Genomic DNA, 41,089 nt, shown 5'->3' on the forward strand with positions numbered 1-41,089 from the left:
TTCGTCCTGATCTCCGCCGCGGGGGCGGCACCGGACAGCTCCCTGGACCTGAGGCGGATCAAGCACCAAGCCGAGACGACGGCACTTCGCAGCGAGCTGAAGACCACGATCATCCGGCCCACCGTCTACCTGGAGACCTGGTTAGGCATCCTCACCGAAATGATCGAGGCCAAGCGTGCCGTGACGATCTTCGGTCGCGGCGACAACCCGATCAACTTCGTCAGTGCGGACGACGTCGCCGCCCTCGTCGAGCACGCCACGCGCTCGCCCGAACTCGCCGGCGCAACGCTGGAAATCGGTGGCCCGGACAACCTCACGCTCAACGAGCTCGCGCGCGCGGTTCTGGCGCGGCACGGCGTTCCCGAGAAGGTCAGCCACGTTCCGTTGCTCGTGGTCAGGGCCGTCGCGACTCTCGCCCGCCCGGTCAAGCCGTCGATTGCCGCGCTCGCTCGCTTCGGGGTCGCCATGGACTCCACGGATATGACGCTTGCGGCCGATACGGCTCGGGCGCAGGTTCCCGGCTTGCCGCTGACCAGTGTCGCCGACGTCATTGCGTGAACCACGCGAGAGAACGGTGTTGCCACAGGGCTTCGGCACGAAAACGCAGAAGAGGCCGTCTCTGTGACGGCCTCTTCTGCGTGCGTTCAACTTCAGTGTCCGAGAGGGGACTTGAACCCCTACGCCCTTTCGGGCACTAGCACCTCAAGCTAGCGCGTCTGCCATTCCGCCACCCAGACTTACGGGACAGAGCATACAGGCCCGCCAGGACGCGCCTCAGGCGGGGATAGGATCGGCCGGTGAAGGTCATCGTCGAGGCCGACGGCGGGTCGAGGGGCAACCCCGGACCAGCCGGCTATGGCGCCGTTGTCCGCGACAAGCTCACCGGCGAGACGGTGGCCGAGCGCAAGGGATTCCTCGGCGTCGCCACCAACAACGTCGCCGAGTACCAGGGCCTGATCGCGGGGCTGCGGGCGGCGCGGGAGCTCAAGGCCGAGACGGTCGACGTGCGGATGGACTCCAAGCTCGTCGTCGAGCAGATGTCCGGGCGCTGGAAGATCAAGCACCCCTCGATGCAACCGCTCGCGCTCGAGGCGCAGCAGCTGGCGCGGGCCTTCCAGAAGGTCACGTACGAGTGGATCCCGCGCGAGCGCAACCGGCAGGCCGACCGGCTGGCCAACGAAGCCATGGACGGAGCCACGGACGGGGCTGCAGACGAGGCCGCAGACGAAGCCAAGGACGGGGCCGACAAGAAGCCGGACCAGCGCGCAGAAGGCGACAAGCAGCCGCACTGGAGCGGCGCGGTCGGTGAGCCCACGCGATTGATCCTCCTGCGGCACGGCCAGACCAAGCTGTCCGTCGAGCGCCGCTACTCGGGGCGCGGCGACCACCGGCTGACCGACCTCGGCCTGGAGCAGGCGGAGAGGGCAGCGAACCGGCTGTCCAAAATGGACGACATCGCGGCGATCATCTCGTCACCGTTGCAAAGGGCGGCGCAGACCGCGCAGAAGCTCGGGGACAAGACGAACATCGAGGTCGTCACCCACCAAGGCCTGATCGAGACCGACTTCGGCACGTGGGAGGGGCTGACGTTCGCGGAGGCGGAGCAGCAGGATCCCGAGGTGCACCGGCGCTGGCTGGGCGACACGAGCGTCAAGCCGCCCAACGGCGAGAGCTTCGACGAGGTGAACGCCAGGGTTCGCAAGGCGCGCACCGAGATCATCTCCCGGTACGGCGGCAAGACGCTGGTGCTGGTCAGCCACGTCACGCCGATCAAGACCCTGCTCCGGCAGGCGCTCGACGTCGGGCCGCAGTTCCTGTTCCGGATGCACCTGGACCTGACTGGTGTGTCGATCGCGGAGTTCTACCCGGACGGGCACGCGTCGGTGAAGCTCGTCAACGACACCTCGCACCTCAGCTGATCAGCGGATTGTCCTGCGCGTGAGCTGTCTCCACCATCCGGTGATGTGAGAGCCAACACCCTGCGCGCAACTCTCGTCGCCCTGATGGTCGCTGCTGCTGTGCCCACCGGCACGGCAACGGCGGCGCCTGCCAACGTCAGCCGGATCCTCGACCAGCTCGCCCTGGACCTCGCCAAGGCGAACACGATGGCTGTCCTTCACAACGACCCCAAGGTTGTACTGGCCGAACGCCGGATCGCCGTCGCCAAAGGCCTGCCGGACACCCAGTCGCTGATCACCGCACGCCGCGTCGGCGGGCGGAGTGGTGAAGTGCTCGTCGCGGCCGCGCCCGATGATGACCAGGCCACGAAGCTGAAGGCCTACGACCGCAGTGGAAAAGCGCATGAGCTGACCACGGCACGGGAGCCCGGTCAGCCGGTGCTGCTTCTCGACATCGACGTCGAACGGGCCGTGCGACTCGGCATGGACGTCATCAAGAAAGCCCTGCCCGCCCCGATGACGACCCAGGCTGCCGGGTACTGGGCCACCCAGGTCACCAGGGTCCGGCTCAGCGACGTGCAGGAGCCGTGGTTCAAGGGCGACGCGGAGATCTTCACGCTCGTGTCCGGGTTCGGGCTCGACGGCAAGGTTCGCGTCGATCCCGTCACCATGCCGTACCTCGACGAGGAGGACACGACCTACTCGCCGAACCAGCTGATCGTGCACTGGAACAACTACAAGTACGACCTCGCCGACGTCGTGATGATGGAGGACGACGGCGACACCAACTACAAGGCGCTCGCCCAGGCGCTGGTGGCGGCACTGCTGACCATTGTGGACGGTGGCGCCTACATCCCACTGGTGAGCGCGGTGCTCGATGCCATCCCGGACAGCTGGTACACCGACGACCCCGACTACGTGGAGTCCTGGTACACCCTCAATGAGCAGGGCGGCGGCGTCATCAACGGCGCATCCGCGAGGGGCTGGATGGAGACCCGGCCCTACTGGGTCCGCGAGCTCTAGGAAGCCCGGCGCAGACGTGGCGTCAGCGCCGTCGTGAACCGGTCGGCCGCCGCCTCCAGCGCGGCGGTCGCACCCGGCGAGCCCACGTTCTGGTCCAGCACGAACTCGCCGCGCACCACCTGGTCCGCGCCCTTCGCCGCGAGCAACGGGTGCAGGGCGTAGTCCATCGCCACCAGGAACCCCTGGCTGCCGCCCGTCGCCAACGGCAGCACCGCGCGCCCGCGCAGCGCCTTCTTCGGCAGCAGGTCGAGCAACGCCTTCACCAGCCCGCTGTACGCGGCGCGGTACACGGGCGAGGCCACCACCACGCCGTCCGCAGCTAGCACAGCGCTTACCGCGGCGGAGATCTCCGGGTCACGCAGGTCCTCGGTGAGCAGCGACAACGTGGGCAACGACCGCACGTCCAGCAACGACACGTGGTGCCCGGCCGCGCGCAGGTGGTCCTCCACGAGCGACACGACGACACCGGTGGGCGCGGCGTGGGACGGCGCGCCGGAGATGATCAGCAGATCGGACATGGCGGGGCTCCCCGAGGTCGCGGACGAGAGAAAGCGCACTCAGCGGAAGCAACACAGGCTGGCTGCCACGCGGCCGTAGTCGACGTGGCGTCGTCGTGTCATGTCTCTCAGTGAACCAACGTCCGGACCAGTGAACAACCAGTTCCAGACCCTGGGATATCCTGGTGGACGCGGATGAGTCGGCAGGGCGGCCGCGGCAGGTGACTGTCGAGGAAAGTCCGGACTCCACAGGGCAGGGTGGTTGTTAACGGCAACCAGGGGCGACCCTCGGGACAGTGCCACAGAAAGCAGACCGCCTCGGCGCAAGCCGGGGTAAGGGTGAAACGGTGGTGTAAGAGACCACCAGCGCCCCAGGTGACTGGGGCGGCTAGGTAAACCCCACCCGGAGCAAGGCCAAGAGGGCACCCGGATCGAAAGAGAAGGGTGCCTGCGCGAGCGTTCGAGGGCTGCCCGCCCGATGCTCGCGGGTAGGCCGCTAGAGCCTGCCGGCAACGGCAGGCCGAGATGGATGGCCGCCGACTGGGACCTCGGTCCCATGAACAGGATCCGGCTTACATGCCGGCTCATCCGCCTGTATTGATGGGAGCATGCTCTCCCATCTGGACTGCGCCCGCTGCGGCCTGCGCCACGACGCCGACCAGGTGCAGAACCTCTGCCACGGCTGCGCGTCCCCGCTGCTGGCCCGCTACGACCTCACGAAGGTCTCCCGCCCCACCGCGGAGAACTCGCTGTGGCGCTACCGCGACGTCCTCCCGGTCCGCTCACCCGACCCCGCGTTCAGCCTCGGCGAGGGCATGACCCCGCTCGTCCCGTTGCCCAGGCTGAGCCGCGCCCTCGACGCGCGAATCCTGATGAAGGACGAGTCGCTGATCCCAACGGGTTCCTTCAAGGCCCGTGGCGCGGCCGTCGGCGTCGCACGCGCCCGTGAGCTGGGCATCAAGGGCATCAAGATGCCGACCAACGGCAACGCCGGCGCCGCCTGGGCCCTGTACGCGGCCCGCGCGGGTATGCGCAGCGTCATCGCCATGCCCGAGGACGCCCCGCTGATCACCCGCGAGGAGGTCGTGGCGAGCGGCGCCGAGTTGCGGATCGTGCCGGGCACCATCGCCGACGCGGCCAAGGCCATCAAGGACGTCGACCTCTTCGACGCCTCGACCCTCAAAGAGCCGTATCGCATCGAGGGCAAGAAGACGATGGGCTACGAGATCGTCGAACAACTCGGCTGGCGCGTCCCGGACGTGATCATCTATCCGACCGGCGGCGGTGTCGGGCTGATCGGCATCTACAAGGCGCTCCAGGAGATGCGGGAGCTCGGCTGGATCACCGGACCGTTCCCGAGGCTGGTCGCGGTGCAGGCGACGGGCTGTGCGCCGATCGTTCGCGCGTTCGACGAGGGGCGCGCCGAGTCTGAGTTCTGGGAGAACGCTTACACGAGCGCGTTCGGCATCAACGTGCCGAAACCGTTGGGAGACTTCATCATCCTCGACGCCATTCGCGCGACGAACGGCACGGCGGTGGCCGTGGACGACGCGCAGATCCTCGCCGATCGCGCGGAATGCGCTCGCCTTGAAGGCGCCTTTCTGTGTCCTGAGGGTGCGGCCACGCTGAGCGCGGTTCGCTTGCTGCGCAAGGACGGCTGGCTCAAGGCGGACGACGAGGTGGTCGTGCTGAACACCGGGGCGGGCATCAAGTACCCGGGAATTCCCGGCTAACCGAGGTCACGCACCCGAAGTCGCGCCATCCCCAGCGCGGCAAGAAGAACAGCCACCGCCGCGAGAAGCAGGGGCGCGGCGGTGAGCTGCTGCCCGGTCAGCACCCGAGGCAGGAATCCGAACGGCGACACCAGGTTCGCCACGTCGTAGCCGATGCCCAGTGACGGGCCGACGATCTCGCCGAACATGTTGACCACCAGCCACACCACGAACGAGATCGCCGCGGCGGCACGGGGCACGAAGCCCACGGCGAGCATCGCCACCGCGCCCACCACCAACGCGGCCGGCACCTGGAGCAACGCCGCGGTCAGCACGCGGAGGTCGCCACGCCCGGCGGTGAGCCCGGCGGCGGTCATCATCGCCGCGGTCCCCGCCACGGCCACGAGCAGGTGACCGGCGGCCCACCGCATCCGGCCGACCGTCGTCGACAGCAGCAGCTCGGCCCGTCCGGACACCTCGTCGGCACGCAGCCGCAGCACCACGAGCACGGGGAACAACGCGGCCGCGCCGCCCAGGCTGATCATGATCATCCACAGCAACGTGTCCCCGAGCTCGCCGGTGCCGTAGCGCCGCAGGAACTCGGCCATCACCGGCGACGCGCCGTCGATCGTGCCGCGCATCCCCGCCGCGACGCCGCCCATGGTGGCGCCGGCCAGCGCGAACGCCGTCACCCACCCGATCAGCTGAATTCGGTGCACCCGCCACGGCACGTTGACGTCACCGCCGGCCCTCCCCGGCCGTGCGGGCACCACGCCCGTCCCGAAGTCACGGCCCAGGTTCAGCCGGAACGCGGCGAACGTCAGCAACGCAGTAGCCGCGAGCGGCACCACGAGCACCCAGCCCGACACCAAGAAGAGGTGGCTCCACCCGTTCGGGGAGAACCAGCGCGCCCACAGCAGGCCGCTGCCGTCCGCCGCGAACCGCACCCCGTAGGTGACGCCCAGCGCGCCGCACGCGATCAGGTGAGCCGTCGAGGAACGTTCGGTGAGCTGGGCGGCCACCCCCGCCACGGCCGCGAACACCAGGCCCGGCGCGGCCACCGCGATGCCGAACCGGAGCCCGCCGATCGCCGCCACCAGCACGCCGGCCAGCAGCGAAGCGCCCATCGCCAGGCCCAGCGCCGAAGCGAGTGGCGCCAACCGGGATAGCGGGGTGGACCGCAGCAGCTCCTGACGGCCGGATTCTTCTTCGGCTCGGGTGTGCCGCAGCACGGTCAGGATCGCCATCAGCGCGGTCAGCGTGAACGCGATGTCACCGATCTTCCACAGGATCAGGCCGTGCAACGTCGGCGCGGTCAGCTGGCCGGTGAACGCGGTCAGCGCCGTGTTGCCCGCCAGGTCACGCGCGAAGGAGAGGGCGGCTTCAGGAGTGGGGAACATGCGGCTGTACTGGCCGGTGACGCTCAGGACCACGCCCGCGATGAGCACGATCCAGCTGGGCAGCACCACGCGGTCACGACGCAGCAGGAATCGAAGCATGGTTCGGAAGCTACACAACTTTCACGAAGTTGTGAAGACTCAGCGGTTGGCGGGGCGCCCCGAAGGCATCCGCAACACGGGCCGGAACGGCTCACCCGCGTTGTAGAGCTCCTCCAACTCGGTCACATAGGCGAGCACGGCCGGGTTCACGATGTCGGCCAGCGACCGCACCCCGGCCTGAGGCTCGTAGGAGGCGAGATAGGTGGCCGCCGCACGCGCACGCTCGAGCACGGACCTGTCGAAGTTGATCGTCCGCTGGACCCGGCGCCGGGATTGCGGCGCCTCCCCGGTAGGCTCGTCCACGCCTGGAGCACTAGGGGAGGCTGTGATTCCGTCCACACTTCCATCCGGCACGAGGTCAGGCTCGAGCATGGGCGAATCTCCTCGGAGTCGTCGCTCCTGGCCGCGCCTGCGGCGGGGTCGCGAACCGGCCTGTCAGGGCATTCACATGAGTGGGCACGTGCGCGGGTTTGAGACGCACGCACTGTGTGTGACCAGGGCGTTCGCAGTCGGGTGAACCTTGTCAGCGACGGAGAGAATCTTGAGCCGGGTGTTCCCCACTGACGTCTCCTCAGTGATGATGTGTCGGCCAGATTAGACGTAATTCCTCGCAGGGGGAACGGCCAGATGATCTACCGCCAGCTCCAAGCCCTTCACACCTCGTGACGAAGTCGTGTTCTACTCGTAGCGCAAGCCCGAGCGCACTCTGGAGTACCTAATGACCGCCATGGACCTGGTGACACTTGCTCAGCAGCAGCCGACGGTGCCGGGCACAACCAATGTCCGCGACTGGATCCTGAACAACATCGTCCCGCTGCTGCTGCTGACCGTTGCCCTCCTCCTGCTCTGGCTGGGTGGTGGCAAAGGTGACAACGCGGGTGTGATGCGCCGCCTCGGTGGTGTGATCGTCGCTCTGGCCATCATCGGTCTCGCGGTCACGACCGACGCGGGCAAGAACATCGGCACGTGGCTCGCCGGTTTGTTCGTCGGAGGCTGACACGTGCGGGTCCGCACTGACGACGAGGTCTACCGGGTCGACGCCGTCTGGCTCGGTCCGCCCAAAGCGACATTTCCCTGGCGCGCGCGATACGTCGCGTGGGGCGTCGGGATCGTCGTGTTCCTCGTCGTACTCACGATCGAGCGGCAGATGGGCATCGGGTTCGGGTTCTTCTCGACCGCGTGGGCCCTCGTCGCGACGATCATCCTCACTCGTTTCATCACCCAGCGGATCAGCCATGAACGGCCGCTCACGGCCGTCATGTCGATGTGGGTCCGCGAGCTCACCGCACCTCGAGAACGCACGGCAAGCACCGGCGGAGCGGCTTCAGCCGCCCGGATCCGGGTCGCTCCGCAGCGGCCTCGTCCCAAGTTGACCAAGAAACAACAACGACGGGCGAGACAGCAGGCCCAGCACCGCCGGACGTCAGCCAGCCGTAAGAAGGAGGTTCGCGGTGTTCGGACGCCGGCGAGACCGTGACCGTCGCTCCGCCCAGCACATCGCCCAGCACGCCGCGGCCGACCCCCGCGAGCGTGACCGGGCCGCATATTCGAAGCGCGGACGCCGCCTGCCCGGCGAGCAGTCCGTGCCTAGCTACACGCCGTCGATCGCGGCCCGCAGCATCGACGGCCACCTGCTGCGCACCGGCCAGGAGGTCTACGCCTGGTACCGGCTCGCGCCGCAACGCTGGTCGTTTCGCAGCGACTCGCAGCGCCAGGACCTGATCGCCGCGATCGCCGGGCAGTACGCCGAGCTGCAGGGCCGCTGGATGCACCTCCGGGTGACCACGCGGCCGTACCCGATCCGCATGTGGGCCGAGGCGCACGTGCACAACGCCGTCAAGCGCCTGCCGGACACGCCCGGCACGCTGTCGTTCGACGACTACATGGTCGGCGAGCAGCAGCAGCTCATGGGCCGCTCGATGGCGGAGAAAGAGGTCTACCTGGGCGTCCAGGTGCAGACCCGCAACATGATGGACCGCGCCGTCGAACGCGCCGCCCCGGTGCTGCGCAAGGTCTTCCCAGACGCCGTCGACGCCGAACTGGTCGCGCTGGACTCCGAGGTCGAGCACCTCGACCAGGTGATCGGGTCCGCCGGTCTCGAAGGCCGTCCCGCGACGGCCGAGGAGATGTCCTGGCTGATGCACCGGTCGTGCTCGCTGGGCCTGCCCGCGCCGCGCAACCTGCCGGCCGTGCCGGGTGCGGCGTGGGAGCCGGAAGACCTGGCCAGCTTCACCGACGCGGCGGACTTCCACCAGGAGCCCTACTCGCCGACCGTGACCGTGCGTGGCCGCACCGGCTCGAACGCGGGCATCAAGCGGCACGTCGCGGTGCTCACCGTCGGGTTGATGCACGGCCTGCAGATCCCCGAGGTCGACGACCCGTGGGTGCAGCGCGCCGACAGGCTTCCCGCCTCGGTCGAGTGGTCCGCCCGCATCTACGTGCGCAAGCCCGAAGAGGTGTCGGGCGAGCTGTCGCGGCAGATGAGCAAGGTCCGTTCGCAGGTCCGGCACTACACCGACGAGCACGAGCTGGAGCCGCCGCAGTCGCTGGCCCGCCAGGCCGGCCGCGTGCTGGAGATCGACGACGAGATGACGTCGGGCTTCACCGCACTGGGCACCCGCGTCAGGTCCTGGTGGCGCCTGGCCGTCTCCGGCCCGAACGAGCGCGAGGCCCTGCGCCTGGCCCAGTCGCTGCTGGAGCTCTACAAGCCGAAGGTCGCGATCGAGCACCCCGAGGCCCAGTACGCGATCGCCCGAGAGTTCATCCCCGGCGAACCGCTGTCCAACGGTGCATACCTGCGCCGCGGCAGCGTGCTGTGGGCCGCGAGCGCGGTCCCGACGGCGACGGCCGAGGTCGGTGACCGCCGCGGGATTCTGCTCGGCGAGACCGTCACGGCCACCCGCCGCCCGGTCGCGTGGGACCCGTGGATGGCGCAGGAGCTGCGGGACGCCTCGGGCCTGACCGCGATGGTCGCGGGCCTGGGCGCCGGCAAGTCGTTCCTCGGCGGCGGCATGGTCTACAAGACCCTGCGGGCCGGCGCGCACTGGACGCTGCTCGACCCCTCCGGTCCGCTCTCGGCGCTGTGCGAGCTGCCGGAGCTGCGCCCGTACGCGCGGCCGATCAACCTGCTCAACGCCCAGCCCGGCATCCTCAACCCGTACCGGGTGGTCGCCGAGCCGATGATCGAGCACTTCCACGACGAGGAGGACCCGGAACGGGCCTGGCGCCGGGAGAAGGCCCTCGCGGCCGCGACCCGTCGTCGTCTCGTGCTGGACGTGCTCACCGGTCTGCTGCCGTACGAGGTCGCGCGGCTGCCCCAGACGCGCATCGTGCTGCTGCGTGCCGTCCGCACGGTCGGTGGCCGTTTCGACGCCCACCCCGGTCTCGTTTTCGAGGCGCTGCGCCGGGACGCGTCCGAGCACCACGAGCACGCCGTCGTCGTCGCGGACTTCCTCGACGAGATGCGTGAGCGCATGTCGTTGCTGATCCCCGAGGACGACCTCGACCCGTACAACGAGGTGCGCGACGACCGGCTCACCGTCCTCACCATGGCGGGCCTGAACCTGCCCAAGGACGGCGTCGGCCGCGAGCACTGGACGGACGCGGAGTCGCTCGGCGTCGAGATGCTGAACCTCGCCGCCTGGCTCACCCAGCGCTCGATCTACGAGAAGCCGAAGGACCAGCGCAAGGGCGTCTGGATCGACGAGGCGTTCTTCCTGTCGGAGGTCCCGACCGGTCGCGTGCTGATGAACCGCTTCGCGCGTGACTCGCGCAAGTGGAACGTCCGTGTGCTGCTGTCGTCGCAGATCCCCGCGGACTTCCTGAAGATCCAGGGCTTCGTGACGCTGCTCGACTCGGTCTTCGTCGGCAGGCTCGACGACGACCAGGCGCAGGCGGACGCGTTGCGGCTGCTCAAGGTGCCGATCGGCGCCGGGTACGAGCAGGTCGTCGCGTCGCTCGGCCGCCGCCCCGGTGGCGAGCGCACGCAGACCGAACGCGACCGCGCGCCGCGGCAGTTCATCTTCGGTGACGGTGCCGGCGGTGTGGAGCGGATCCGCATCGACTTCAGCGGCCCGCACCTCGAACACCTGCGCAACGCCCTCGACACGACGCCGGATGCCAAGCGCGGCAACGGTGAGCTCGTGCCGACGGACGAGGAACAAGCGGCCCAGCCGCCCGCCTACGTGCCCGACGAGATGGACGACGAACTGGCGGCGGACATGGAACTCGGATTGACGGAGGAGGAGGCCCACCTGGTGGGCCATGGTGACGGGAGCAACCGCCACCGGGACGGCGCCGCATGACGGCGCTGACGATCGTGCTCGCGATCGCCGCCTTGCTCTGGGCGAGGCGGCGGTTCGCGCTGCGCACGTCAGCACGGACCCGCTCGGTCCTGATGGTGTCCGCGATCCTCGCGCTGCAGGTCGTCCTCGGCGCCCCGACGGCGCACGCGCAGTCGTGCGGTGAAGCACCGAACCCGGAACGTCCCGGCGCGGGCATGGTCGGCGCGCTCGACCCGCCGGTCGGCAACGGCCTGCCCGGCTCGCCGTACCTCGAGTACGGGTACGCGGGCATGGTCTGGCACAACTACCAGGCCAAGTGCAACATCGTCCCGGACGCCAATGCCACGATCGACACGTGGGCGGGCAACGAGCTCTTCAGCATCGGCAAGAACATCGTCGGTGCCACGAACGCGTTGCACTACACGGTGATGGGCCGCGGCCTGCTGGTCCCGCTGGACGACGCCGTGAAGAACGGCGTGCAGAAGGTCTACGACAACGTCTACCTGCGCTGGTTCGGCCTGGTGGCGCTGATCCTGGCGATCCTGATGTTCCGCCAGATCTGGACCGGCGACTTCGCCACGATCTCCAAACGCGGGCTCTGGGCGCTGGCGGCCATGTGGCTGGCAACGTCCACATTGGCCTTGCCGCAGTTCTACAACCTCCTCGACAACACGCTGGTCTCCAAGACGTCGGAGATCCAGGCGGGGTTCATCGAGGCACCAGAGGAACAAGGCACACTGCACGTCCTGCCAACGAAACTGCACGACGCGGTCGTGTACCAGAGTTGGTTGCGCGGCGCGTTCGGCACGCCGGAGGCACCGCAGGCCGCCGAGTTCGGCCCGCGGATCCTCAAGGCGCAGGCGTGGACGACGGCCGAGATCGCCGAGCACAAGGACGCCGACCAGGCCGCGTTGAGCGCGAAGAAGGCCGAGTGGATCGCGCTGGAGGGGCAGCTCGGTACCGCGAAGGGCTACTTCGACGGCACCGACGGCAGCCGCACCGGCGCGGGTTTCCTGGCGCTGCTGCAGTCCATCGCGTTCTCGCTGTTCCAGTTGTTCGCGAAGGCCGCGGTGCTGCTGGCCCAGCTCCTGCTGCGCATCCTCACGCTCGCCGGACCGCTCATCGGTCTCGTCGCGCTGCTGCACCACGACCTGTTGCGCAAGGTCGCGCGTGCGGTCGCCGTGACGGTGTTCAACGTGCTGGTGCTCGCGGTTCTCGCGGGTGTCCACGCGTTGCTGCTGCAGGCGATCTTCAACGCGACCGGGCTTTCGTTGCTGACACGTACTTTGCTCGGCCTGATGCTGACACTGGTGTGCTTCGTGATCGGCAAACCGTTGCGCCGCATGTGGCAGATGGTCGAGATGTCGGTCGGTTCGGCGGGCAACGTCCTGCCGATGAGCGGCGGCATCTGGTCGAAGATGATGGGCAAGAAGAAGACCGGCCCGTCGCCGCAGGACGAGTTCTGGGAGTCCGTGCGGGAGGGTGACGGCGACGGCGAGCAGGTGCCGCAGCGCGGTCGCGGCCGGGTCCGCCCGGAAGCCTCCAGCCCGGTCATGGCGACGGCGCAGCGGCTCGACCGCGATTCCCAGCCGGGCCAGATCGTCAGCGGTGGCGACGGCTACGGCGTGCGTGCCGGGGCGTTGCCCGCGGGATCGGGCCCGGCGGCGTTGCCGGTCGGCCGGTCGCGCGTGGTCGACAGCCCGACGGTCACGGACCGGCAGTGGGACCGGGTCGACGACGCGGTGCTCGTGCCGTCGCGCTCCAACGGCTACGCGGCCCCGGTGCAGGAACCTCGCAGGGCCGAGACAGAAGTGGTGGCAGGACGTCAGGTGCACGTGATCTACCGACCGTCGCGCGGTCTCGAAGTCAGGGACAACTGAGAGGGGGCGTAGGTGCCGATCCGTACGAACCGCGGCCGCGCCGCGGTCTACCGCAGGCTGTGGGGATGGCCGCTGCGTTCCCCTCGCCACCTGGTCGCCTCGATCGTGATCTTCGTGGTGCTGGTCGTCGCGCTCGGCGTGATCATCCCGAAGGTGCTCGACCGCAAGCCGGCCGGTCCGAACGTCGCGGCCGGGACTTCGACGTCGGTGCAGCCGAACCAGGTCGGCCAGCTGCCGTCCAGCGGCGCCTCGCTGCCGACCAAGCAGCCGCCGCCCGCGAACAGCGCCTCGGCCGCACCCCCCGCGGCGGACGCGCAGCTGACCGCCGAGCTGTGGGCGGAGAGGTGGATCAAGCCACCACCGGACAACGACGTCAACAAGTGGCTCGCGCAACTCCGTGATTTCACGACGGAGGAGTTCCTGGCGCAGATGGCGACGATCGACCCCAAGAACGTGCCGGACCGGCTCGACACGGTGACGGCCAAGCGGTCGACCGTGTCGTCGGCGGACTTCGAGGTGAGCACGGACCTCGGCAAGGTCATGATCACGTTGATCAAGGTGTCGCCCAGCAACAAGTGGCTGGTCAACGGTTACACCAAGGTGGGGTGAACCATGCGCCTGATGCTGCTGATCGGGGCCCTCGTCGCGGTCGTCGTGATCGCGGTGGCGACCTCGGGTGTGACACAGGTGGTCAGCAACTCCACGAACCCCGCGGTGCAGGGCAACTTCCAGCTGATGGGCTGCAACGCGACCATCGGGCCGTGGGACGCGGGCGGCGCCGCCAAGGGCCAGCACGACGCGTCGCGGCTCAACGAGGAACAGCGCAACATCGTCGCGCGCATCATCTCCATCGGCCAGGAGCGCAAGCTGCCGCCGCTGGCGTGGCAGGTGGCGATCCAGGCGGGCATGACCGAGTCGGGCCTGCGCCCGCTGAACTACGGCGACCGCGACTCGCTCGGCATCTTCCAGATGCGCCCGTCGATGGGCTGGGGCACCCCGGCCCAGGTGACCGATCCGACGTACGCGATCAACAAGTTCTACGACGTGCTGCTGAAGGTGCCGGACTGGGAGAACAGGCGGCCGGGTGACTCGGCGCAGGCGGTGGAGCGGTCGGCCTTCCCGGACCGCTACCACAACTGGGAGTCCATGGCGGCGTTCCTGCTGAGCGAGCTGGGGCAGATCAGCGACCCGGCCGGCTGCGGTGCCGGTGCCGGCCAGTTCCTGCTCGGGTCGAACGCGGCCGGTGTCGCCATCCAGTTCACCAGGCAACAGCTGGGCGAGCCGTACCTGTGGGGCGGCAACGGCCCGGACGCGTGGGACTGCTCGGGCATCCTGGTGAAGGCGTTCGCGGAGGCCGGTGTGAAGATCCCGCGCGTGGCGAACGACCAGTACGAGAAGGGCGGCGCCCACCTGCCGGTGCGCGACGCCCAGGCAGGCGACCTGCTCTTCTGGGCTTACAACACGGCAGACCCCCGTTCGGTGCACCACGTGGGCATGTACCTCGGCAACGACGAGTACATCCACGCCCCCCAGACGGGTGATGTCGTGAAGATCAGCAAGATCAACTGGAATTATCACGAGTTGATGCCGCTGGCCGTCCGGCCGGGCGTGTAGATCGCGGGGAGGCGCTGCATGTTCAACCACGACCCCATCCCGAGGCCTTCCGGACCACCAGCTTCCAGCACACCGGTGCGTGACTACATGGCTGCCGGTGCACCGGGCGTCTCGTCGGACTACGTGGTGATCCCGCGTGCTCTGGCCGAGGCGATGCCGCTGCCGTGGCAGCAGCACCTCACGCACCTGCTGGCGGACTTCCACCGGACGTACGGGCACCTGAAGTGGCCGATCTACCGGGTGGTGCCGTCGCGCTACGAGAAGCTCGCCGATCTCGACGAGGAACAGCTGGCCGAGGTCGGCGCGATCATGGAGATCGACTCCGACGGATCGCTCGTCTACCGGGACCGCTCCGGGCGTAAGATCGAGAACGCGGAGGACCGCACGGTGCTGGTCTCGTGTTTGGACCCGATCCCGTCGGAGTATGCCAACGCCAACCAGTCAACGCCGCCGCGGGGATTCCCGGCGCCATTGGGAGGCGAACGCGTATGAGCGACAAGAGCGGTTGGTTCTTCTGCCTGACCCACCAGACGGTGGAGCAGGGCAAGGGCTGCAAGGGCCCCGACCGCATGGGCCCCTACCCGGACGAGGCCACCGCGGCTCGTGCGCTGGAGATCGCCCGCGAACGCACCAAGGCCGCTGACGAGTCCGACAAGAAGTGGCGCGGCGACGACGAGGACTGACGCGCTCGGTCTTTAGTCTGTGCGGGTGGCTTCACTGGTGATCCGCACAGGCCGTGCCGAAGTGGACTTCGACGGCATCCGCACCGAGTTCTCGCTGCCGTCGTCGTTTCCTCCGGTCGCTCTCGCTGAGGCTGAAGAGGCGGTTTCCCGTTCTGGTGGGGGAGACCGCCCGGACCTCACGTCGATCCCGCTCGTGACGATCGATCCGCCGGGCGCGAAGGACCTCGACCAGGCGATGTGCCTGGAGAAGACCGCGTCCGGGTTCGTCGTCCACTACGCGATCGCCGACCTCGGCACGTTCGTGACGCCGGGCGGTGCGCTGGACACCGAGGTGCGCCGCCGCGGCCAGACCCTCTACCTGCCCGACGGCAACGTTCCGTTGCACCCGACCGTGCTCTCCGAAGGCGCGGCGTCGTTGCTGCCCGGTGTCGTGCGACCGGCGGTGCTCTGGACGTTCACTTGTTCGAGTGAAGGTGTGCCGACCGCCGTCGAGGTGCGGCGGGCGTTGGTGAAGTCGAGGGCCCAGTTCGACTACGCGTCGGTGCAGAAGACGTTCGACGCGGGCAATCCGCACCCGTCCGTCGCGGCGCTCGCCGAGTTCGGGCAGCTGCGCCGGAAGCTGGCCCGTGAGCGCGGTGCGATCGAACTGCAGCTGCCCGAGCAGGAGATCGAGTCGAACGGGGAGGGCTGGAAGCTCGTCACCCGGCCGCGCGCCGAGGTCGACTCGTGGAACGCCGAGATCTCGCTGATGACCGGCATGGCGGCCGCGTCGATCATGCTGGAGGCCCGCGTAGGCATCCTGCGCACGCTGCCTGATCCGGACCCCGATGCTGTTGTCGCGTTGCGCAAGTCCGCTGCGGCGTTGCGAGTGCCGTGGCCCGACGGTGTCTCGCCGGGCGCCTTCCTGGCCGGACTCGACGCTTCCCGGCCGGAGGCGTTGGCGCTGTTCACCGACGCCACGCGGTTGTTGCGCGGTGCGGGGTACTCGGCTTTCAACGGCTCGGTTCCCGAGGTCACGACGCACGCCGGTGTCGCGGCGCCGTACACGCACGTCACGGCGCCTCTGCGGCGGCTCGTGGACCGGTTCGCCACCGAGGTCTGCCTGGCCGTCACCGCGGGTTCGGCGTTGCCTGCGTGGCTCGCGGAGGCGTTGCCGCTGCTGCCGTCGCTGATGGGTTCGTCGGACTCGCTGTCCTCGAAGGTCGAGCGGGCGACGCTGGACCAGGTCGAGGCCTGGGTGCTGGCCGGGCGGGTGGGGCAGGAGTTCGATGCCGTCGTGCTGCGGTCGGGTGACAACGAGGCTGAGGTGTTCGTGTCCTCGCCGCCGGTGCTGGCCAAGTGTTCCGGGAAGCGGTTGCCGGAGGGTGAGACGGTGCGGGTGCGGCTGGCCGAGGCGGACCCGGTGGAGCGGAAAGTCCGGTTCGAGCGGGCCTGAGGAGCGCAAGCTCACGTTGGGCAGCCCGCACTCGGGCACCCGTGTGAAGATGCACGGGTGACTGAGATTCGTGACCTCACCGTCGGCGTCCTTGGCGGCACCGGAGCCCAGGGCAAGGGCCTCGCGATCCGCTGGGCCAAGGCGGGCCTCAAGGTGATCATCGGTTCCCGCAGCGCCGAGCGGGCCGAACTCGCGGCCAAGGAGATCGTCGAGGTCGCGGGCGGCGACGTGCGGGGCACGGACAACGCCGACTGCGCGGCCGACTCCGACATCGTGCTGGTCGCGGTTCCGTGGGACGGTCACGGCGACTTGCTGGCCTCGCTGCGCGACCAGCTCGCCGGCAAGATCGTCATCGACTGCGTGAACCCGCTCGGCTTCGACAAGCAGGGGCCGTTCGCGCTGCCGGTGACCGAGGGCAGTGCGGCTCAGCAGGCCGAGGTGCTCCTGCCCGAGTCCAAGGTCACCGCCGCGTTCCACCACGTGTCCGCCGTGCTGCTGGCCGACCTCTCGGTGTCCGAAGTGGACATGGACGTGCTGGTCCTCGGTGACGACCGCGAGGCCACCGACACCGTGCGCGAGCTGGCCGAGCTGGTCCCCGGTTTCCGCGGCGTCTACGGCGGGCGGTTGCGCAACGCCCACCAGGTCGAGGCGTTCACCGCGAACCTCATCGCGATCAACCGCCGCTACAAGACCCACGCCGGCCTGAAGATCACGGGAGTCTGATGCTCCCCGTCGACGACCTCGGTGAGCCGGTGGCACTCGACCGGCCGCAACGCGTGGTCAGCCTGGTGCCGTCGATCACCGAGGCCGTCGCGGTCTCGGTGCCCGAAGCACTCGCCGGGGCAACGGACTACTGCACGCATCCGTCCGATTTGGACGTTCCGCGCGTCGGTGGCTCGAAGTACCCGGACGTCGAGAAGATCCTCGCGCTGGCTCCGGACCTCGTGATCGCGAACTCCGAGGAGAACCGCGCCGAGGACGTCGACCGGTTGCGCGCCAACGGCATCCAGGTCTGGGTGACCGAAGCGCCCGCCACCGTGCCGATGGCGCTCAAGTCGTTGCGGCGGTTCTTCGGCCTGGCCTGGGAGCTCGAACCACAGTGGCTCACCCGCGCCGAAGACCTCTGGCGCGAGACGAAACCGGCGAGGCTCACCGCGTTGATCCCGGTCTGGCGCCGCCCGTGGGTCGTCGTCGGGCGCGACACGTTCGCCACGGACGTGCTGCGGCGGCTCGGCGTCGAGAACGTCTACGCGAACCACGAGGAGCGCTACCCGCGCCCCACGCTCGACGAGCTGAACGACCGGCGCCCCGACCTGGTCGTCCTGCCCGACGAGCCGTACGTGTTCACGCACGAGGACGGCCCGGAGAGCTTCCCCGGCCTGCCGTACGTGCTGGTCAACGGCAGGCACCTGACCTGGTACGGCCCCTCGCTGGTCGAGGCGCGCGAAAGCCTCGAACGAGCCTTCGACTACGGCCAGAGTTGACGACTTTCGGCTGATCCGCCGAGCCGTCCGTACTGCCAGGGTCAGCGCCATGGGGAAACTCGCCGCGATCTTCGCGACCGCCGCCGCCGTCACCGCGCTCACCGCCGTCCCGGCCAGCGCCGAACCGGTCGTCGTCTACCAGCTCGCCGGCAGCAACCGCTGCCTGGCCGACATCGGTACCGACGTCGTTCTCAAGCCCTGCAACGAGACCTCGAACGAGCAGCGCTGGATCGTCCCGGTCAGCGACGCCGACCAGCCGCACAACATCGCCACCCGCAAGTGCCTGACCGCCACCAGCACCGGCCAGGTGCGCGGCCAGGCCTGCACCACCGGCGCGGCCCAGCGCTGGCGCCGTCTGCCGAACACCCCGGGGCCCTTCCAGTTCCGCAACATCGGCACCGGCAAGTGCCTGACCGCGCAGGTCACGGTGGCCGCATGCACGTCGTCGAGCCAGCGCTGGAACGGCCTCCGCTAGTCCCGGAACCGATCTGTCGCCTCCAGCAGTGCCTTCAGAATGCCGGGCTCGTCATAGGCGTGCCCGGCATCCGGCACCAGCACGAGCTCCGCCGAGGGCCAGGCCTTGTGCAGATCCCACGCCGACACCGCGGGCGTCGCGACGTCGTAGCGCCCCTGCACGATCACGCCGGGAACGTCCTTCAACAGGCCCGCGTCCCGGATCAGCTGACCTTCCTCCAGCCAGCCGTCGTTCGCGAAGTAGTGGTTTTCGATCCGCGCGAACGCCAGCGCGTACGACGTCTCCGCGAACTGCTCCACCAGCTCCGGCTGCGGCAGCAACGTCACCGTCGCGCCCTCCCAGGTGCTCCACGCGACCGCCGCCGGTCCGTGCACCTCGGGATCGGGTGAGGCCAGCAGCTTCGCGTACAGCTCGACCGGGTCGCCGTCGAGACCCTCCAGCGGCGCCATGAACTTCTCCCACAGATCGGGGAAGAGGTTCGCCGCCCCGCCGCGGTAGTACCAGTCCACTTCGGACGAACGCAGCGTGAAGATCCCGCGCAGCACCAGTTCCGTGACGCGCTCGACGTGTTTCTCGGCGTACGCCAGCGCCAGCGTCGACCCCCACGAGCCGCCGAACACCTGCCACCGCGAGATGCCCAGCGACTCCCGCAGTCGTTCCATGTCGGCGACCAGGTGCCAGGTCGTGTTCAGCGAAAGGTCGGGCGTGGACGAAGCGTGCGGCAACGAGCGCCCGCAGCCGCGCTGGTCGAACAGGACGATCCGGTAGGCGGACGGGTCGAACAACCGGCGATGGGACGGTGAGCAGCCGCCACCGGGGCCGCCGTGCAGGAACACGACGGGCTTGCCGGCCGGGTTGCCGCACTCCTCCCAGTACACGAGATTGCCGTCGCCGGTGTCCAGGTGGCCTGACGCGTGGGGCTCGATCTCCGGGTACATAGGCCTATCGTCGATCACATGGCGCAGTTCACGAAGGAGACCTCGGCAACAGGGGCGTTCGTCCGGCAGCCCAACCGCTTCACCGCACGGCCCGAGCCCGAACCGGGCCGCTACCGGCTGGTCGTCAGCCTCGCCTGCCCGTGGGCGCACCGCGCGGTCATCGTCCGCAAGCTCCTGGGCCTCGAAGACGCCATCTCGCTCGCGGTCGTCGACCCGATCCGCGACGACAGGGGCTGGCGGTTCGACCAGACCGATCCGGTTCTCGGCATCGACTTCCTCGAAGAGGCCTACGACAACGCCGACCCCGGCTACGACGGCCGCGTCACCGTCCCGGCGCTGATCGACACCACCACCGGGAAGGTCGTCACCAACGACTACCCGCAGATCACGCTGGACTTCAGCCTGCGCTGGCGCCCGGAGAGCACCCTCTACCCGCCCCACCTGCGCGAAGAGATCGACGCCTGGATCGAGCCGATCTTCCACAACGTCAACAACGGCGTCTACAAGGCCGGTTTCGCGACGTCCCAGGAGGCCTACGAGGAGGCGTACACCCGTCTCTTCGAGGAGCTCGACCGCATCGAGGACCACCTCGCCAACCGGGACTACCTGGTCGGGGAGCAGCTGACCGAGGCCGACATCAGGTTGTGGACCACGCTCGTGCGGTTCGACGCGGTCTACCACAACCACTTCAAGTGCAACCGGAACAAGCTGACCGAGATGCCGAACCTGTGGGCGTACGCGAAGCGCCTCTACGCCCAGTTCGGGGACACGGTGAACTGGGACCACATCAAGCGCCACTACTACGTGACGCACCACCAGATCAATCCGACCGGGATCGTGCCGGCGGGCCCAGACCCGGAGGTCTGGACCCGCTGATCGGCCATGAGGGTGACCTTCATGGACCTCAGGTCCATGAAGGTCACCCTCATGGCATCAGTGGAAGGTGTGCTCGGGACCGGGGAACTGGTGCCCGCGCACCTCGTTGGCGAACTCGGAGGCCGCGCCCAGCATAATGTTGCCGATGTCCGCGTAGCGCTTGACGAACCGAGGCGCCTTGCCGCGGTTCAGGCCCATCATGTCCTGCCACACCAGCACCTGGGCGTCGGTGTCCGGACCGGCACCGATGCCGACGGTCGGGATGGCCAGGTCGTGCGTGATCTGCTTGGCGACCTCGGCGGTCACCATCTCCAGCACGACCGCGAACGCGCCCGCCTCCTGCACCGCCAGCGCGTCCTGGACCACCACGTCGTGGTTCTCGTGGCGACCCTGCACGCGGTAGCCGCCGAGCTGGTGCTCGGACTGCGGGGTGAAGCCGATGTGCGCCATGACCGGGATGCCCGCGGCCGTGATCGCGCGGATGTGCGGCGCGAAGTAGGCGCCACCCTCCAGCTTGACCGCGTGCGCCTGGCCTTCCTTCATGAACCGGATGGCCGTCGCGACGGCCTGCTCGACCGACACCTGGTAGGAGCCGAACGGCAGGTCAGCGACCACGAGAGAACGCTTGACCGAGCGCGTCACCGCGCGTACCAGCGGCACCAGTTCGTCCACCGTGACCGGCAGCGAGGTGTCGTGCCCGTAGACGGTGTTCGACGCGGAGTCGCCCACCAGCAGGACGGGGATTCCGGCCTCGTCGAAGATCGAGGCGGTGAACGTGTCGTAGGCGGTGAGCATGGGCCACGGCTCGCCGCGCTCCTTCATGTCACGCAGGTGATGAACTCGCACCCTCTTGGTGGGGGCCTTCTGGCCGGCTCCAGAGCCGTACGGTGCGGAAACTTCGGCATTGGTCATCGTCGACCGTTCCTTTCCTCGAGGCCCACCTCCGTGGGTCCCCGGGCGCTTGTGCACGGTTGCCGGCAACAAGCCTGACACCAATCCGGTGAGTTGCGCACGAGATGCGGTTAGCCTCACAACTCATGGCCTGCCGCATCACCGAGTTGGTACTCGACTGCACCGATCCGGAACGTCTCGCCGTCTTCTGGAGCGAGGTGCTCGGCTACGAGGTGCTCGACCGCGGCGACGACTGGGTGGAGATCGGACCGGAAGACCGCCGCATGACGCTGCTGCTCTCCCAGACCACCGACGTCAAGCTGCAGAAACTCCGGCTGCACATCGACGTGAACGCGACCGACCGCGACCAGGAGGCCGAGCTGGAGCGGCTGCTGGCGCTGGGGGCGACGCACGTCGACATGGGCCAGACCGACGTGAGCTGGTACCTGCTCGCCGACCCGGAAGGCCACGAGTTCTGCCTGCTCAAGAGCCGCGTCGAGCCCTGAGCACGTCCCGCACCGCCATCACCACGGCGTCCGGCCGGTCCATCTGGATCATGTGCCGGCTACCGGGCACAGGCACGTTGCGCCCCCACGGGACGAGGGCGGCCAACGACTGGTGTTCTGGCCAGATCTTCCGCCCGGCCGTGAGCACGAGAAACGGCACTTCCGGGAGCTCCCGGCGCTTGCGCAACCGCTCCAGCGTCGCCACCTGACCGGGGTAGGACGCGAGCTCGGCGAGCACCGCACGACCCACCCCGGGCCGCCGGTAGACCATCTGCACGAGGTCGGTGGGAGCCGGATCGGTCACCCCCAGCGTGGACGCCGCGGTCAGCACGTTGCGCAGCCAGTGCCCGTACCGCCGGGTGATCCGCGCCCCGAGCCACCGGCTGCCGAACGCCCGCAGCCCCTGCGCGATCACCGCCGACACGTCGAACGGCGCTCCGGAGCCCGGCGCCTCGGTGTCCGGGTCGAGCAGCACGAGCCCGTGGACCCGGTGCGGCCGCAACCGCGCGTAGGCCTCGACGTGCATCGACGCCATCGAGTGCCCGACCAGGACGGCCTTCGGGATCCCGCGCATCACCGCGTCCAGCACCGCCACCTCGCGCGCCAGCGACGGCCCGCGCCGCGCCGCACCGCTCAGGCCGAGGCCCGGCCGGTCGAACACGATCACCCTGGCGAGTGGTTCCAGCAGCCGCACGGTCCGGTCCCAGTCGAACCAGGCGCCGCCGAGGCCCGAGCTGAGCACGACAACGGGCAGGTCAGGCCTCCCGGAGGAGGCGACATGCACCCGTCCGGCCGTTGAGGGGATCATGGCCGTCATCGGCTGACCTCGGGAGTTGATGTGGCACCGGCGTGGAAGTGGAAGACCGCAGGCGCGATCGCGACGGTCGTGCAGCTGGCCGGGGTGCTGTCGCTGCTCAGACTGGTCCTGCCGGAGGACAGCTGGTTCACCCACGCCGCGGACGCGGTCGGGTACTTCTTCGGCCTGCCCATCGACGGCAACCTCTTCATCGCCATGGTGTTCTTCGTACTGGGTGCGGCCCTGCGCAGGCACAAGCGGGCGGCGCTGTGGGCGCTGCTGCTGTTCCAGGTCGTCGGCCTGCTGCTGGTCGGCTTCATCATGGTCATCCTGGCCGTCGCACCTGAAGAAGTCCCGGACGCCGGCGGCGAACCGGACTGGGTGTTCCTCGGCATCGGGTTCGCGACCTCGGTCCTGTTCGTGGTGCTGCTGTGGGTGGTGCGCTCGGCATTCCCCGCCAGGCTTGCCCGCGGCGCGTGGCGGCAAGCGTTTGCGTCGTTCGTGGTGGGCATGATCGCGCTGGTGCTGGCCGGGTGGGGCCTCACAGAGGTGTTCCCCGGCGCGTTGCGCGAACAGCTCGACAAGCTCGCGTGGGCGGCGAACCAGGCCACGGGTGAGGTCGTCCGGCTGGGCCGGCTCGACATCCCCGAAGGCCCGCAGTGGCTGAGCGTCCTGCTGGGACTCGGCGGCACCCTGGTCGCGATCCGCAGCCTGTACGTGTTCTTCCGCGGTGTCCGCACCCAGAGCATGATCACGCCGGAGCAGGAGCTCGACACCCGCCGGTTGCTGGCCGCCGACGGGGAACCGGACTCGCTGGGCTACTTCGCGACCCGGCGCGACAAGAGCGTGGTGTTCGCGGCGTCCGGCAGGGCCGCGCTGACCTACCGGGTGATCGGCGGGGTGACGCTGGCCTCGGCCGACCCGATCGGTGACGAGGAGGCCTGGCCGGAGGCCGTGCTGGCCTGGCTGTCCGAGGCCCGCACGTACGGCTGGATGCCGGGCGTGCTCGGCGCGTCCGAACGCGGCGCGCAGGTCTACGCCGACGCCGGGCTGAAGGCGCTGGAGATCGGCGACGAGGCGATCCTGGACGTGCGCGAGTTCAACCTCGCCGGTCCGGAACGGCGCGGGCTGCGCCAGGCGGTGTCCCGGGTCGAACGCGCCGGGTACACGACGCGGGTGCGCCGCCACAGCGAGATCGCGCCGGACGAGATGTCGTCCATCCTGGACCGCGCGCAGGCGTGGCGCGGTGCCGAGACCGAGCGCGGGTTCTCGATGGCGCTGGGGCGCCTGGGAGATCCGAGCGACGGCCGGTGCGTGATGGTCGAGGCCTACGACGAATCCGGTGCGTTGCGCGGCTTGCTGTCGTTCGTGCCGTGGGGCCGTCGTGGCGTGTCGCTGGACCTGATGCGGCGTGACCGGGCGGCGGAGAACGGCCTGAACGAGTACATGGTCGCCCAGCTCGCGGCCGCCGCCGGGCACCTCGGCGTGCAGCGGATCTCGTTGAACTTCGCGATGTTCCGCGCGGTGTTCGAGGAGGGCGAGAAGATCGGCGCCGGTCCGGTGCTGCGGGCGTGGCGGCGGGTGCTGTCGCTGGCGTCGCGGTTCTTCCAGCTCGAGTCGCTGTACCGGTCGAACGCCAAGTACCTGCCGGACTGGGAGCCGCGGTTCCTCTGCTACCAGCGGTCCCGGTCGTTGCCGCGGGTCAGCATCGCCGCCGGTGTCGCGGAAGGCTTCGTGCCGTCGCTGCGGTCGTTGCGCAAGCGGGCGCTGCAGAAGACGGACGTGAGCTCCGAGTTCGCGGTGAAGGTCGCCGAGATCGACGCGATCCGCGTCGAGCCCAAGTCCGTGCGGCGGCCCGAGCAGGTCCGGGTGCGGATCGCGAAGGTCGAACGGCTTGTCTCCCAAGGTGTCGACCCCTACCCCGTGGGCTTCGCCCGCTCGGATCTCCTCGCCGGGGCACGGGAACGCTTCGGCGAGGACGTGTCGGTCACCGGACGCGTGGTGGCACTGCGCGAGATGGGCAAGCTGTGCTTCGCGCGCCTGCGGGACTTCGGCGGGGAGATCCAGCTGATGCTGTCCGCCGAGACGCTCGGGGACGCGCTGACGTCGTGGAAGTCGGACGTGGACCTGGGTGACCACGTCGGCGTGACCGGGCAGGTGATCAAGTCCGACCACGGCGAGATCTCCGTGCTCGTCGACTCGTGGGTGATGACCGCGAAGTGCCTGCACCCGTTGCCGGACAAGCGGAAGGGCTTCACCGACCCGGAGGCGCGGGTCCGGCAGCGCTACCTGGACCTGGTGGTGAACCAGGACTCGGCGGCGTTGCTGAAGCTGCGCAGCGACGTGATCCGCAGCGTGCGCGAGTTCCTGCATTCACGGTCGTACCTCGAAGTAGAGACGCCGATGCTGCAGACGGTGCACGGCGGCGCGAACGCCCGGCCGTTCGTGACCCACATCAACGCCTACGACACGCGGATGTACCTGCGGATCGCGCCGGAGCTGTACCTGAAGCGGCTGTGCGTCGCGGGCGTGGACCGGGTGTTCGAGCTGAACCGCAACTTCCGCAACGAGGGCGCGGACGCCACGCACAACCCCGAGTTCACGATGCTGGAGGCCTACCAGTCCTATGCGGACTACCGCATCATGCTCGACCTGGTGCGCTCGCTGATCCAGCACGCCGCGCGCGAGGCGTTCGGTGCGGAGATCGCCCAACGGCCGGACGGCGAGTTCGACCTCTCCGGTGACTGGCCGGTGATTCCGGTCTACACGGCGGTTTCCACAGCTCTGGACGCCGTCGTCACGCCTTCATCGTCTGTCTCGGAGCTGCGCTCACTCCTGGCGGCGCGGAACGTGGAGGTCAACGACGACTGGGACCACGGCCAGCTGGTGCAGGAGGCCTACGACTCGTTCGTCGAGCCGGTCACGGTCGGGCCGACCTTCTACATCGACTTCCCGACGTCGGTGTCGCCGCTGACCCGCCAGCACCGCGTCGATCCGCGGCTGGCCGAGCGGTGGGACCTCGTCGCGTTCGGCGCGGAGATCGGCACCGCGTACTCGGAGCTGACCGATCCGCTGGAGCAGCGCCGGCGGCTGGAGGCGCAGTCGCTGAAGGCCGCGTCCGGTGACGTCGAGGCGATGGAGCTGGACGAGGACTTCCTGCGGGCGCTGGAGCACGGCATGCCGCCGACGGGCGGGCTCGGTATGGGCGTGGACCGGTTGCTGATGATGCTGACCGGTACGTCGATCCGGCAGACCGTGCTGTTCCCGTTCGTCCGGCCTCAATGATCCAGATAAGCCAGCACGGCCTGAACCCGCCGATCCCCAGCACCATCCTCCGTGTTCAGCCCAAGCTTGAGAAAAACGTTGCCCACGTGCTTGTGCACAGCCCCAGCACTGACAACGAGCCGTTCACCGATGGCGGCGTTGGAAAGCCCCTCCGCCATCAGCCCGAGCACCTCACGTTCACGGGGCGACAACACACTGAGCGCGTCATCAGCCTTGCGCCGCACCAACAACTGCGACACGACCTCGGGGTCCAAAGCCGTGCCACCCGCAGCCACCCGGTGCAGTGAGTCGAGGAAGTCCGCGACCTTGCCGACGCGTTCCTTGAGCAGGTAGCCGACACCACCACCGGTGCCGGCGAGCAGTTCGTGCGCGTAGCTCTGCTCGACCCACGCCGACAGCACCAGCACAGCCAGTTTCGGGTGCCTCCGCCGCGCTTCCACCGCGGCACGGAGGCCCTCGTCGGTGAACGTCGGCGGCATCCGCACGTCGACCACCGCGATGTCCGGCTGGTGCTCGACGACGGCGTCGAGGAAGTCGTCCGGGTTGTCGGCGGCCGCTGCCACCTCCAGGCCTTCGTTGCGCAGCAACAACGTCAGCCCCTCGCGGAGCAACGCGTCGTCCTCGGCGATCACGATGCGCATGGTCACTTCCCCATCGGCAGCACGACGGTGAGCACGGTCGGGCCGCCCTCGGGACTCGTCACCGTCGCGGTGCCGTCGAGCGCCGCCACCCTGCCGCGAATGCCGTTCAACCCTGTTCCCGCCTTCTCGTCGGCGCCGCCCTTGCCGTCGTCGTGGATCACGACGGTCAGCCGGTGGTCATCTGTTTCGAGGGTGACCGAGGCGTGCCTGGCGCCGCTGTGCTTGGCCACGTTCGTGAGCGCCTCGGCCACCGCGAAGTACGCGGCCGCCTCCACCGCGGCCGGCAACCGTCCGAGGTGGTCGGCCTGCAGCACGCACGGCACCGGGCACCGCGCCGCGAGCGCCTGGATCGCGCCGTCCAGACCCAGGTCCTCCAGCACCGGCGGATGAATGCTGCGGACGACGTTGCGCAGTTCCTCCAACGCATCGCCCGCCGCGTCCTGCGCTCTGAGCACCGCCTGCAGCGCGCTCTCCGGGTTCTGGCGCAGGGTCCGTTCCGCGATGCCCAGCATCATGACCACACCGACCAGCTTGTTCTGCGTGCCGTCGTGCAGGTTGCGTTCGATGCGCCGCAACTCGGCGCCGTGCGCCTGCAACGCGGCGGCACGGGTCGCGGTCAGTTCCGCCACGCGTTGCTCGAGCGGGGGATCCAGCAGGGATCGGGACCAGCGAGCATCCGTCCTGGCAAGGCGCGGCAGCTGCGTGAGCAGCAGTACCAGCACCACACTGATCGGCCCGCTGAGCAGCGCCTTCGGCCACGAGTCGACGTACAGCCCGAAAGAGTTCGGCATCCCACCCGGCACCGCCCACCACACGAGTGGCACGACCGCCTGCTGGACGAGCGCACCGGCCACACCCACCGCCGATGCACCGAAAATCACGCCGTAGACGGCATGCGCCAGCAGCCAGCGCACGTCGCGCCACCCGATCCGCTGATCGGGTGCTGGGACGGCCACACCGGTGAACCGCGCGACGCGCAGCCGGTCGAGGTCGATCAGTCGCCGGACCACCGGCGCGACGAAGGGCAGCAACACCAGCACGATCGCCGTCAGCAGCAGGATGCCGAGCGCGAGCCACGACACCATCGCCGTCAGCAGCCCGGTCGCCAGGTACGCCAGCGCCGCCCAGATCCGTCTCATGACCGGCAACCTAGCGGCCGGGCGGGAGTGCGCGCGGTAGAGCAGGCTCCACTCCCGTTCGGGCAGCTCACGTCACCGCGCCGCCCCTCTCCTCCCAGGCACTGTCGTGTCCAGTCCATCCACGAGGGGGAGAGATGAACCTGACTGCGGCAGTTCTGGCGTTGGCGGTCGGCGTTTCAGGAGCGCCGGCACCGACGGACACCGTCCGACAGGCCGTGCACCGGATCGTCGAAGAAGGACACGCGCCGGCGGCGTTGATGTCCGTGCGGCGCAACGGCGTGGATCGCTCCTATCAGGCCGGACGCACGCCAACGAACGCGCACGTCCGCATCGGCAGCAACACCAAGGCGTTCCTCTCCGTGGTCGTGCTGCAGCTGGTGGCCGAGGGCAAGATCGACCTGGACGGCCAGGTGGAGCCGCGCTTCGGCGGCGTCACCGTGCGGCAGTTGCTGCAGCACACCAGCGGCCTGCCCGAGTACACCGACAAGATCGGCCTCGAAAGCCCCGACGAGATCCGCCACCGCTTCCTGAGCCCGCACGACGTGCTGGACGTCGCGCTGGCCCACCCCGCCCAGTTCCCGCCGGGCGCGAAGTTCCAGTACACCAACACGAACTACGTGGTGCTCGGCCTGCTCGTGCAGAAGGTGACCGGCCGTCCGGTGCAGGAGCAGATCAACGACCGCGTGATCCGCAAGCTCGGGCTGCGCGACACGTACTGGCCGAACGAGGGCGAAGAAGGTCTGCGGCACCCGTACGCGCGAGGCGTGCACCGTGCCGACGAGAACGACCCCAAGTCACCGGTGATCGATGTGACCGTGATGGACCCGTCGTGGGCGTGGGCCGCGGGCCAGCTCGTCTCGACGCCGTCCGATCTCGCGGCGTTCTACCGCGGGCTGCTGGCGGGGGACCTGTTGCCATCGGCCCAACTGGCCCAGATGCGCACCACCGTGGACACCGGCAGGCCCGGCACGAGCTACGGCCTCGGCCTGATGCGCACCGACCTGACCTGCGGCGGCGTGGTGTGGGGTCACAGCGGTGGCATCCACGGCTACGGCACGCTGGCCGGTGCCACTGACACGGGACGTGCGGCGGCGGTCGCGCAGACCGCGTTGCCGGGCGCGCTCACCGATCCGGCCGCTGCACTGCAACGCCTGAACGACGCCCAGGACCGGGCCTTGTGCTGACGGGACGGGCGCGGGGGTCAGCCCTCGCGCCACCCGTTCGTGATCGGCAGCCGCCGGTCCCGCCCGAACGCCTTGTTCGAGATCTTCGTGCCCGGCGGGTACTGGCGCCGCTTGTACTCGGCCTTGTCGACCATCCGCAGCACCCGGTCCACCAGCTCCGGCGTGAACCCGGCCGAAAGCAGGTCGTCGTACCCGCGGTCGCCCTCGACGTAGTCGTCCAGCAGGTCGTCGAGCAGCTCGTAGTCGGGCAGCGAGTCGCTGTCGACCTGACCGGGCCGCAGTTCGGCCGACGGCGGCTTGGAGATCGAGTTCTCCGGGATGGGCGGCACCTCGCCGCGCTTCTCGGCCTCGGCGTTGCGCCACGTGGCCAGGTCCCAGACCAGCGTCTTCAGCACGTCCTTGATCGGGGCGTAGCCGCCGACCGCGTCGCCGTAGATGGTCGAGTAGCCGACCGCGAGCTCGGACTTGTTGCCCGTCGCGAGCACCAGATGCCCGTGCTGGTTCGACAACGCCATCAGCAGCATGCCGCGGCACCTGGCCTGGATGTTCTCCTCGGCCAGACCGGTCAGCTTCAGCTGTTCGACGTACACGGACACCATGTCGCCGATCGGCTCGGTGGTGAAGTGCAGCCCGGTCCGCGCTGCCATGTCGGAGGCGTCCGAACGGGAGTGTTCCGACGAGTACGACGACGGCATCGAGACGCCGTGGACCGAGTCGGCACCCAGCGCGTCCACGGCCAGTGCGGCCACCACGGCCGAGTCGATGCCGCCGGACAGACCGAGCACAACGGACCGGAAGCCGTTCTTGTGCACGTAGTCACGCAGACCCGTGACCAGCGCGTGCCACACCTCTGCCTCGTCGGACAACGGCTCGAACACCCGCGGCGCGGGCAACGGCTCGTAGGCCGGGACGGCGTCGGACACGAAGACGCGGCGCACGTAGAAGTCGCCGACCTGGCCCTGCTCGTAGTCGCCGCCACCGGGCCGGTCGAAGTCCACGAACATGAGGTGCTCGACGAACTGAGGCCCGCGGCCGATCAGCTGACCGTCGGCGGAGACGACGAGGGAGTCACCGTCGAACACGAGCTCGTCCTGGCCGCCGACCAGGTTGCAGTAGACGAGCGGCGCACCGGCCTCGGCGGCGCGGCGGGCCACGAGCGGCAGCCGCTGGTCGTCCTTGTTGCGCTCGTACGGCGAGGCGTTCGGGGAGACCACCAGGTCGACGCCGGCGTCACCCAGCGCGCTGGTCGGGCCGCCGTCCTGCCACAGGTCCTCGCAGATCGCCATGCCGACCTCGAGGCCGTTGATCCGCACGATGTCCAGGGACGAGCCCGGCTTGAAGTACCGCCGCTCGTCGAACACGCCGTAGTTCGGCAGGTGGTGCTTGCACTGCCGCGCCACGACACGCCCGCCGTGCAGCACGGCGACCGCGTTGCGCGGGCCGACGGAATCGTGCTCCAGGTACCCGACGAACGCCGCGACGTCGCCCAGCCCGGACTCGTCCAACGTCGACGCCAGCCGCTCCAGCGCGGAGGCCGAAGCGCGCGCGAAGGACGTGCGGATGGCCAGGTCCTCGACCGGGTAGCCGGTCAGCACCATCTCGGGGAACACCACGAGGTGCGCGCCGCCTTCACGGGCTTTGCGCGTCCAGTCCACGACCAACGACGCGTTGCCGGAAAGGTCGCCAACAGTGGCGTTGACCTGGGCGAGCGCGATGCGAAGCTGCGGCATGCCCTCATCATCTCCCATACCATCGGGCTGTGGTCCGTCTCTTGAGCGTGTTGCTCGTCATTCCGCTTCTCGCCTCGTGCACGACGCTGATCGAGGGGGCGGCCAAACCGGGCGTGAGTTTCGAGAAACCCGGTCCAGCCGGGACAGTCCCCGCAGGTCTGGAGAAGTTCTACGGCCAGCGGCTCGCCTGGGAGAACTGCGCGGCGTACGCCACGACCGGCACGAGCCGGGAGGCGTTCGGGAGCAAGCGCGACGTCGAGTGCACCCGGCTCGAGGTTCCGCTCGACTACACCAAACCGGACGGTGACACGATCACCATCGGCGTCCTGCGCTGGAAGGCGACCGGCCAGAAGATCGGCTCGCTGCTGATCAACCCCGGCGGCCCCGGCGCGTCCGGGATGGCGACGGCCGCGGGCTTGGTGGCGGACTACCGCAAGACCGACCTCGCCGCGCGCTTCGACCTCATCGGGTTCGACCCGCGGGGCATCGGCGCGAGCCTTCCCGTCGTCCAATGCCTCACCGGACCGGAGCGCGATGCCGACCGTTTGGACCTCGATCTGGACACCAGCGCGGCCGGAATCACCCAAACGGAGCAAGAGAACAAGGCGTATGCCGAGAAGTGTGCCGCCGGAACAAAATTCGGGGCGTCAATGCTCGCCAACATGGGCACGCGGGACGTAGTTAAGGACATGGATGTCCTTCGCTCTGCGCTCGGCGACGCGAAGCTGAGCTATGTCGGCTACTCGTACGGCACCCGCATAGGTACTGAGTACGCCGAGACCTTCCCCCAGAACGTGCGTGCACTGATCCTCGACGGCGCCGTCGATCCGGCCCAGGACCAGGGGCAATCGACGGTCGCCCAGGCCAGGGGCTTCCAGCGGTCGTTCGACGAGTTCGTGAAGTTCTGCCGCGACAAGGGCAAGTGCCCGCTCGACGGCGACGCCAACGCGAGCTTTCGCCAGCTCACGCTGCCGCTGATCGAGAAACCGGTCGCCGTCGGCAACCGCAAGCTGTCGTACAACGACGCGCTCACCGCCACGCTCCAGGCGCTCTACTCCGAGCAGCTGTGGCCCCTGCTGCAGCAGGGGCTCGAGGAGCTCAAGGCCGGCAAGGGCACGATGCTGCTGCGGCTCGCCGACCTGTACCTCGACCGCGACGATCAGGGCAACTACTCGACGATCACGGACGCGTTCAACGCCGTGCACTGCGTTGACGACGCACGCGTGACAGACAAGAACGCGATGCTGGAGGTCGCGAAGCAGTACAAGGCCGCGGCACCGTTCCTCGACGACGGAAACCCACCGGGCGCGGCACTCGACCCGTGCGCGTTCTGGCCCGTCCCGGTCACCGGCCGCACCGGCGTGCCCAAGGCCGACGGCATCCCGCCGCTGCTGGTCATCTCCACGACCGGTGACCCGGCCACGCCCTACGACGCGGGCGTGAACCTGGCCAAATCGCTCAACTCGCGCCTGCTCACCTTCGAGGGCGAGCAGCACACGGTCTTCCTGCAGGGCCGTGAGTGCGTGGACACCATCGGGGTGAAGTACCTGATAGACCAGACATTGCCCGCCGACGGAACCCGGTGCGCCTAATGACGAAGAGGCGATCCCGAGTCACTGCGGCCTTGTTCGCCTTGATCGTTCTGCTCGGTACCTCCACGTCCTACGCGCGCATCGACGGCTCTCCCGTCGCCGCGCGCAAGGGCATCGAGCGCTTCTACTCGCAGGTGTTGTCGTGGGGCGCGTGCCAGCCCTACGCGACCGATGCGAAGAGCAAGGGCCTGTACGAGCGCGAGGGCATCCAGTGCGCGCGGCTGCAGGTGCCACTCGACTACGAGAAGCCGGATCTGGGGACGATCACCGTCGGACTGTTACGCCGACCCGCCGCTGAGAAGGAGCGGAGGGTCGGTTCTCTGGTCGTGAACCCCGGTGGTCCGGGTGGTTCGGGCATGGCGCACGTCGCGAACATGCAGCCGAACAACCCGGTCGGCAAGCGGTTCGACGTGGTGGGTTTCGACCCGCGTGGCGTGGGGTCGAGCCAGCCCCGCGTGCAGTGCCTGACCGACGCGGAACGAGACGCGCAACGCCTGCGAGCCAAGGGCGAGAACGCGAACCAGACCGAGCAGGAGAACAAGTACTTCGTCGACAAGTGCGCCGAACGCAGCGGCCTCGACCTGCTGCGCAACGTCGGCACCCGTGACGTCGCACGGGACATCGACGTGCTGCGCGCCGCGCTGGGGGAGAAGAAGCTCACCTATCTCGGCTACTCCTACGGCACGCGCATCGGCACGTTGTACGCGGAGATGTATCCACGCAACGTGCGCGCGATGGTGCTCGACGGCGCGGTGGGCGTCGACGGCGACAAGGTGGCCGCGTCAGCACGCCAGGCGCAGGGCTTCGACGAGGCGTTCACGCGGTTCGCCGGCTGGTGCGCCCAGCGCGACTGTCCTATCGGGACGGACGCGAGCGTCGCCGAGTCCCGCTTCCGGCAGATGATCGACCCGCTGAAGAAGACCCCGGTGCAGGTCGGCGACCGCAAGCTGTCCCACTCGGACGCGAACACCGCCATCATCCAGGCGATGTACACGGACCGGCTGTGGGAGACGGCGCTGAAGGGCCTGCAGGAGCTGAAGCAGAACAAGGGCACCACGTTGCTGCAGCTCGCCGACCAGTACCTCGGCCGCGCCCAGGACGGCACCTACTCGCGCATCCAGGACGCGTTCGTCGCGATCCGGTGCGTCGACGAACCACCGGTGAAGGACAGGGCGACCCTGGAGTCCAACCGTCGGAGGCTGTTGGAGATCCTCGGCAACGACACGGTGCCCACCGACGAGACCGCGCTCGGCCCGTGCGCGTTCTGGCCGGCCCCGCACACGTCGGAACCGCATCCGCCGAACGTGAACGGGCTGCCGCAGGTGCTGGTGATCTCGACGACCGGTGACCCGGCGACGCCCTACCAGTCCGGCGTGGACCTCGCGGCCGCACTGGGGGCGCGTTTGCTCACCTACAACGGAAACCAGCACACGGCGTTCCTGCACAACATCGGCTGTGTGGACGGTGTGGGCACGAACTACCTGGTGGACCTGCGACTACCGGAGACCGACTCGATCTGCTGACTTCGAGGGGAGCAGGACAGAACCCAGCGCTCCGAGCGCGCAGATCACCGCCGTGATCAGGAAGATCTCGTGGTACTCGGTGAGCAGCGCGTCGGTGAGCCCGCGCTGGTAGGCGGCCAGCTGCCGTTCGAACTCGGCTTTCTCGACCCCGAACGGCAGCGGGGTGTTCAGGCCTGCCGTGAGCTCGCGGAACCGGTGGAGTCCCCACGCGGACAACGCCGCCACGCCCACGAGCATGCCCGTCATGCGTGCGACGACGACGAACGCGGACGCGACGCCGTGCCTGATCGGAGGCACGGCCCGCAGCACAGCACCGGACAACGGCGCGATGACCAGCCCGAGCCCGAACCCGGCGATGGCCAGGTCACGCGTGAGCACGACGCCGGAGACGTCAGCCGGCCACTGCGCGATGAACACGTACGACACCGCCGCCAGCGCCAGACCGCTGAACGACACCCAGCGGTCGCCCAGCCGTGCCGCGAGGAACCCGCCCAGGACAGCGCCGATCGGCAACGCGACCAGGAAGCGGGAGAGCAGGGCAGCCGCGGCCGCGGAATCGTGGCGCAACACGGTCTGCGCGAACAACTCCACGTCGACCAGCGTCACCATCAACGCCGCACCGGCCGCGAGCGACACCCCGAGCACCGCCCAGAACGGCCGCCACTGCACACCCTCGGGGTCGATCAGCTTCGCGGTGGCCCGGCGCTCCCACACGAAGAAGGCGCCCAGCACCACAAAGGACGCTGCCAGCACCGGCCAGCCCCACGACGGCAGCACCGACTCGGCCGGCGTCGGGTTGTAGAGCGCCACGACCAGCAGCGACAACGCCAGCGCGAGCAACGCGCCGCCAACGACGTCGATGCGGACTTCGCGCCGTGTGTTCGGCACGGTCCGTTGCACGATGACCATCGCGATCACCGCCAACGGCACGTTCACCCAGAACACCCACCGCCAGCTCTGCGGCTCCCACACCTCGAACAACGGCAACGCGTTGAACAGCGACGCGACCGCGATGCCGTACAGCGTGCCGAGGACAGACCCCAGCTCCTGAGCAGCACCGACCGCGCCAAGAGCGGTCGACCGCCGATGCTCCTCCCACAGGTCGGCGACCAGGGCCATCGTGACCGGCAGCAACGCACCACCGGCGAGCCCCTGCACGACCCGGCCCAGCACCAGCAGCGGCACGTCCGCGGCCAGCGCCGTGATCACCGAGCCGACCAGGAACCCGAGCAGCGACACCTGCAGCACGAACCGGCGTCCCAGCCGGTCCGACAGCTGCCCGAGCAACGGCATCCCCGCCACGTACCCGAGCAGGTAGCCGGTGACGATCGGCGTCGCCTGCTCCAGCTCGTTCACCGCGATGCCGAGGTCGCGCACCATGTCCGTGAGGACGCCGACGACCACGTACGCGTCGAGCGCCCCCAGCAGCACGGCCGCGCCGGACGCGGCCAGAGCCACCTTTCTCATTTGTTCTTGGCCCTCGTTACGCAGGTGCCGTGACGGTGACGGGCTTGTCGAAGTCGGTCAGCCCGATGTCGACCTTCTGGCCACCGGGCAGTTCGAACAACGCGCTCCGGAGCTTGTTGTCCTTGTCGACAGAGAACGTCGCCTTCACGTCCGCGGAGATCCCCGGCACGAGGCCGGCTGCGACGTCCTTGGGCACGGTCGCCTCGACCACCGACACGTCACCGGACGACTTCGTCTTCGCGTCCTTCGCGCTGGCCAGCACCTTGGCCACGCCCTTGTCCGGGTTCAGGATCGCCGACGGGTCGTAGACCTGGCCCGCGAACGCCGCCGGCACCGTGGTGAACCCGCCGGTCGGGCCCTTGAAGTGCAGGTTTCCGCCGGTCAGGACGTACTCGATGGACAGCAGCTGCCCGAGGAGCGTCACCTTCGCGGTGCCCTTGGACTCACCGGCGGCCGTGAGGTCGCCATCAGCCTCCTTGACGGGCACATCCGGGAGCTCTCCCTCCACCTTGATGGTGAAGTGGACGGTCTTGACCGAGCGCATCGACTCGGCCGACTTCGAGAGCAACGTCGCACCATCGGGGAGATCTCCACCGGACGTGCAGCTCGTGAGCAGGGCGAGTGCGCAAACCAACAACCAACGGGCGGACATGCGTTGATCGTAGAGAGTCCCGAGCCTTTAAGCTGCGCGCTATGGACCGCCAGCAGGAGTTCGTGCTCCGCACGCTCGAGGAACGCGACATCCGGTTCGTCCGGCTCTGGTTCACCGACGTCCTGGGCTTCTTGAAGTCAGTGGCGGTCGCACCGGCCGAGCTCGAGGGCGCCTTCAGCGAGGGCATCGGGTTCGACGGCTCGGCGATCGAGGGCTTCGCCCGCGTCTACGAGTCGGACATGGTCGCGAAGCCGGACCCCGGCACGTTCCAGGTGCTGCCCTGGCAGACACCGGACGGCACGAACTACTCCGCGCGCATGTTCTGCGACATCACCATGCCGGACGGTTCCCCGTCGTGGGCCGACCCGCGCCACGTGCTGCGCAGGACCCTGTCGAAGGCGAGCGAGGCGGGTTTCACCTGCTACGTGCACCCCGAGATCGAGTTCTTCCTGCTCAAGGGCCTGCCCGCGGACGGCAGCGAGCCCGAGCCCGCGGACAACGGCGGGTTCTTCGACCAGACCTCGCACGAGACCGCCACGCACTTCCGCCGCCACGCCATCGAGGCGCTCGAGGCGATGGGCATCTCCGTCGAGTTCAGCCACCACGAGGGCGCGCCCGGCCAGCAGGAGATCGACCTGCGCTACGCCGACGCGCTGACCATGGCGGACAACGTCATGACGTTCCGCTACGTCGTGAAGGAGGTCGCGATCACGCAGGCCGTGCGCGCCTCGTTCATGCCCAAGCCGTTCTCCGACCAGCCCGGGTCGGGCATGCACACCCACTTCTCGCTGTTCGAGGGCGACCGCAACGCGTTCTACGACGACGAGGACCCGTACCAGCTCTCCGACATCGGCAAGCAGTTCGTCGCGGGCATTCTCAAGCACGCGCGTGAGATCTCCGGCGTCACGAACCAGTGGGTCAACTCCTACAAGCGGCTGATCGTCGGCGGTGAAGCGCCCACGGCCGTGTGCTGGGGTCACGCGAACCGCTCGGCACTGGTCCGTGTGCCCATGTACTCGCCGGGCAAGTCGTCGTCGCGCCGCGTCGAGGTCCGTTCGCTGGACTCCGCGTGCAACCCGTACCTGGCCTACTCGGTGATCCTGGCCGCCGGCCTCAAGGGCATCGAGAAGGGCTACGAACTGCCGCCGCCCGCCGAGGACGACGTGTGGTCGCTGACCGACCGTGAGCGTCGTGCCGCCGGGTACGCGAACCTGCCGCAGAACCTCGGTGAGGCCCTCACCGAGATGGAGAACTCGGAGCTGCTGCCCGAAGCGCTGGGCGAGCACGTCTACGACTTCTTCCTGCGCAACAAGCGGACGGAGTGGGACGCGTACCGTCGTAGCGTCACCCCGTACGAGTTGCGCACACTTCTTCCCGTGCTGTGAGGCAGATACGTTGCTCTCCGTGACAGAGGTACCCGAGTTCCAGCCGACGATCTGCGCGTGCACGGTCGCCACGGCGGCGGAACTGCCCGCGGTCAAGGTCCTGTCCAGCTCGTTCCTCGCGGAACACCCCGAGGGCCGGTTCGTCGCGCTGATCATCGACGCGCAGCCGGAGCACGCCGGTCCCGGGCTGATCACGCCCGCCGAGATCGGCATGTCCGAGGACGACCTGCACGTGCTCGCCACCGCGCTGGACGCCCCCGAGCTGCGCAAGATCGTGCTGCCGAGGTTGCTCGAGGCGCTGCTGCAGCAGGGCATGCCGGTGCTGTACCTCGACCCGTGGGTGCAGGTGTTCGGGTCGGTCACGAAGCTCGTGCTCGAGGCGCTGCGCAACGCCCCGGTCGTGTTGCTGCCGCGCACGTTGCGGCCGCTGGCGGACGACGGCTTGCAGCCGGGGCCCGCCGAGCTGCACGACCTCGGGGCGTTCGACCCGGGGTTCATCGCGGTCGGTGACGGTGCGGAGTCCTTCCTGGACTCGCTCGACATGCCCGCGATCGTGCCGCACCACGTGCTGCGCGACGCCCGGCTCGGGGTGTCGGTGTGGAATGTCGCCGACCGGCCGTTGCATCGCACCGAGTCCGGCGCGATCGCCGTCGTCGGCCAGGACCTGCTGACCGTCCACTTCGACGGGTTCGACCCGCGCCGCCCGTGGCTGCTGTCCGCCGACTTCGCGGAACGGCCGCGCGTGCTGCTCTCGGAGCACCCGATCGTCGCCGAGCTGTGCACGGCCTACCGCGCTGAGCTGGTGCGATGTGGCTGGAGCACGCAGCCGGTGCCGTACCGGTTCGGGGCGTTGATCGACGGGACGGTCATCCCGTCCGAGCTGCGCGCCGACTACCGGGCCGAGTCGCCGACGCCGCCACCGGCGTTCGGTGAGGACGGTGGTGGTGGGTTCCTCATCTGGGCGTGCGAGCAGACCGAGCAAGGTGGCACGCGGTGGGCGGACGCGGTGTGGCGCGCTGACTCGGCGTTGCAACAGCAGTTCCCCGCTCCCTACGGCGCGGACGCCGACGCCTGGCGCGAGTGGTGCGCCGGGGCAGGCGTGGCCTCCGGGCGGTTGCCCGTGCCCGCCGTGCCGCAGCCACGCGAAGAGGGTCCGGCACTGCTGGACCAGCTCGGTGTGTCCGTGGTCGGCTCGGGGCCGTTGTCCGAGCTGGTGCTCGCCGCGGCGCGCGCGTCCGGTCTGCCGGTGTCGACTTCCGCCGGCTATCCGGTCGTGGTGCGCACCTCTTCTTCGGACGAGGTGCCGGCAGGCCGGTTCGTCGTCGAGGTCGCGTTGGACGCCACGCCTGCGGACGACCGCACGGGCGTGAACGAGCTTTGGCTGTCGTCTGACGTGTCGCGTGCTGCTGCCGAACGCATCGGCGGGCCCATCGTGCGGGTGATGCCCGTGCCGGTGATCGATGCCGGTGCGCGTGAGCACTCAACGGGCGACGTGGTGGTGTTCGCGGCGATCGCGGACCACTCTCTCGACCGGCCCGGCAACGTGCTCGGCGCGGTGTCGGCGTTCTTGACCGCGTTCCCGGATCGCACGGATGTAGAGCTGCGAATCGCGGTGTCTGGTGCCTTCGAGCACCCGGAGGCCGCCGAGCGGTTGCGCCTGGCTACGGCCGCTGACCAGCGGATTTCGCTAGTCGAGGACGAGGACGTGTGCCTGACCGCCGATGCCGTGGTGTCGTTGCACCGCGGTGGGGCGGACGACCGGATCGCGTTGCGCCTGGCCACGTTGGCCGTGCGGGGGATTCCCGTGGTGGCGTCCGACCACGGCGCTGTTTCGGAGCTCTTCGGCAAGACCGCGGTGCTGGTGCCGTGCCATCAGGGCTCCGAGCCCGATGTGCAGGCGGCCGCGAAGTTGCTGCACTCGCTGGCCGAAGACCTGCCGACCGCGCAGGCACTGGGCGCGGCCGGACGTGAGCATGTGCTGGCCGTGCGGTCTGTCGCGCGCGTCGGTGAACTTCTGCGCGAGCGCGTCGAGCACGCGTACCGGGGATGGCGCGCGCGCCGGCCAAAGCCGAGGCCCGAGGTCGACCCTATGCTCGCGTTGCAGTCGGCGAAGCACGCGTTACTACGTCAGCCCAACGTGGACACCGCGCACCGGACGCCGATGGCCCCCGCGTTCCGCAAGGTCGTGTTGCGCGCGTTGGACCACTACGACAACCACATGCGCGCGGTGCTGCACACCCTGGTCGAAGGGGTCGAGCGCACGGTCGCCGAGCTGGTCGAGCGGCAGGACGCGCTGCGGACCGGCGTCGGCGCGGGCGAACTGGAGCTGCTGCGCGCCGAGGTCGAACAGGTCGCGGAACGGCAGTCGCACTTCGGTGACCAGCTGGTAGGCGTCGACGACGGCGTCGTGCGCGTGCGCGCGGACATGGCAGGTCAGGGCCGCCGGCTGCGCGACATCGAGGACGCGGTCGTCACGGAGGCGGCCAAGCGCGCGCAGGCGAACGACGTGCTCGCCGAACGGATCGACAAGCTGACCGTCGCGCTCGACCGCACGCTGGACCGGATCGACAGCCTGGAGTCGAAGGTCGTCGAGGTGTTCCGCGAGCGGGACACCCGGCTCGACGGTGCCATCCGTGCCGCCAACCAGGCACAACAGACCGCGGACGCGCTACGGCGCGTGGTGGTGCGTCAGCACGAGGTCGCTGGTGACGCGCCCGAGGTCCGCAGCTCGTTGGTGTTGTGCGATGCGGGCATGATGCGGCTGCCCGCCGACGACGCGTTCATGCTTCCGCTGTTGTCGTCCAACGGAGTGTGGGAGCCAGAGCTCGCGGAGCTGCTCGACTCTCTCGTGGAGCCGGACGGGATCTTCCTCGACGTCGGTGCGTACGTCGGCTACCACTCGATCCGCGTGTTGTCGCGGCTCGGCCTGATGGGCGCGGTCGTGGCGGTCGAACCCGACGCCGGCGCCGCCGCGCTGCTCCGGCACAACGTCTCGGCGAACCTGCCTGCCGCGGTGGGTGAGCGGTTGACCGTGATCGAAGGCGCTGCGTGGGAGAGCCCGGGCGAGCTGTCCGTAGCGCCGACGCTGACCGGTGGTGTGTCAGTGACGCCGTTGCCCGCGGACGCCGGTCCGGATGTCGCTCGGGTGCGAGCGGTGCGCCTGGACAAGGAGCTCGAAGAGATCGCCTTGGTGCAGGGCATGAAACTTTCCGTCGTGCGAGTGGACACGCCTGGACGTGGGCACCGCGCGCTCGCGGGTCTGGTCAGGTTGTTGCGCCGGGATCGGCCGCACGTGTTCCTCGAGTTCTCGGCCACCGCGACGGCGGATCTCGGTGACGATCCGGTGACGGTCCTCAAGGAGTTCGGCATCTGGGGCTACGACCTGGTGCCGCTGGCGACCCGTCAGGCCGCCTCACCGGACCAGATCGTCAGGGCGATGGAGGGACTTCGTTCCATCAGTTTGTGGCTGCGGCCGCGTCCAGTTGGCGCCAAGCCGCCTGCTCCTGCGCCGTCCGTGCCGATCAAGCAACCCGCTGACCAGGCGATTTGACTTTGGATCTCCGCGTGAGTAACTTTCTCCAAGTCGCAAGCGAGACCCCGGAACGAGCGGTTGACACCGCGGATCGGGCCGGGTAAAGTCTCACGGCGTCAAACCCCCAGAAGTAAATGAACGGCCTAACGTGCTGTCCGGGATCTGAAAATGACCCCGATTTGACACCGGAAAAGCCAGTCAGATAACTTCTGAACCAAGCCAAAAACTGAATGCGAAGCGAGTTTGCGCCGAGCTGAATCGCCCGAGAGGCCGATTTGACAAAGCGAAAACAGACTAGCTAAGCTTCCAGAAGTAAGAAACACAGTCACAAGCCCCGAGTGAAACTCTCCGGAATCGGAGAACGGATCCGGTGAGCGCGTGTTCTTTGAGAACTCAACAGCGTGCCGATAACACAGCCAGTAATATATGAATTACCTCCTCGTCGAGGTAATTCCTTTGAGAAGATAGA

General features: G+C 68.9%; 35 protein-coding genes, 1 tRNA gene and 1 other RNA gene (1 of these 37 running past the window's edge). 25 read left to right on the forward strand and 12 right to left on the reverse strand.

The window, feature by feature from the left end:
* A protein-coding gene (locus ACIA8G_RS38110; protein WP_396423620.1) for an SDR family oxidoreductase crosses the window boundary here: on the forward strand, window positions 1-558 show its 3' portion. The gene continues 294 nt to the left of window position 1, outside the view; the window shows 558 of its 852 coding nt (coding positions 295-852); its start codon lies beyond the left edge, outside the window; the stop codon is at window positions 556-558.
* Window positions 559-654: 96 nt separating this feature from the next.
* Here ACIA8G_RS38110 and ACIA8G_RS38115 read toward each other — a convergent pair.
* Window positions 655-737 (reverse strand) — tRNA-Leu (locus ACIA8G_RS38115).
* 60 nt (window positions 738-797) lie between these two features.
* Here ACIA8G_RS38115 and ACIA8G_RS38120 point away from each other — a divergent pair.
* Both ACIA8G_RS38120 and ACIA8G_RS38125 read left to right on the forward strand, forming a co-directional pair.
* On the forward strand, window positions 798-1,919 hold the full coding sequence (locus ACIA8G_RS38120) for a bifunctional RNase H/acid phosphatase (protein WP_396423621.1): 1,122 nt from the start codon (window positions 798-800) through the stop codon (window positions 1,917-1,919).
* Window positions 1,920-1,964: 45 nt separating this feature from the next.
* Complete coding sequence (locus ACIA8G_RS38125; protein ID WP_396423622.1) at window positions 1,965-2,921, forward strand: DUF3103 family protein; 957 nt, start codon at window positions 1,965-1,967, stop codon at window positions 2,919-2,921.
* Here the strand turns inward: ACIA8G_RS38125 and ACIA8G_RS38130 are convergent.
* On the reverse strand, window positions 2,918-3,439 hold the full coding sequence (locus ACIA8G_RS38130) for an NAD(P)H-dependent oxidoreductase (RefSeq protein WP_396423623.1): 522 nt from the start codon (window positions 3,437-3,439) through the stop codon (window positions 2,918-2,920). The two genes, ACIA8G_RS38125 and ACIA8G_RS38130, sit on opposite strands and share 4 nt — an antisense overlap.
* Before the next feature lie 175 nt (window positions 3,440-3,614).
* On the opposite strand from ACIA8G_RS38130, the gene rnpB reads away from it, so the two are divergent.
* Window positions 3,615-4,009, forward strand: an RNA gene (gene rnpB, locus ACIA8G_RS38135) — RNase P RNA component class A.
* 17 nt (window positions 4,010-4,026) lie between these two features.
* Entirely contained in the window at window positions 4,027-5,151 is a 1,125-nt protein-coding gene (locus ACIA8G_RS38140; protein WP_396423624.1) for a threonine synthase, read from the forward strand.
* Here ACIA8G_RS38140 and ACIA8G_RS38145 read toward each other — a convergent pair.
* Together ACIA8G_RS38145 and ACIA8G_RS38150 are read right to left on the reverse strand one after the other, a co-directional pair.
* Window positions 5,148-6,629, reverse strand: a complete 1,482-nt coding sequence (locus ACIA8G_RS38145; RefSeq protein ID WP_396423625.1) for a hypothetical protein — start codon at window positions 6,627-6,629, stop codon at window positions 5,148-5,150. The genes ACIA8G_RS38140 and ACIA8G_RS38145 overlap by 4 nt on opposite strands.
* A 39-nt stretch (window positions 6,630-6,668) precedes the next feature.
* A complete protein-coding gene (locus ACIA8G_RS38150; RefSeq protein ID WP_396423626.1) occupies window positions 6,669-6,932 on the reverse strand; it encodes a hypothetical protein in 264 nt (87 codons plus the stop codon).
* A gap of 415 nt (window positions 6,933-7,347) precedes the next feature.
* Here ACIA8G_RS38150 and ACIA8G_RS38155 point away from each other — a divergent pair, with 415 nt between their 5' ends.
* From ACIA8G_RS38155 to ACIA8G_RS38210, 12 genes are read left to right on the forward strand one after another with little or no spacing between them, the layout of a single operon-like run.
* Window positions 7,348-7,626, forward strand: a complete 279-nt coding sequence (locus ACIA8G_RS38155) for a hypothetical protein (RefSeq protein ID WP_396423627.1) — start codon at window positions 7,348-7,350, stop codon at window positions 7,624-7,626.
* A gap of 3 nt (window positions 7,627-7,629) precedes the next feature.
* A complete protein-coding gene (locus ACIA8G_RS38160; RefSeq protein ID WP_396423628.1) occupies window positions 7,630-8,106 on the forward strand; it encodes a hypothetical protein in 477 nt (158 codons plus the stop codon).
* Window positions 8,081-10,933 carry an ATP-binding protein gene (locus tag ACIA8G_RS38165; RefSeq protein WP_396423629.1) on the forward strand — a complete coding sequence of 951 codons (2,853 nt, stop codon included), beginning with the start codon at window positions 8,081-8,083 and terminating at the stop codon, window positions 10,931-10,933. Before ACIA8G_RS38160 ends, ACIA8G_RS38165 begins: the two co-directional genes overlap by 26 nt.
* Entirely contained in the window at window positions 10,930-12,792 is a 1,863-nt protein-coding gene (locus ACIA8G_RS38170; protein ID WP_396423630.1) for a hypothetical protein, read from the forward strand. The genes ACIA8G_RS38165 and ACIA8G_RS38170 overlap by 4 nt, the downstream gene beginning before the upstream one ends.
* A gap of 12 nt (window positions 12,793-12,804) precedes the next feature.
* Window positions 12,805-13,401, forward strand: coding sequence for a hypothetical protein (locus ACIA8G_RS38175; RefSeq protein ID WP_396423631.1), 597 nt, complete (start codon window positions 12,805-12,807; stop codon window positions 13,399-13,401).
* Between the two features lie 3 nt (window positions 13,402-13,404).
* Window positions 13,405-14,406 (forward strand): C40 family peptidase, encoded by a 1,002-nt coding sequence (locus ACIA8G_RS38180; RefSeq protein ID WP_396423632.1) that lies wholly within the window; start codon window positions 13,405-13,407, stop codon window positions 14,404-14,406.
* An 18-nt stretch (window positions 14,407-14,424) separates the two neighbouring features.
* Window positions 14,425-14,898 (forward strand): hypothetical protein, encoded by a 474-nt coding sequence (locus ACIA8G_RS38185; RefSeq protein WP_396423633.1) that lies wholly within the window; start codon window positions 14,425-14,427, stop codon window positions 14,896-14,898.
* On the forward strand, window positions 14,895-15,089 hold the full coding sequence (locus ACIA8G_RS38190) for a hypothetical protein (protein WP_396423634.1): 195 nt from the start codon (window positions 14,895-14,897) through the stop codon (window positions 15,087-15,089). Before ACIA8G_RS38185 ends, ACIA8G_RS38190 begins: the two co-directional genes overlap by 4 nt.
* A 37-nt stretch (window positions 15,090-15,126) precedes the next feature.
* Window positions 15,127-16,524 (forward strand): RNB domain-containing ribonuclease, encoded by a 1,398-nt coding sequence (locus ACIA8G_RS38195; protein WP_396423668.1) that lies wholly within the window; start codon window positions 15,127-15,129, stop codon window positions 16,522-16,524.
* Between the two features lie 57 nt (window positions 16,525-16,581).
* Complete coding sequence (npdG, locus tag ACIA8G_RS38200) at window positions 16,582-17,247, forward strand: NADPH-dependent F420 reductase (RefSeq protein WP_396423635.1); 666 nt, start codon at window positions 16,582-16,584, stop codon at window positions 17,245-17,247.
* The gene (locus tag ACIA8G_RS38205) at window positions 17,247-18,008 is read left to right on the forward strand and encodes a helical backbone metal receptor (protein ID WP_396423636.1); all 762 of its coding nucleotides are present in this window, start codon (window positions 17,247-17,249) and stop codon (window positions 18,006-18,008) included. The genes npdG and ACIA8G_RS38205 overlap by 1 nt, the downstream gene beginning before the upstream one ends.
* Window positions 18,009-18,057: 49 nt before the next feature.
* A complete protein-coding gene (locus ACIA8G_RS38210) occupies window positions 18,058-18,483 on the forward strand; it encodes an RICIN domain-containing protein (RefSeq protein ID WP_396423637.1) in 426 nt (141 codons plus the stop codon).
* On the opposite strand, the gene pip is transcribed toward ACIA8G_RS38210, so the two are convergent.
* On the reverse strand, window positions 18,480-19,421 hold the full coding sequence (pip, locus tag ACIA8G_RS38215; RefSeq protein WP_396423638.1) for a prolyl aminopeptidase: 942 nt from the start codon (window positions 19,419-19,421) through the stop codon (window positions 18,480-18,482). The two genes, ACIA8G_RS38210 and pip, sit on opposite strands and share 4 nt — an antisense overlap.
* Before the next feature lie 18 nt (window positions 19,422-19,439).
* Between pip and ACIA8G_RS38220 the strand changes: the two genes are divergently transcribed.
* On the forward strand, window positions 19,440-20,297 hold the full coding sequence (locus tag ACIA8G_RS38220; protein WP_396423639.1) for a glutathione S-transferase family protein: 858 nt from the start codon (window positions 19,440-19,442) through the stop codon (window positions 20,295-20,297).
* 57 nt (window positions 20,298-20,354) lie between these two features.
* Here the strand turns inward: ACIA8G_RS38220 and panB are convergent, their stop codons facing one another.
* Complete coding sequence (panB, locus tag ACIA8G_RS38225; RefSeq protein ID WP_396423640.1) at window positions 20,355-21,209, reverse strand: 3-methyl-2-oxobutanoate hydroxymethyltransferase; 855 nt, start codon at window positions 21,207-21,209, stop codon at window positions 20,355-20,357.
* Window positions 21,210-21,334: 125 nt separating this feature from the next.
* On the opposite strand from panB, the gene ACIA8G_RS38230 reads away from it, so the two are divergent.
* A complete protein-coding gene (locus tag ACIA8G_RS38230) occupies window positions 21,335-21,694 on the forward strand; it encodes a VOC family protein (RefSeq protein WP_396423641.1) in 360 nt (119 codons plus the stop codon).
* Here ACIA8G_RS38230 and ACIA8G_RS38235 read toward each other — a convergent pair.
* Entirely contained in the window at window positions 21,672-22,511 is an 840-nt protein-coding gene (locus ACIA8G_RS38235; protein ID WP_396423642.1) for an alpha/beta fold hydrolase, read from the reverse strand. The two genes, ACIA8G_RS38230 and ACIA8G_RS38235, sit on opposite strands and share 23 nt — an antisense overlap.
* 21 nt (window positions 22,512-22,532) lie before the next feature.
* On the opposite strand from ACIA8G_RS38235, the gene lysX reads away from it, so the two are divergent.
* Window positions 22,533-25,775 (forward strand): bifunctional lysylphosphatidylglycerol synthetase/lysine--tRNA ligase LysX, encoded by a 3,243-nt coding sequence (gene lysX, locus ACIA8G_RS38240; RefSeq protein WP_396423643.1) that lies wholly within the window; start codon window positions 22,533-22,535, stop codon window positions 25,773-25,775.
* On the opposite strand, the gene ACIA8G_RS38245 is transcribed toward lysX, so the two are convergent.
* A complete protein-coding gene (locus ACIA8G_RS38245) occupies window positions 25,769-26,416 on the reverse strand; it encodes a response regulator (RefSeq protein WP_396423644.1) in 648 nt (215 codons plus the stop codon). The genes lysX and ACIA8G_RS38245 overlap by 7 nt on opposite strands.
* A gap of 2 nt (window positions 26,417-26,418) precedes the next feature.
* Window positions 26,419-27,555 (reverse strand): sensor histidine kinase, encoded by a 1,137-nt coding sequence (locus ACIA8G_RS38250; RefSeq protein ID WP_396423645.1) that lies wholly within the window; start codon window positions 27,553-27,555, stop codon window positions 26,419-26,421.
* Window positions 27,556-27,689: 134 nt separating this feature from the next.
* On the opposite strand from ACIA8G_RS38250, the gene ACIA8G_RS38255 reads away from it, so the two are divergent.
* A complete protein-coding gene (locus tag ACIA8G_RS38255) occupies window positions 27,690-28,739 on the forward strand; it encodes a serine hydrolase domain-containing protein (protein ID WP_396423646.1) in 1,050 nt (349 codons plus the stop codon).
* 17 nt (window positions 28,740-28,756) lie between these two features.
* Here ACIA8G_RS38255 and ACIA8G_RS38260 read toward each other — a convergent pair whose 3' ends face one another.
* Window positions 28,757-30,469, reverse strand: coding sequence for an NAD+ synthase (locus ACIA8G_RS38260; RefSeq protein ID WP_396423647.1), 1,713 nt, complete (start codon window positions 30,467-30,469; stop codon window positions 28,757-28,759).
* A gap of 29 nt (window positions 30,470-30,498) precedes the next feature.
* Here ACIA8G_RS38260 and ACIA8G_RS38265 point away from each other — a divergent pair, with 29 nt between their 5' ends.
* Both ACIA8G_RS38265 and ACIA8G_RS38270 read left to right on the forward strand, forming a co-directional pair.
* Window positions 30,499-32,061, forward strand: a complete 1,563-nt coding sequence (locus ACIA8G_RS38265) for an alpha/beta hydrolase (RefSeq protein ID WP_396423648.1) — start codon at window positions 30,499-30,501, stop codon at window positions 32,059-32,061.
* Window positions 32,062-32,102: 41 nt separating this feature from the next.
* Window positions 32,103-33,584, forward strand: a complete 1,482-nt coding sequence (locus ACIA8G_RS38270; RefSeq protein ID WP_396423649.1) for an alpha/beta fold hydrolase — start codon at window positions 32,103-32,105, stop codon at window positions 33,582-33,584.
* Here ACIA8G_RS38270 and ACIA8G_RS38275 read toward each other — a convergent pair.
* Window positions 33,558-35,051 (reverse strand): MFS transporter, encoded by a 1,494-nt coding sequence (locus tag ACIA8G_RS38275; protein WP_396423650.1) that lies wholly within the window; start codon window positions 35,049-35,051, stop codon window positions 33,558-33,560. The genes ACIA8G_RS38270 and ACIA8G_RS38275 overlap by 27 nt on opposite strands.
* A gap of 16 nt (window positions 35,052-35,067) precedes the next feature.
* A complete protein-coding gene (locus ACIA8G_RS38280) occupies window positions 35,068-35,703 on the reverse strand; it encodes an LppX_LprAFG lipoprotein (RefSeq protein WP_396423651.1) in 636 nt (211 codons plus the stop codon).
* A 41-nt stretch (window positions 35,704-35,744) separates the two neighbouring features.
* Here ACIA8G_RS38280 and glnA point away from each other — a divergent pair, with 41 nt between their 5' ends.
* Window positions 35,745-37,088: a type I glutamate--ammonia ligase gene (gene glnA, locus ACIA8G_RS38285; RefSeq protein ID WP_396423652.1), complete on the forward strand. Its 1,344-nt coding sequence runs from the start codon at window positions 35,745-35,747 to the stop codon at window positions 37,086-37,088.
* Window positions 37,089-37,107: 19 nt separating this feature from the next.
* Complete coding sequence (locus ACIA8G_RS38290) at window positions 37,108-40,638, forward strand: FkbM family methyltransferase (RefSeq protein WP_396423653.1); 3,531 nt, start codon at window positions 37,108-37,110, stop codon at window positions 40,636-40,638.
* The last annotated feature ends 451 nt before the right edge of the window (window positions 40,639-41,089 follow it).

Origin of the sequence: Lentzea sp. NPDC051213, from assembly GCF_044455585.1 — a bacterium.
In the GTDB taxonomy this organism is placed as follows: domain Bacteria; phylum Actinomycetota; class Actinomycetes; order Mycobacteriales; family Pseudonocardiaceae; genus Lentzea.

Bases quoted from the DNA above. Each gene is read 5' to 3' on its own strand.
- ACIA8G_RS38130 (WP_396423623.1), bottom strand. From the start codon at position 3,439: ATGTCCGATCTGCTGATCATCTCCGGCGCGCCGTCCCACGCCGCGCCC.
- ACIA8G_RS38140 (WP_396423624.1), top strand. From the start codon at position 4,027: ATGCTCTCCCATCTGGACTGCGCCCGCTGCGGCCTGCGCCACGACGCC.
- ACIA8G_RS38145 (WP_396423625.1), bottom strand. From the start codon at position 6,629: ATGCTTCGATTCCTGCTGCGTCGTGACCGCGTGGTGCTGCCCAGCTGG.
- ACIA8G_RS38155 (WP_396423627.1), top strand. From the start codon at position 7,348: ATGACCGCCATGGACCTGGTGACACTTGCTCAGCAGCAGCCGACGGTG.
- ACIA8G_RS38170 (WP_396423630.1), top strand. From the start codon at position 10,930: ATGACGGCGCTGACGATCGTGCTCGCGATCGCCGCCTTGCTCTGGGCG.
- ACIA8G_RS38180 (WP_396423632.1), top strand. From the start codon at position 13,405: ATGCGCCTGATGCTGCTGATCGGGGCCCTCGTCGCGGTCGTCGTGATC.
- ACIA8G_RS38185 (WP_396423633.1), top strand. From the start codon at position 14,425: ATGTTCAACCACGACCCCATCCCGAGGCCTTCCGGACCACCAGCTTCC.
- ACIA8G_RS38190 (WP_396423634.1), top strand. From the start codon at position 14,895: ATGAGCGACAAGAGCGGTTGGTTCTTCTGCCTGACCCACCAGACGGTG.
- ACIA8G_RS38205 (WP_396423636.1), top strand. From the start codon at position 17,247: ATGCTCCCCGTCGACGACCTCGGTGAGCCGGTGGCACTCGACCGGCCG.
- ACIA8G_RS38210 (WP_396423637.1), top strand. From the start codon at position 18,058: ATGGGGAAACTCGCCGCGATCTTCGCGACCGCCGCCGCCGTCACCGCG.
- pip (WP_396423638.1), bottom strand. From the start codon at position 19,421: ATGTACCCGGAGATCGAGCCCCACGCGTCAGGCCACCTGGACACCGGC.
- ACIA8G_RS38220 (WP_396423639.1), top strand. From the start codon at position 19,440: ATGGCGCAGTTCACGAAGGAGACCTCGGCAACAGGGGCGTTCGTCCGG.
- panB (WP_396423640.1), bottom strand. From the start codon at position 21,209: ATGACCAATGCCGAAGTTTCCGCACCGTACGGCTCTGGAGCCGGCCAG.
- ACIA8G_RS38230 (WP_396423641.1), top strand. From the start codon at position 21,335: ATGGCCTGCCGCATCACCGAGTTGGTACTCGACTGCACCGATCCGGAA.
- ACIA8G_RS38235 (WP_396423642.1), bottom strand. From the start codon at position 22,511: ATGACGGCCATGATCCCCTCAACGGCCGGACGGGTGCATGTCGCCTCC.
- ACIA8G_RS38245 (WP_396423644.1), bottom strand. From the start codon at position 26,416: ATGCGCATCGTGATCGCCGAGGACGACGCGTTGCTCCGCGAGGGGCTG.
- ACIA8G_RS38250 (WP_396423645.1), bottom strand. From the start codon at position 27,555: ATGAGACGGATCTGGGCGGCGCTGGCGTACCTGGCGACCGGGCTGCTG.
- ACIA8G_RS38255 (WP_396423646.1), top strand. From the start codon at position 27,690: ATGAACCTGACTGCGGCAGTTCTGGCGTTGGCGGTCGGCGTTTCAGGA.
- ACIA8G_RS38260 (WP_396423647.1), bottom strand. From the start codon at position 30,469: ATGCCGCAGCTTCGCATCGCGCTCGCCCAGGTCAACGCCACTGTTGGC.
- ACIA8G_RS38275 (WP_396423650.1), bottom strand. From the start codon at position 35,051: ATGAGAAAGGTGGCTCTGGCCGCGTCCGGCGCGGCCGTGCTGCTGGGG.
- ACIA8G_RS38280 (WP_396423651.1), bottom strand. From the start codon at position 35,703: ATGTCCGCCCGTTGGTTGTTGGTTTGCGCACTCGCCCTGCTCACGAGC.
- glnA (WP_396423652.1), top strand. From the start codon at position 35,745: ATGGACCGCCAGCAGGAGTTCGTGCTCCGCACGCTCGAGGAACGCGAC.